The organism is Methanosarcina acetivorans C2A (assembly GCF_000007345.1).
In the GTDB taxonomy this organism is placed as follows: Archaea; Halobacteriota; Methanosarcinia; order Methanosarcinales; family Methanosarcinaceae; genus Methanosarcina; species Methanosarcina acetivorans.
In genome coordinates this window covers 5,132,759-5,189,545 of the sequence record NC_003552.1, presented here as the reverse complement: position 1 = coordinate 5,189,545, position 56,787 = coordinate 5,132,759, and the positions used below count along the sequence as shown (strand labels likewise).

General features: G+C 43.3%; 58 protein-coding genes and 4 pseudogenes. 34 read left to right on the top strand and 28 right to left on the bottom strand.

Annotated elements, in window-relative coordinates:
* Positions 1-53: 53 nt before the first annotated feature.
* Entirely contained in the window at positions 54-896 is an 843-nt protein-coding gene (locus tag MA_RS22275) for a TatD family hydrolase (RefSeq protein ID WP_011024147.1), read from the bottom strand.
* A gap of 353 nt (positions 897-1,249) precedes the next feature.
* Here MA_RS22275 and MA_RS22270 point away from each other — a divergent pair, with 353 nt between their 5' ends.
* A complete protein-coding gene (locus tag MA_RS22270; protein WP_011024146.1) occupies positions 1,250-2,278 on the top strand; it encodes an isocitrate/isopropylmalate dehydrogenase family protein in 1,029 nt (342 codons plus the stop codon).
* 90 nt (positions 2,279-2,368) lie between these two features.
* Here MA_RS22270 and MA_RS22265 read toward each other — a convergent pair whose 3' ends face one another.
* Positions 2,369-3,700, bottom strand: coding sequence for a homocitrate synthase/isopropylmalate synthase family protein (locus tag MA_RS22265; protein ID WP_011024145.1), 1,332 nt, complete (start codon positions 3,698-3,700; stop codon positions 2,369-2,371).
* Positions 3,701-4,485: 785 nt separating this feature from the next.
* On the opposite strand from MA_RS22265, the gene cbiT reads away from it, so the two are divergent.
* The 9 genes from cbiT to MA_RS22220 all read left to right on the top strand — a co-directional run bounded on the left by cbiT (position 4,486) and on the right by MA_RS22220 (position 10,204).
* Positions 4,486-5,040, top strand: coding sequence for a precorrin-6Y C5,15-methyltransferase (decarboxylating) subunit CbiT (cbiT, locus tag MA_RS22260; protein WP_011024144.1), 555 nt, complete (start codon positions 4,486-4,488; stop codon positions 5,038-5,040).
* 90 nt (positions 5,041-5,130) lie between these two features.
* A complete protein-coding gene (locus tag MA_RS22255; protein WP_011024143.1) occupies positions 5,131-5,739 on the top strand; it encodes a cobalt-factor II C(20)-methyltransferase in 609 nt (202 codons plus the stop codon).
* A gap of 17 nt (positions 5,740-5,756) precedes the next feature.
* Positions 5,757-6,485 carry a cobalt-precorrin-4/precorrin-4 C(11)-methyltransferase gene (locus MA_RS22250; protein ID WP_011024142.1) on the top strand — a complete coding sequence of 243 codons (729 nt, stop codon included), beginning with the start codon at positions 5,757-5,759 and terminating at the stop codon, positions 6,483-6,485.
* Between the two features lie 23 nt (positions 6,486-6,508).
* Positions 6,509-7,021, top strand: coding sequence for a cobalamin biosynthesis protein CbiG (locus tag MA_RS22245; protein ID WP_342636681.1), 513 nt, complete (start codon positions 6,509-6,511; stop codon positions 7,019-7,021).
* Positions 7,022-7,093: 72 nt separating this feature from the next.
* On the top strand, positions 7,094-7,450 hold the full coding sequence (locus MA_RS22240) for a cobalamin biosynthesis protein (RefSeq protein WP_226990686.1): 357 nt from the start codon (positions 7,094-7,096) through the stop codon (positions 7,448-7,450).
* Entirely contained in the window at positions 7,419-8,219 is an 801-nt protein-coding gene (cobJ, locus tag MA_RS22235; RefSeq protein WP_011024141.1) for a precorrin-3B C(17)-methyltransferase, read from the top strand. Before MA_RS22240 ends, cobJ begins: the two co-directional genes overlap by 32 nt.
* Positions 8,209-8,931 carry a precorrin-8X methylmutase gene (locus tag MA_RS22230; protein ID WP_011024140.1) on the top strand — a complete coding sequence of 241 codons (723 nt, stop codon included), beginning with the start codon at positions 8,209-8,211 and terminating at the stop codon, positions 8,929-8,931. The genes cobJ and MA_RS22230 overlap by 11 nt, the downstream gene beginning before the upstream one ends.
* Before the next feature lie 333 nt (positions 8,932-9,264).
* A complete protein-coding gene (locus MA_RS22225) occupies positions 9,265-9,711 on the top strand; it encodes a hypothetical protein (protein ID WP_157860385.1) in 447 nt (148 codons plus the stop codon).
* Positions 9,712-9,775: 64 nt separating this feature from the next.
* Positions 9,776-10,204 carry a hypothetical protein gene (locus MA_RS22220; protein WP_011024138.1) on the top strand — a complete coding sequence of 143 codons (429 nt, stop codon included), beginning with the start codon at positions 9,776-9,778 and terminating at the stop codon, positions 10,202-10,204.
* A gap of 103 nt (positions 10,205-10,307) precedes the next feature.
* On the opposite strand, the gene MA_RS22215 is transcribed toward MA_RS22220, so the two are convergent.
* The 6 genes from MA_RS22215 to nikB form a co-directional block, all read right to left on the bottom strand.
* Entirely contained in the window at positions 10,308-10,958 is a 651-nt protein-coding gene (locus MA_RS22215) for a cytochrome c biogenesis CcdA family protein (protein WP_011024137.1), read from the bottom strand.
* A gap of 147 nt (positions 10,959-11,105) precedes the next feature.
* Positions 11,106-11,591 (bottom strand): thioredoxin family protein, encoded by a 486-nt coding sequence (locus tag MA_RS22210; RefSeq protein ID WP_011024136.1) that lies wholly within the window; start codon positions 11,589-11,591, stop codon positions 11,106-11,108.
* Between the two features lie 255 nt (positions 11,592-11,846).
* Positions 11,847-12,788: an ABC transporter ATP-binding protein gene (locus MA_RS22205; protein WP_011024135.1), complete on the bottom strand. Its 942-nt coding sequence runs from the start codon at positions 12,786-12,788 to the stop codon at positions 11,847-11,849.
* Complete coding sequence (locus MA_RS22200; RefSeq protein ID WP_011024134.1) at positions 12,781-13,764, bottom strand: ABC transporter ATP-binding protein; 984 nt, start codon at positions 13,762-13,764, stop codon at positions 12,781-12,783. Before MA_RS22200 ends, MA_RS22205 begins: the two co-directional genes overlap by 8 nt.
* Positions 13,761-14,591, bottom strand: a complete 831-nt coding sequence (locus tag MA_RS22195; RefSeq protein ID WP_048065941.1) for an ABC transporter permease — start codon at positions 14,589-14,591, stop codon at positions 13,761-13,763. The genes MA_RS22200 and MA_RS22195 overlap by 4 nt, the downstream gene beginning before the upstream one ends.
* Positions 14,575-15,522 carry a nickel ABC transporter permease gene (gene nikB / locus MA_RS22190; RefSeq protein ID WP_011024132.1) on the bottom strand — a complete coding sequence of 316 codons (948 nt, stop codon included), beginning with the start codon at positions 15,520-15,522 and terminating at the stop codon, positions 14,575-14,577. The genes MA_RS22195 and nikB overlap by 17 nt, the downstream gene beginning before the upstream one ends.
* Before the next feature lie 319 nt (positions 15,523-15,841).
* On the opposite strand from nikB, the gene MA_RS22185 reads away from it, so the two are divergent.
* Positions 15,842-16,621: an epoxyqueuosine reductase gene (locus tag MA_RS22185; RefSeq protein WP_157860384.1), complete on the top strand. Its 780-nt coding sequence runs from the start codon at positions 15,842-15,844 to the stop codon at positions 16,619-16,621.
* Positions 16,622-16,753: 132 nt separating this feature from the next.
* Here the strand turns inward: MA_RS22185 and MA_RS22180 are convergent, their stop codons facing one another.
* The 4 genes from MA_RS22180 to MA_RS22165 all read right to left on the bottom strand — a co-directional run bounded on the left by MA_RS22180 (position 16,754) and on the right by MA_RS22165 (position 20,998).
* Positions 16,754-17,512 carry a methyltransferase domain-containing protein gene (locus MA_RS22180; RefSeq protein ID WP_011024130.1) on the bottom strand — a complete coding sequence of 253 codons (759 nt, stop codon included), beginning with the start codon at positions 17,510-17,512 and terminating at the stop codon, positions 16,754-16,756.
* Between the two features lie 143 nt (positions 17,513-17,655).
* Entirely contained in the window at positions 17,656-19,227 is a 1,572-nt protein-coding gene (locus tag MA_RS22175; protein WP_226990685.1) for an ABC transporter substrate-binding protein, read from the bottom strand.
* A 538-nt stretch (positions 19,228-19,765) separates the two neighbouring features.
* The gene (locus MA_RS22170) at positions 19,766-20,608 is read right to left on the bottom strand and encodes an Mrp/NBP35 family ATP-binding protein (RefSeq protein ID WP_011024128.1); all 843 of its coding nucleotides are present in this window, start codon (positions 20,606-20,608) and stop codon (positions 19,766-19,768) included.
* A gap of 51 nt (positions 20,609-20,659) precedes the next feature.
* Positions 20,660-20,998, bottom strand: coding sequence for a DUF134 domain-containing protein (locus MA_RS22165; protein ID WP_011024127.1), 339 nt, complete (start codon positions 20,996-20,998; stop codon positions 20,660-20,662).
* Positions 20,999-21,213: 215 nt separating this feature from the next.
* Here MA_RS22165 and MA_RS22160 point away from each other — a divergent pair, with 215 nt between their 5' ends.
* The 7 genes from MA_RS22160 (at position 21,214) to MA_RS22130 (ending at position 26,365) form a co-directional block, all read left to right on the top strand.
* A complete protein-coding gene (locus MA_RS22160) occupies positions 21,214-21,585 on the top strand; it encodes a NifB/NifX family molybdenum-iron cluster-binding protein (protein WP_011024126.1) in 372 nt (123 codons plus the stop codon).
* A gap of 95 nt (positions 21,586-21,680) precedes the next feature.
* A complete protein-coding gene (locus tag MA_RS22155) occupies positions 21,681-22,055 on the top strand; it encodes a NifB/NifX family molybdenum-iron cluster-binding protein (protein ID WP_048065940.1) in 375 nt (124 codons plus the stop codon).
* A 45-nt stretch (positions 22,056-22,100) separates the two neighbouring features.
* Positions 22,101-22,955 carry an ATP-binding protein gene (locus MA_RS22150; RefSeq protein WP_011024124.1) on the top strand — a complete coding sequence of 285 codons (855 nt, stop codon included), beginning with the start codon at positions 22,101-22,103 and terminating at the stop codon, positions 22,953-22,955.
* Complete coding sequence (locus MA_RS22145) at positions 22,952-23,884, top strand: 4Fe-4S binding protein (protein WP_011024123.1); 933 nt, start codon at positions 22,952-22,954, stop codon at positions 23,882-23,884. The genes MA_RS22150 and MA_RS22145 overlap by 4 nt, the downstream gene beginning before the upstream one ends.
* Before the next feature lie 157 nt (positions 23,885-24,041).
* Entirely contained in the window at positions 24,042-24,740 is a 699-nt protein-coding gene (locus MA_RS22140; protein ID WP_011024122.1) for a DUF169 domain-containing protein, read from the top strand.
* 565 nt (positions 24,741-25,305) lie between these two features.
* Positions 25,306-25,839, top strand: a complete 534-nt coding sequence (locus MA_RS22135; protein ID WP_011024121.1) for a DUF1847 domain-containing protein — start codon at positions 25,306-25,308, stop codon at positions 25,837-25,839.
* 64 nt (positions 25,840-25,903) lie between these two features.
* A complete protein-coding gene (locus tag MA_RS22130; protein WP_011024120.1) occupies positions 25,904-26,365 on the top strand; it encodes a DUF1284 domain-containing protein in 462 nt (153 codons plus the stop codon).
* A 150-nt stretch (positions 26,366-26,515) separates the two neighbouring features.
* On the opposite strand, the gene hdrB is transcribed toward MA_RS22130, so the two are convergent.
* The 3 genes from hdrB to npdG form a co-directional block, all read right to left on the bottom strand.
* Complete coding sequence (gene hdrB, locus MA_RS22125) at positions 26,516-27,418, bottom strand: CoB--CoM heterodisulfide reductase subunit B (RefSeq protein WP_011024119.1); 903 nt, start codon at positions 27,416-27,418, stop codon at positions 26,516-26,518.
* 15 nt (positions 27,419-27,433) lie between these two features.
* Positions 27,434-27,919, bottom strand: coding sequence for a CoB--CoM heterodisulfide reductase subunit C (hdrC, locus tag MA_RS22120; RefSeq protein WP_011024118.1), 486 nt, complete (start codon positions 27,917-27,919; stop codon positions 27,434-27,436).
* Positions 27,920-28,670: 751 nt separating this feature from the next.
* Entirely contained in the window at positions 28,671-29,378 is a 708-nt protein-coding gene (gene npdG, locus MA_RS22115) for an NADPH-dependent F420 reductase (RefSeq protein WP_052279215.1), read from the bottom strand.
* A gap of 553 nt (positions 29,379-29,931) precedes the next feature.
* Here npdG and MA_RS22110 point away from each other — a divergent pair.
* Positions 29,932-31,524: a S8 family peptidase gene (locus tag MA_RS22110; protein ID WP_226990908.1), complete on the top strand. Its 1,593-nt coding sequence runs from the start codon at positions 29,932-29,934 to the stop codon at positions 31,522-31,524.
* Between the two features lie 151 nt (positions 31,525-31,675).
* Here the strand turns inward: MA_RS22110 and MA_RS22105 are convergent, their stop codons facing one another.
* Positions 31,676-32,215 carry a DUF2284 domain-containing protein gene (locus tag MA_RS22105; protein ID WP_011024115.1) on the bottom strand — a complete coding sequence of 180 codons (540 nt, stop codon included), beginning with the start codon at positions 32,213-32,215 and terminating at the stop codon, positions 31,676-31,678.
* 511 nt (positions 32,216-32,726) lie between these two features.
* Between MA_RS22105 and MA_RS22100 the strand changes: the two genes are divergently transcribed.
* Positions 32,727-33,920, top strand: a complete 1,194-nt coding sequence (locus MA_RS22100) for a M24 family metallopeptidase (RefSeq protein ID WP_048065939.1) — start codon at positions 32,727-32,729, stop codon at positions 33,918-33,920.
* 76 nt (positions 33,921-33,996) lie between these two features.
* On the opposite strand, the gene MA_RS26095 is transcribed toward MA_RS22100, so the two are convergent.
* Complete coding sequence (locus MA_RS26095) at positions 33,997-34,155, bottom strand: winged helix-turn-helix transcriptional regulator (RefSeq protein ID WP_394295996.1); 159 nt, start codon at positions 34,153-34,155, stop codon at positions 33,997-33,999.
* Positions 34,156-34,721: 566 nt separating this feature from the next.
* Between MA_RS26095 and MA_RS22095 the strand changes: the two genes are divergently transcribed.
* From MA_RS22095 to MA_RS22075, 5 genes are all read left to right on the top strand, one after another.
* Positions 34,722-35,624 carry a hypothetical protein gene (locus tag MA_RS22095; RefSeq protein WP_048065938.1) on the top strand — a complete coding sequence of 301 codons (903 nt, stop codon included), beginning with the start codon at positions 34,722-34,724 and terminating at the stop codon, positions 35,622-35,624.
* A gap of 148 nt (positions 35,625-35,772) precedes the next feature.
* Positions 35,773-36,186 (top strand): hypothetical protein, encoded by a 414-nt coding sequence (locus tag MA_RS22090; RefSeq protein WP_048065937.1) that lies wholly within the window; start codon positions 35,773-35,775, stop codon positions 36,184-36,186.
* A gap of 32 nt (positions 36,187-36,218) precedes the next feature.
* A complete protein-coding gene (locus tag MA_RS27685) occupies positions 36,219-36,362 on the top strand; it encodes a hypothetical protein (RefSeq protein WP_156157498.1) in 144 nt (47 codons plus the stop codon).
* 677 nt (positions 36,363-37,039) lie between these two features.
* On the top strand, positions 37,040-37,981 hold the full coding sequence (locus MA_RS22080; protein ID WP_011024110.1) for a reverse transcriptase N-terminal domain-containing protein: 942 nt from the start codon (positions 37,040-37,042) through the stop codon (positions 37,979-37,981).
* Positions 37,914-39,398: an IS1182-like element ISMac1 family transposase gene (locus tag MA_RS22075; RefSeq protein ID WP_048065935.1), complete on the top strand. Its 1,485-nt coding sequence runs from the start codon at positions 37,914-37,916 to the stop codon at positions 39,396-39,398. Before MA_RS22080 ends, MA_RS22075 begins: the two co-directional genes overlap by 68 nt.
* A 183-nt stretch (positions 39,399-39,581) precedes the next feature.
* On the opposite strand, the gene MA_RS22070 is transcribed toward MA_RS22075, so the two are convergent.
* Positions 39,582-40,352: a hypothetical protein gene (locus MA_RS22070; RefSeq protein WP_226990684.1), complete on the bottom strand. Its 771-nt coding sequence runs from the start codon at positions 40,350-40,352 to the stop codon at positions 39,582-39,584.
* Positions 40,353-40,599: 247 nt separating this feature from the next.
* Here MA_RS22070 and MA_RS26090 point away from each other — a divergent pair.
* Positions 40,600-41,282, top strand: a protein-coding gene (locus tag MA_RS26090; RefSeq protein WP_085984861.1) for an IS1-like element ISMac16 family transposase whose coding sequence is annotated in 2 segments (ribosomal slippage) — positions 40,600-40,920 and positions 40,923-41,282 — 681 coding nt in all. Because the reading frame shifts where the segments join, the coding sequence is not laid out codon by codon here.
* 399 nt (positions 41,283-41,681) lie between these two features.
* On the opposite strand, the gene MA_RS22055 is transcribed toward MA_RS26090, so the two are convergent.
* Positions 41,682-42,218, bottom strand: a complete 537-nt coding sequence (locus MA_RS22055) for a UPF0228 family protein (protein WP_011024107.1) — start codon at positions 42,216-42,218, stop codon at positions 41,682-41,684.
* Between the two features lie 380 nt (positions 42,219-42,598).
* On the opposite strand from MA_RS22055, the gene MA_RS22050 reads away from it, so the two are divergent.
* Positions 42,599-43,717, top strand: coding sequence for a right-handed parallel beta-helix repeat-containing protein (locus tag MA_RS22050; protein WP_052279214.1), 1,119 nt, complete (start codon positions 42,599-42,601; stop codon positions 43,715-43,717).
* Positions 43,718-43,771: 54 nt separating this feature from the next.
* On the top strand, positions 43,772-44,257 hold the full coding sequence (locus MA_RS22045; protein WP_011024105.1) for a hypothetical protein: 486 nt from the start codon (positions 43,772-43,774) through the stop codon (positions 44,255-44,257).
* A 75-nt stretch (positions 44,258-44,332) separates the two neighbouring features.
* On the opposite strand, the gene MA_RS22040 is transcribed toward MA_RS22045, so the two are convergent.
* The 5 genes from MA_RS22040 to glnA all read right to left on the bottom strand — a co-directional run bounded on the left by MA_RS22040 (position 44,333) and on the right by glnA (position 50,838).
* Positions 44,333-45,370, bottom strand: a complete 1,038-nt coding sequence (locus MA_RS22040; RefSeq protein ID WP_011024104.1) for a Coenzyme F420 hydrogenase/dehydrogenase, beta subunit C-terminal domain — start codon at positions 45,368-45,370, stop codon at positions 44,333-44,335.
* A gap of 6 nt (positions 45,371-45,376) precedes the next feature.
* A complete protein-coding gene (locus MA_RS22035; RefSeq protein WP_011024103.1) occupies positions 45,377-46,120 on the bottom strand; it encodes a hypothetical protein in 744 nt (247 codons plus the stop codon).
* Between the two features lie 2 nt (positions 46,121-46,122).
* Positions 46,123-47,634 carry a glutamate synthase-related protein gene (locus tag MA_RS22030; RefSeq protein ID WP_011024102.1) on the bottom strand — a complete coding sequence of 504 codons (1,512 nt, stop codon included), beginning with the start codon at positions 47,632-47,634 and terminating at the stop codon, positions 46,123-46,125.
* A complete protein-coding gene (locus MA_RS22025; RefSeq protein WP_048065933.1) occupies positions 47,631-48,683 on the bottom strand; it encodes a class II glutamine amidotransferase in 1,053 nt (350 codons plus the stop codon). Before MA_RS22025 ends, MA_RS22030 begins: the two co-directional genes overlap by 4 nt.
* 811 nt (positions 48,684-49,494) lie before the next feature.
* Positions 49,495-50,838: a type I glutamate--ammonia ligase gene (gene glnA, locus MA_RS22015; RefSeq protein WP_011024100.1), complete on the bottom strand. Its 1,344-nt coding sequence runs from the start codon at positions 50,836-50,838 to the stop codon at positions 49,495-49,497.
* Between the two features lie 363 nt (positions 50,839-51,201).
* Between glnA and MA_RS22005 the strand changes: the two genes are divergently transcribed.
* Positions 51,202-51,684, top strand: coding sequence for a TspO/MBR family protein (locus MA_RS22005; protein WP_011024098.1), 483 nt, complete (start codon positions 51,202-51,204; stop codon positions 51,682-51,684).
* A gap of 258 nt (positions 51,685-51,942) precedes the next feature.
* Here MA_RS22005 and MA_RS22000 read toward each other — a convergent pair whose 3' ends face one another.
* The 3 genes from MA_RS22000 to MA_RS21990 form a co-directional block, all read right to left on the bottom strand.
* Complete coding sequence (locus MA_RS22000; protein ID WP_011024097.1) at positions 51,943-52,167, bottom strand: DUF1059 domain-containing protein; 225 nt, start codon at positions 52,165-52,167, stop codon at positions 51,943-51,945.
* Positions 52,168-52,304: 137 nt separating this feature from the next.
* A complete protein-coding gene (locus tag MA_RS21995; RefSeq protein ID WP_048065931.1) occupies positions 52,305-52,613 on the bottom strand; it encodes an Hsp20/alpha crystallin family protein in 309 nt (102 codons plus the stop codon).
* An 80-nt stretch (positions 52,614-52,693) separates the two neighbouring features.
* Positions 52,694-52,993: an Hsp20/alpha crystallin family protein gene (locus tag MA_RS21990; protein ID WP_048065930.1), complete on the bottom strand. Its 300-nt coding sequence runs from the start codon at positions 52,991-52,993 to the stop codon at positions 52,694-52,696.
* Positions 52,994-53,137: 144 nt separating this feature from the next.
* Between MA_RS21990 and MA_RS21985 the strand changes: the two are divergent.
* The 5 genes and pseudogenes from MA_RS21985 to MA_RS27675 all read left to right on the top strand — a co-directional run.
* Positions 53,138-53,632 (top strand): annotated as a pseudogene (locus MA_RS21985) (IS5 family transposase); the annotation flags it as partial.
* Between the two features lie 63 nt (positions 53,633-53,695).
* Positions 53,696-54,225 (top strand): annotated as a pseudogene (locus MA_RS27680) (IS1634 family transposase); the annotation flags it as partial.
* Between the two features lie 789 nt (positions 54,226-55,014).
* Positions 55,015-55,581, top strand: coding sequence for a hypothetical protein (locus tag MA_RS21975; RefSeq protein ID WP_011024095.1), 567 nt, complete (start codon positions 55,015-55,017; stop codon positions 55,579-55,581).
* A 292-nt stretch (positions 55,582-55,873) separates the two neighbouring features.
* A pseudogene (locus MA_RS29055) lies at positions 55,874-56,042 on the top strand (ISH3 family transposase); the annotation flags it as partial.
* Positions 56,042-56,230: pseudogene (locus MA_RS27675) on the top strand (IS1 family transposase); the annotation flags it as partial. The pseudogenes MA_RS29055 and MA_RS27675, both read left to right, overlap by 1 nt.
* 80 nt (positions 56,231-56,310) lie before the next feature.
* Here the strand turns inward: MA_RS27675 and MA_RS21970 are convergent.
* Positions 56,311-56,742: a hypothetical protein gene (locus MA_RS21970; protein WP_011024094.1), complete on the bottom strand. Its 432-nt coding sequence runs from the start codon at positions 56,740-56,742 to the stop codon at positions 56,311-56,313.
* Positions 56,743-56,787: the final 45 nt, after the last annotated feature.

The following is a 56,787-nucleotide window of genomic DNA, read 5'->3' as shown; positions in this document are numbered from 1 at the left end:
TCCAACTCCTATTTCTAACTCCTATTTTCAACTCCTATTCCTTCGGCGTTGTGTTATAGCTCGATCTCTATATCATAAACTTTTTCAGGGTTCTCCTTGTGAACAACCCAAAAAGGTTCTTCCCCATGCGTTTCAATGAGTTTCATGGTCCTTTTCGGGACGGTCTTCGGGCCAAGGACTGCGCCCGGTCTATCGGGGTCATCGATATAATCGGTCTCCATCATGAAGCGGGTTCCTTCTTCAAGCGCCTGCTCGATGGCTCCTTTGACCGATATTACGCCGGGAAAAATCCCGAGTTCCTCACAGGTTTTCACAAGAGGAGGCGAGTAATGCTTGACCACCCTGTACATTTTTATTCCTGTTTTTTTTGCCCTTTCTGCAATATCCTGCAGTTCGGGCTCCTCCACACTTTCGGTATGAAGCTGGACTGCACAGTCCTGTTCTTTCCCGAGAAAAAAGGCATGTTCCATTATCTCATTTGAGGCTGCCCATACCTCTGAGGATACGGGATAGTGCGGGCGTCCCGATTTTATTCCCACGGCAAGGCCTCTTTCAACGTATCCGGCAGCAAGCTCAAGGCCCTTTTTCATGGTTTCGGTCGCTTCCGGGAGTTCCATGTATTCCGTAAGCTTTGAAATCTCTGCCGGGTGAACTCCGAGAACCGGAAAAGCTCCTACTCCAATTTCGCGGATTTTTGACGCGATTTCCACGGTTTCGTCAAAGACCGCAAGATAATCCTCGGGTTTTTTGACCGCAATTCCAAGGGACCAGCTGGGTTTCGTAACCAGGATTATATGCGTCCCGCCTGATTTCTGAAAGTCTTTAACGGCTTCAAGCCCTCTGGCTCTCGGGTCTATATGCATGTGGTTGTCGGTAATCGGAATTTTTGCAGACATGTTTATCCCCGGAAATTTCCTGAAAGCATTTTACTATCTTTTACTTATATTCAAATACTTATATTCAAATTATAGGATTCCTTCACGAATTTCAAATGAAAATATTAACAGTTTAATTTGAAAACCGTACCTATCTTTGCGGGGCACGAGGACAGGATTATATTCTGTGAACCCGTACCTATTTTCTGGGTGTATTCTATAGTATAATTACCCAAAAGTTGAAATATGAGCCTTACATTGAGTACGCGGCAAGATTCAATTATACTTACCACGTTCTTAGAAAAGTTCCCCCTTTTTTAGCTTTTCAATCGCTACGGTTCTTTTAACACGAACCTTATAGATCTGGTGATAACATGACTAAAACCGCAGCAGTAATCAAAGGTGACGGGGTTGGCCCCGAACTTGTGGAAGCAATGCTTAAAGTTGCAAACGCCGCTGGCACTGATGTTGAATTCGTAATGTGTGAAGCAGGAGCCGGCTGGTGGGAAGAGCATGGCGGCAATTCCCTTGTCCCTGATGAGACCTGGCAGATCCTTGACAGCTCCGATGCCTGTTTCAAGGGGCCGACCACAACCCCCGGCGGGATAGGCTCCCCGAGAAGTGTGGCCGTATCCATCAGGAGAAAGTACGACCTCTATGCAAATGTCAGGCCGATAAAGACCTTCCCGAACTCAAATGCACCTCTCGGGGATGTCGAGATGGTCTGTGTGCGAGAGGGGACTGAAGGACTTTACATTGGTGAGGAAATCCAGCTCACAGACGATGTTTCCATTGCAATCCGAAAAATTACCCGTACTGCATCCGGTAAGATTGCCCGCTATGCCTTTGAGGAAGCCAAAAGGAGAGGTTACGACACGGTTGTGCCCATCCATAAAAGCAATATCCTGAAACTGACCTGCGGCTCTTTCTTAGAAGAAGTCGAAAAGGTTGCACAGGACTACCCTAACATTGAGGTCTGGCCCTATCACATTGATAACATCGCCCAGCAGCTTATCAAAAACCCTCAGATCTTCAATAAAAAGGTCCTCCTTTCCACCAACCTCTTCATGGATGTAATCAGTGAAGAGTGTTCAGCCCTTGTTGGCAGTATCGGGCTCATTTACTCTGCAAATCTCGGGGACAATTTTGCAATGTTCGAGCCGGCTCACGGCTCAGCCCCGAAGTATGCCGGGCTGGATAAAGTAAACCCTGTTGCAACCGTGCTTGCAGGAGCCTGGATGCTGGACTACCTGGGTGAGAAGGAAAAGTCCGAAGCTATCTTCAAAGCCACAGAGCGCGTAATCTCCGAAGGCAAGTATGTGACCTACGACGTTGGAGGCAACGCAAAACTCAGCCAGATGGCAGACGAGATCGCAAAATACACCGCCGAAATCCTGAAATAAAGATTTCGAGCATCTGAAATGTGGGAATCCGAAAGCAAGCGAGTTTTCGTTTGCTTTCTTTTTTGTTCTTTACGGTTTTTGCCCTTACTTTTAATCCGTCTCTTCTACCTCTTCTACCGGTTCCTGAATTTTTCCTTTGCCTTTAAATTTCCCTCTACCCGTATGTGCAGGGTCACAGATTGGTTGATAGAGGAAATATTTCTCAACGTAAGCAAGGAGCTCTTCATCCGAGATACAGGAGACCCTTTCTTCTTTATCATAGAGCTGCTGGATTTCTTTCTGGATCTTAAGCAGTCTCCTATCATCTTTTTCGATTATGGTTTCGACATCAAGGAGGTCATTTAAGGTTTCCTGAATCTTGTAACGTATCACTTCAAGACCCGAAGAATCGCCTATGAGGAGGAGCCTGGTACTTCCTACAAGTTCGGGAGGGTAAGGTTCATAGTTGAAGGGATTTTTCAGGACACCTGCGGCATGGATTCCTGATTCGTGGGCAAAGATGTTTTTCCCGACAACAGCTTTGTTTCTTGGGACCCTGAGCCCGAGTTCTTTTTCCATAAACTTTGCAAAACGAGTGACGGGTTCCAAATTATATTTATCAAAACCTTCAACCCTGTCCGCCAGGAAGAGCAGGATTTTTTCCATTTCGCTGTTGCCTGCACGTTCTCCTATGCCCAGGAAGGTTACACTTGTCCAGTTGGCTCCGTGCCAGAAACCCGCAATCGAACTTGCTGCCCCGAAACCGTAATCGTCATGGATGTGGGTTTCTATATTTTTGACCCCTATATCTTTTTTGAGGTACTGGACAATTTTAGGAATTCCGTACGGTTCGTCAATATTCATGAACGGCATCCCGTACCCGACGGTGTCGCAGACTCTTATAATGCAGTCAGGATCGATTTCCATAATCTTTTTTACGAGGGGGAAAACAAAGCCGTAGTTGTCAGCCCTCGTCATATCTTCCAGGTGGGCTCTTGTACGAAGCCCATGGTCCACCGCATATTGAAGGGCATCAAGATATTTCTCTTCAGCTTCCTCCCTTCCTGAAAGCCTCATCTTCGAATAAATGTGCGTATCCGAGACCGACATCAAAATCCCGGTCTCTTCAAGGCCGTCTACTTCCAGAATTTTGTCTATGTCAGCCCTTGAAGCCCTTGCCCAGCCAGTGATTTCAGGACACTCGTATCCCCGGTCGAACATAAGTTCAACGGCGTCCCTGTCTCTCTTATTGAATACAAAGGCTTCAAGTTTCTCAATTCCTATCTCGTGCAGGTATTCATAAATTTGAATTTTGTGTTCTCTGCTCAAGACTATTCCTGGCATCTGGGAGCCATCACGGATGGTGCTGTCACTTATGAATATCTCGTTTCCATAAGGCAGCTTTAGCTTGGGCAGGTCTTCGTATGATTCGTAAATTTTCATCTGGTATCCTCCTTTCATTTAGGTGGCAGAGCCCTGCGTCGAGAGGGCGGGCTTACACTGCTGGAGTAGTTTCCTGTCAAAAAGATGCTGTTAAGTATGCAGATTAAAAAAATCAGCCATTAAACCGGAGATGTTCCGTTTCCTGTTTAAAAAACATTTATTTGGGAATATCTCTCGTTTTTTTCTTAAAAGGCGTTTTAAATTTTTCTCAAAGAGGCACTGTATCGGGAGTGCCAAGAACTTAACTCCCATATGCTGTTATAGTTAAAATCTCTTTCTTTCAAGCTGCTATAAGTAATCTTAAATTCATGTCATAAAAATGTTTTTGATGTTTTCCCCTGAATTGCAGGAAATTTTTGGGCCTTCACTTTTTTAAAACCTTTGCCTGATATTCTTTGGAGAGTGTCAACTTAATACTAAAAAATATAAAATTTTTAATTAGTGTTTGCTTGCGTCTCAAAGGCTCGTATTTTTAGGCGCAACTCAAAACCAGTACAAACTTTTCGACCTGTTTTTTCCGATTTCCGGGGAGCTTCATTAAAGTTTACTTTCCTTTGTTGCCCTTCGTGTCGGTAATAAGGTATATCTACAGCAAGTTATATTTATAATCGGGTAAATCTGAAATATCTAATTTATTGATGTTTCTCTATATGCTTCTGCATATGGCTTGAACCTGAAAAATATCATATATTGCCAGCTCTAACTGTACATCCAGATTTAATATAATTTCCAACTTATATCGTCACATATTTAATAATGCATATTCACTTTTCCCGAGGTAGAACATGTCCGAAATAGTAAGTGTTAGCGGCGGTCCGACTAAACCGGAAATAATTGCAGTGTCCCTTTCCAAACTCGGCCTGCAGGATGGGGATCGGTTTGCAGATGTAGGCTGCGGTACGGGTTCGGTCTCGATTGAAGCAGCTCGGATTGCCCGTAACCTGACTATCTATGCAATAGATGCCCGTAAAGAGGCTCTCCTTGCTACGGAAGCGAACTTCAAGAGTTTCGGGATTGAAAATGCCAGGGTCCTGGCCGGCGAAGCCTCGGAACTTCTCGGCTCCGGAGGGTCTATTGATTCAATTGATTGCGCTTTTGTTGGCGGTACTAAGAACATTGACGCCATCCTTGAGAAACTCGTTGAAAAAAAAACCCGCAGTATTGTGGTAAACGCAGTCCGTATCGAGACGGTTGTCCGAACAATCGAGGCTATGAAGAAGCTGGGAATTTTTGACGAAGTAGTCCACATTTCAGTCTCGAGAAGTGCCCCGATTGCAGGAGAAACTATGTTCAAACCTGAAAATCCGGTGTACATAGTTGTCGGAAAAAAACAAGCCTGAATATTATCCTTTAATCGCTATCAGGTTAAATCACCATCAAATTAATCAAATCACGTTTAATATTTACCTGTAAATTTATGGAGCGATAATATGTTAATAGGAGTAGGACTTGGTCCAGGAGACCCTGAACTTCTGACCCTGAAAGCAGTGAATGTTTTGAAAAACAGTGATAAGGTATACGTCCCAGGACGCCTGGCAAAAGACCTTGTAGCCCCATATACGGACGCCGAAATCCTTGAGTTTCCCATGATAAGGGACATCGAAGTCCTGAACACCCTCTGGAAAGAAAATGCAGACCGTGTTGCAGATGAGGCCAGAAAAGGGACAGCGGCTTTCGGGCTTATAGGTGATCCCAACTTTTTCTCCACTTTCACTCACCTGAAAAAGGTTATGAACAGACACTACCCTGATGTTGAGACTTCAACAGTGCCGGGAATAAGTTCCATCACGTCTTTTGCTGCAAGGACTGATGTGGCGGTCGAGAGCTCCTTTGAGGTAAGCGACGGCTCCGAGATCGGGTATAAGATCCACCTTAAAGCCACACAACCGAGAAAGATTATCGAGAAGCTCGAAACTGAAGGGTATAGAGAGTTTATTTTCGCAGAGAGGCTTTTTTCGGACAATGAACTGATTATCAGTAAGAAAGAAGATATCCCGGAAAAAGGGAACTATTTCAGCATTATTTACGGTAAAAAATAAGCAAAGGGAATGGTCAAATGGAAAGAAAAGTATATTTTGTGGGGGCAGGTCCCGGAAACCCCAAACTGATTACTGTCCTCGGACGTGAGCTGCTTGAAAAAGCGGACCTTGTTATGTATGCGGGCTCCCTTGTAAACCCCGAAGTCCTTAATTACACGAAGGGAGAAACGGTCGACAGCTACGGGCTTACCCTTGACGAGACCACGAAAATAATTGCCGATGCCGTGGATGCAGGAAAGTTCGTGGTGCGCCTCCACAGCGGAGACCCTTCGCTTTACGGGTCTGTTATCGAGCAGATGGAAGAGTTGAAAAAATACGATATCGAAGTTGAAAGAGTTGCCGGCGTCTCCTCGGTTTTCGCAAGCGCAGCAGCTCTTGGCACCCAGCTTACTCTTAACGGGGTTTCAGATACCCTTATCATCACACGTCCTGCAGGAAAAACTCTGGAAAAAGACCTTATCTCCGAGCTTTCCGTTTACAATACCACCATGGCAATTTTCCTTGGGACCCAGAAGATCAGGGAAATCATGGAAAAAGTCCGCTGCCCGAAAGACACTCCTGTTGCAGTTGTCTTCCATGCATCCTGGGAAGATGAAGAAGTTATCACAGGGACTGTAGAAGATATCGCAGACAAGGTGAAAGATGCAGGGATCACGCGCTCGGCAATGATAATTATCGGTGGGGTTGTTGACCCTAAAAACTACAGGAGGTCCTACCTATACGGAGTGGCCCAGGAACCGCTGTAATTACCTTTGAAAGGAACAGGGAAATTGCATCAAAGATAGCAGAGCATCTTGAAGCTGACCTTCTGCTCTATGAAAAGGGTATCTTCAGGAAAGCCTTTGAAAACTACGGGGCAATCGTTGCAGTCTTTGCTACGGGTATTGTGGTAAGGGATATTGCTCCCCTTCTCAATAATAAATGGTCGGACCCGGCAGTGGTCGTAGTGGACTCTAACCTGAATTTCGCAATCCCTCTCCTTGGAGGGCATCACGGGGCAAATGAGATATCCCGAAAGCTTGCGGAATTGGGTGCAGTTCCCGTGCTTACCACAGCTACCGAGGTCCACGGCAAACCCTCGGTTGAAGGGATTGCTGACAGGTTTGGCTGCGAGGTCTTCAATAAAGAATCCACAATCGCTGTAAACTGTGCCCTCCTTGACCGGCAGGTAGAAGTCCTTGAGGTTAAGGGACCCAGGATTGTCATTGTGGACGAGGATGTTTCCGTGCTTGTGAGAAAAAAACAGGCTGAAGCAAAGGATGAAGGTACCGGAAACAGCTGATAATAAATACCAATTAGCAATTAATAAGCCGATTAATGACGAAACTGCATAATAAAGCAGTGGAAATGATTAATGATGATTCTCGGAATCGGAACCCGCAGGGGCATTACAAAAGAAGAAGTTCTTGACGCCGTAAAACAGGCGCTTGACGAATGCGGCCTGAGTCTCCAGGAGATTACGGCTTTTGCCTCTGCGAAACTCAAAGAAAATGAGCGAGGTCTGCTGGAAGCAGGTGAAATTCTCGACATTCCGGTGAACTTTTTGCCGGATGAGGTGCTGAACAGCTACAACCCTCCTTCATCCTCCCAGGCTTCGCGCTTCGGGTTAAAAGGGGTTGCAGAGCCTGCTGCACTGGCCCTCTCGGAAAAACACGAATTGATTTGCAGGAAGAAAGTCTATGGCAGAGTCACAATCGCAATCGCAAGATAAGGCATCCGGCGGAAAACTCTACGTTGTAGGGATAGGGCCGGGCTCCGTGGAACAGTTAACCCTCAAAGCCCGGGACGTAATCCTCAATGCCGATTATGTTCTCGGGAACAGTACTTACCTGGATCAGATGGAAAGTCTTCTCGGCACGCAGGAGGTAATCCGGAGTTTTATGGGAAAAGAGGTTGAAAGAGCCCGGAAAGCCGTGGAACTTGCAAAAAACGCAAACGTGGTCATGGTCAGCGGGGGCGACACCAACGTCTACGGCATGGCAGGAATCGTGCTGGAGGTTGCTGAGCACGAGAGCCTTGACGTGGACATAGAAATCCTTCCAGGGGTTACAGCAGTCCTTGCAGGGGCAAGTATTCTCGGTGCACCCGTGGTGACGGACTTTGCAGTGATCAGCTTAAGCGATCTCTTAACTCCCTGGGAGGTTATCGAAAAGCGGCTTAACATGGCTGCAGACGCGGATTTCGTGATAGGGCTTTACAACCCAAAGAGCCGCAAAAGAAAGTCCAACTTTGCAAGGGCAATCGAAATCATCCGCAAGTACAAGGCCGATTCCGTGCCTGTGGGGCTTGTCAAGAACGCCATGAGGGGCGAGGAAGAGGACCAGATCGTGACAACCCTCGGGGAGGTCATGGAGTATGAGGACTGGGTGGATATGAGCACCGCTATTCTCATAGGTAACGGGGAGTCCCGGATCTGGAAGTCTCCGAAAAAGGATATAATCATAACACCCAGGGGGTATCATAAGAAATATGACTACTGAAAAAAGTGCTAATGAAAGCGAAGAGAACCTCGAAGAATTTACCGAGCTTACGGTGGAAGTCGATCCCGAACTTGTAAAGATCTGTACCGACTCGGGGGCAAGGACTGAAGAGGCAAAAGCCATCTACATGAAAAGCCGGACAATGATCCGGGAAATTGTCGGGAATTCCACACCCGAAGACCGTTTCCGCCAGCGCTGCGTAATTGCTACAGGAGACCTCTCGGTTGCCGACATCATGCGTTTTACGCACGACCCCATACCTGCTGGGGTTGAAGCAATTAAAAAAGGCGCTCCTATCTTTGTTGATATCAATATGGTAAAAGCCGGGATCACAAAGGTCGGTCACTCCTCGGAAGTGATCTGCGTCCTCGACGAAGACCCGAACGCCGAAATCGCCAACAGATACGGAATTACCCGGACCTCCGCAGGATACCTTGCCGCAAAAGACAAACTGGACGGCAGCATCATCGCAATCGGAAATGCCCCTTCGGCCCTCATCATGGTCTGCAAGCTGATCGAAAAAGGTGTAAGGCCTGCTCTTATAATCGGGCTTCCCGTTGGCTTCGTAAACGCAGCCGAATCCAGGGAAATGGTCCGGAACCTGAAAATTCCCATCCCTTCAATCAGCTGTGTCGGGACAAGGGGGGGGACTCCGATGGCTGTTGCCTGTGTAAACGAGCTCGTAGCAATCGCAAGGGAAAGTGAAGAATAACAATTTCTGCTTTCTTTTTTGATTTTTTTTCTTTTATCTCGAGCTATTTTTTTTGTTTTCTAACCGGTTTTTTAGTTACGGCACCCAGACATTATTTTCTCCTTTACGATAAATTTATATTTGTAGTTCTCCATCTTGTAATCCGAGTCAAGAATATATCGTAAGAACAATATGTATATTCTTTTTACATTAGGACTTACGCAGTTGAGCTGAAAACCACGAGCGGAAAAGACTTAACTGTATTAACCAAAAAAATGTTGTCGGCTCTGCATGTGCTTGATTTTATATTTCAAGTGCGTAAGTCCTGTACATTATTCTCAGGGTTGGATCCAATTGGGCAGCAATGATGGAAAACTGGTTATTCTTTTTATGCTCCTGACAATCGCTTTGTTTTTCTATGTTTCTCTTCCTTTCATGTTTAGGGGACCTGCAGCACCTCTTTTTGTAATACACAACCATGACGTTAAAGGTCATGAAGTGGCAGTTGAAGTATTCGATCAGCAGAACAAATCAATAATAAATGAAACCTACATTCTGGAACCTAAAAGTGATATGTTACGATCTCGTCCTTTTAGTTTAAGGTTACACCGGGAAAAAAGAGAATACACATTTAAGGTAACTATGGATAAGCAGATTACAAGCACGGATAAACTGGAGTTTCCGAATAGTCATGCTTTTGCCGACGTACGTTTATACAGTAAGGACTATGGTGATACTTATTTGGACTACGAATCCCCCAAAACGATCCCTATCCTCATAGAATTTAACGAAATGATGTGAGAATATGCCGGTGAAACTTCCTGTATTTGTATTTTTCTTGAATTCTTCTCTGAGGTGGATCTGATTGGGTAATAATACCAAGAAACTGGTTATTTCAGGTATCACTATTCTGGTATTCATATTAGTTCTCTATCTCTTTCTTCCCTTCATTTTTATGGGATCTGCTGCCCCTTTTTTCGTGATACACAACCATGACGTTAAAGGTCATGAAGTGGCAGTTGAAGTATTCGATCAGCAGAACAAATCAATAATAAACGAAACCTACAGTCTTGAGTCTGAAGGCGATTTTTCACAGGCTCGTCCTTTAAGCCTTCGGTTCCACCGCGAGAAAAGAGAGTATATTTTTAAGGTAACCATGGATAAACAGATTACAAGCACGGTTAAGATAGAAATTCCCCATAGTCATACTTTAGTTGATATATGGTTGTACAGTAAGAACTATGAGTCAGGAGAAATTGTCCCTATTTCCATGGAAACCGAATCAATCGTATGAGAAGAAACAGGTTTAATATTGTTTTAACCTGCTGTTTCCTTCCCTAAATTTTTGTTTCAAACTGTGTCAAATGTATATTGTTTGGTACGCTAAGTAAAAAAAATCAGATGAGCCAGCTGAGGTGGTTCTGATAGGCCATCCAGAGCCCTACAAGGAGAAGCACTATCCCGGCTCCCTTTTTGAAGGCCGCATCGTATTTTGATATGAGTTTTATTTTTGAAGTGGAGAGGTGAGCCGAGTATGCAAGCAGGAGCATGGGTACCGCAAACCCTGCAGAATAGATGAAAAGGGTCAGTGCACCGCTAGCAGCACTTCCTTCCAGGGCTACCATTGTCAGGATTGAGGCGAGGATAGGTCCCACGCAGGGAATCCAGAGCACTCCGAGGGAAAGTCCCAACAGAAGACCTGAGATCGGTCCTTTCTCGTTCATTCCTGCAAGCAGGGGAAATCTTGCAAAGGCGTTAAACAGGCTTATCTCAAAGAGCATTGCAAGCCCCATCGTAATGATCAGAAGTTCTGCCAGGATTTTCAGCTGTCCCAGGTATGCCTGGAAAGCTGCTCCGAAGGCGGAGGTCACGACTCCCATGAGGGTGAAAGAAATAGATACTCCAAGCACTATAGCAAGGGGCCTTAACTTTCCTTTTCCTGTTGAACTTGCAAGAACTGCAGGAAGAAGGGGGAGGATGCATGGGGACAGGACGCTGAGAACTCCTGCACCAAATGCAACCACGGGTGAAATAGCTTCATAAGACATGGTCTGGTTCGGTGTTTTTCAGTTTGTTTTTGCTACGGTACGTTTTTTAAACGGAAAACTGTTTTCAGTCTAAACTCGGCCGGAAACCCTGAGTTTTCCAACTGACGCAGGATTTGAAGTTCAGTTCTACGGGAAAGCCGCTTTTTATTATTTGTTCTCATAGTAAAGAACGGCTCTTTCCAGAAGCTCTTCATACACCTGTTTATCCCTGACTCCCAGAACTCTTGCCTGGAATCTGTCCGTAGTGACGTTTCCGTCTTCCTGCATGTAAACATATTCTCCGTTTTCAAAGCCCACGACTACAAAGGAATCAGGGATATAGGCTATTCCGAAGTACGCTGCAATTTCAGGACTCTGATCTATATCTGCAGACATGACCGTGACTTTTCCAGTGTACTCTGCTGCCAGGTCGCTCAGGATGGGTTTCATCTGCTGGCATGGTCCGCACCACTCAGCTCCTACTTTTATAAGAACCGGACCTTCCTGGACGGACGTGTTTATCTGTTCCAGAGAGGTCATATTTTCAACAACACTTATTTCCTGGGCACTTGTGGCGCTTTCCGGGCTTTCAGTACAGCCTGCCGTAAAGATTACAGATGCGAGCAGGATTAGTGGTATAATTAGTTTATTCATGTTCTCAACATTAGTTGTTTATCTTGTAGTTCTTTAAGCTTTCCGTATTAGTAATTCTTTCTTATTTCAAATAATTTTGTTTTTCTTGAGCCTGAAGGTAGGAATTTTGCAGTTTAGCGGAGAGTTAATTCGGGAATTTCATCCGGGCCTCAGAAATCCTCTCTGGATAATGTTGCGGTGGCTGATGAATTCCATGAAGTCAGGCAAAAAATATGAAATAATAGAGTGTGAAAAAATAGAGTGTGAAAACAGGATTCATTTTGTTAACTTCTTACACAAAATGTAGTGGTCTTGCCCTGTTTGTAGCATCTCCGGTTTTTCAGCTCTGCATTCAGGGTCCGCATAAGGACATTCTCCGTAAAATACACAGCCTTCAAAACCAGAGGTAATGTCGGTTTTGGCTTCAAAATCAGGCTTCCAGATCTCTTTTGCCTTCATATCCCTAATCGGCTCGGATAAGAGCTGCCGGCTATAAGGGTGTTGCGGTCGAGAAAATACTTCCTCTACGGCTCCGATCTCCAGGATCTTTCCGGCATACATTACAGCTGCCCGATCGCACATATGCCTTACAACTTCGAGGTCGTGAGAAATAAAAAGCATACTCAGGGAAAGTTCCTTTTTGAGGTTCTTTATTAGATGCAGGATCTGTGCCTGTACTGACACGTCCAGGGAAGCTGTAATCTCATCCGCAATCAGGACATTCGGTTTCAGTGACAGAGCCCTTGCTATGGAAACTCTCTGGTTTTGCCCCCCGCTCAACTGGTGAGGATATCGGTTTGCATGTTCCGGGGAAAGCCCTACCGATTTCAGAAGGAGGGGAACTTCGGCATAAGTTGCTTTTTTTTTAACTCCCTGAAGCCTGAGGGGCTCGGAAATGCTTGATTTTATCATCATTTTTGGGTCAAGGGATGAATAGGGGTCCTGGAAGATCATCTGCATCCTGGGCTGCACTTTCAAAAACTCTTTTCTGGGGAGTCCTGTCAGCTCCTTCCCTTCAAAAAATATGGTCCCGGAGTCCGGCTGCTCAAAACGAAGGATGCACTTTCCAACAGTGCTTTTTCCGCACCCGCTTTCTCCCACAAGCCCGAGGGTTTCCCCTTTCCGGACTTCAAATGAAACGTCATCTACTGCCTTTATAACCTCTTTTTTGAAAATCCCTGAAGAAAAATATTTTTTCAGCCCCCGGACTTCAAGCATACTTAAAACACCTCACCTGACGTTCTCCCGTTAAGGAAAATAGTTCCGGGTGCTTGTTTTTGCAAATCTCCATTGCATACCTGCACCGGGGGAAAAACCTGCACCCCTCCGGGAGGGCAGTCAAGGAAGGGCTTGACCCCGGGATCGGCTGCATCCCCCTGGAAGGAAGCGAATTCAGAAGCCCTTCCGAAAAAGGGTGCATCGGAGCCTTGAAAAATTCTTTGCAGCCTGAAATTTCTACAATTTCTCCTGCATACATCACAGCAAGGGTCTCAAAGAGCTTTTCTGCAAGCTCCAGATCATGTGTGACGATAAACATTGTCGCATTCTGACTTATATCCTGCAGGAGAGATATGATTCTTCGCTTTATCCTGAGATCCAGCCCGCTACTGGGTTCGTCCGCAATGATAAGTGAGGGTTCGGCAGCAATTCCCATGGCAATCATCACCCTTTGCCTCAGGCCCCCGCTCAGTTCGTGGGGGTACTGCCTGATCCGAAGGGCAGGGTCTTGGATGCTGACTCTATTCAGGAGATGAATTAAATTTGTGTTTACCTCAGCTTTCGAAAAGCCTTCGCCTCTGCTCAGGGCTTCCGAAAGCTGATCTCCTATTGTAAATACAGGGTCAAGGGAAGTTGCCGGGTTTTGAAATATTGCTCCGATTTCCTTTCCGCGTATTTTCCTGATCTCCCGGGAAGGCATCGAAAAAAGGTTTTCTCCTTTAAATGTGATCTCTCCTGAAAATGACGCATCTCCGGGCAGAAGACCCAGAATCGCCAGGCAAAGCACCGTTTTTCCCGAGCCGGACTCTCCTATTATTCCAAAGCATTCCTTCTCCCTGACTGTAAGGTCAATACTGTCAACGGCTCTTACAGGGCCGGCATCGTCAGGGAAATGAACTTTCAAATTCCAGATCTCAAGCAGGGGTGGAGAACCATTCCCGGACCCGGGATCAGGGGTGATAAGATTTCGCGTCATAATGAGTCCTGCTTCTGCTTTGATTTCGGATCAAGCAAGTCCCTGAGCCCGTCTCCCAGGAAATTAAACCCGAGGACGGTAAGCATTATCGAAATTCCCGGAAAGATCATAAGGTATGGGGCGGTGCGGAGAAAATACCTGCCTTCATTAAGCATGGCTCCCCATTCCGGAAGGGTTTGCACTCCAAACCCGAGAAAACTTAGGCCTGCAGATGCGAGGATCACATATCCCATCCCAAGGGTTCCCATAACAAGGAGAGGGGATGAGGCATGAGGAAGAACATGACGAACGATCACGTACAGATTGTTTCCCCCAAACCCTTTGGCTGCCGTGACGAATTCCCGGCTTTTAACCGTAAGTACCGACGCTCTGACCACTCTTGCATAGCCTGTCCACTCTATCAGGACAAGGGCCAGTACCATGTTGGCAAGTCCTCCCCCGAAAAGTCCCACGATCGCCAGGGCTAGAAACATGCTCGGAAAAGCCAGAACTCCGTCTACAAATCGCATAAGGACTTCATCTGCGAGCCCGCCTATGTAACCAGCAGTGGTGCCGACGACTATCCCTGTAAAAAGGGACAGCGTCACGACTGAAATCCCTATCATAAGAGATATGCGGCTCGCAAACAGTACTCTGCTCAGCACGCACCTCCCCAGATGATCGGTGCCGAAGGGATACTCGGAGTTTGGCGGAGTCAGCCTCAGGTCCAGGTCTATTGCTTCCGGGTCATGAGGGGCAAGCCAGGCTGCAAAAAGGGCTATAAAGGTGAGGAAACTGAGGATTATGATCCCGGCAAGCAAGCTCCTGTTTTTAATCCTGTATTTCATCTCGAATCCTCGGGTCAAGATAACTGTAAGAAAGGTCAACAAGCAGGTTTATTGTTACAAAGAGAACAGCTACAAAGAGAAGGGTTCCCTGGATCATGGGATAGTCCCTGTTGTAGATCGAATTGACAATAAGATTTCCGAGCCCTGGCCAGGCAAATACGGTTTCGACCACTGCAGAACCGTTTAGTAGGTATCCGAAATTCAGACCCGCCATGGTTATTACGGGGATCATGGCGTTTTTAAGGGCATGCTTTCCAATCACAACCTTTTCCGAAAGCCCTTTTGCTCTGGCTGCATAGATGTAGTCTTCCTGGAGTACCTCAAGGAAGCTGGATCTCGTCAGGCGCATTGTAATAGCTGCGGAACTTGTCCCGAGAGTCAGCATGGGCAGGATAAGATGTAAAAAGTCTCCGTTTTCTCCGAACCCTCCCGCAGGAAGAATGCGTAGGAATACGGCAAAAACCAGTATCATAAGATAACCCTGCCAGAAATTTGGCATAGAAACCCCAAGGAGGGCAAAAAGCCTGCTCAGGTCATCAATCCAGGTATCCCGCTTCAAAGCTGCAAGGATGCCTGCTGGAATCGAGATCACAAGCGAGACCAGGAAACTTGCAATGGCAAGCTTGAGAGTTGCGGAAAAGGCCTGCAGGATTGCCTCTGAGACCGGGCGTTCGCTCATATATGAATAACCAAGTTCACCATGCAACACATCTCCAAGCCAGTTGAGATACTGCACGTACAGGGGCTTATCAAAACCTTCTTTGATCCTGAATTCTTCCACCGCGGCAGGGTCAGCCCCTCCAGAGGAGCTTGTCAGGATGATTTCTGCAGGGTCTCCGGGGGTTACATATATTAAAGAAAAACTGACAATAGAAATGAAAAGAAATACAGGTGCCATAAACACTATCTTTCTTAATATGTGTGTTAGTATTTTTACACACACCATTTTTAGCACTAGCCTATGTTTTTTTAAAACTTATTGTTATTCATTTGTTTAATTTGTCTCTCTATTCTTCATATATAGTATTTTCTATTTGTTTCAGCAGGTCCGGATTCATGATATTTCTAAAAAGTGTATATTGTCCCTAAAAATGGTTATACAATCCGGAAATCTCTTTTCAGGGCATATTTTTATATGAAATTTTTTTCATACTGATGAAATACTCAATAGGCCGAATATTGTTTTACTGTAGTATGATACCTGTTGCCCGAATTCAGTGAATAGTTTACAAAAAGGAGGAGAGGATAAATTGACAAATGATGTTGAATTGACGGATGATAATGAATTGACGAATGATAATGAATTGACGAATGATGATATTACCTCCGAAGTCATACATTATCTTGATGAAAACGGGGTTTCCGTAGCAGGGGTTGCAGGTTTTTGTTCTCTGGATTCGAATCCTTATCCGGACCTGCAGAAGGCGGTAGTTTACGGGGTTGCACTGGACCCCGATTTTCTCAGGGAACTCATCAATGGGCCTGATTCTGGTTATTCTGCCGAATGCACACGAGCCAACGGGAAACTGAGGGAATTGGGCACAAAGCTTGTAAGCTATCTGGAAGAGAAGGGATTTGAGGCAGTTTCCCTTGGTCCTACCACGGAAAATTTTGATAGGGAAAAATTAGCCGTGGATTTTCCCCACAAAACTGCGGCCACAAGGGCGGGCCTGGGCTGGGTAGGCAAATGTGACCTCCTTGTTACAGAGAAGTTTGGTTCGGCTCTTCGCTTAAACACGGTCTTTACCAATGCTCCTCTCAGACCCGGTACACCTGTAAAACGCTCTTTTTGTGGGGAATGTACTCGCTGTGCGGAAGCATGCCCGGCAGGTGCCATCTCGGGAAAAGAATGGTATCCGGGGCGTTACAGGGACGAGTTTCTGGACATAAGAGCATGCTATGAGGAATGTACGAAAAATTTCAAAAAAAGTGGCGTGAAAAACTCTATATGTGGGATCTGTATTGCTGCCTGTCCCTGGACTCTGAAATACCTGAAAAAGATGTCTTCCGTGCAGGGAGCTATTGATTGATAGATTGTTTCTTGTATAACGCCTGAATTATAAGCCTGCATTGAAGTTTTCGTCAGATCCGGGAGAAGCCCGACTATCTACAAAAAAACAATGGTTAAGCTCAAACTCAAAAAATGGAGAAAAACTGGAGGTTTATTCAGTTGCCTTTTGTCCCGTAATCAGGAAGATGGGGGTATCCCTGAGAAATCTTTGGATGAATGGAAGCTTGCTTTTCTTAAATTTCTGCGCTTCCTGAAGGGGATTTACTGCAGTGTTTTCAAAACCCATTTTGGAAAAGACAACTGAGACATTTTCCGGGCTTATGTCCTCGTAAAGAGGGAGAGCTTTTCGGATCGGCCCGTAAAATTCATTGAAAAATGATCTGGAGGGATTTTTGTTCATGTCGGGGTTCACCACGCCGGTAATCCAGCGCTTGACCTTCTTGTCCGGGCGGGGGTTAAACCAGTTGCCGTCGATAGCAAAGACCCTGCCTCCCGGTTTGAGGACACGCATCCACTCCTGGACTGCTATTTCCGGTTGAGGGAGGGTCCAGAGCAGATATTTGTTTACGACCAGGTCAAAATAGCAGTCTTCAAATGGCAATTTTTCCGCATCTCCATGAAATAAGTCAACCTTGACACCCAGGGTCTTTGCGTTATTCCGTGCTTTTTCAAGCATGCCCATGGAGATATCTACGGCTGTCACTTCATGTCCCATTTCAGCAAAGAGAAGCGCAAGAAAACCAGGCCCGGTCCCTACATCCAGTACCTTTAACCTTTGTCCGGGAGGCAAGAAATTTTCAAGCATTCGCCTCCAGATAATCCTCTCTTCTGCATCAAAGCCGTTCTCTCCGTTTGTATATGTGGAAGACCTGAGGTTCCAGTAATCAGCGATAACTTTCTTGCAGTCCATGACATCAATCCATAATAAATTCTTAAGAGATAAGCGGTTTCTGCTTTTAAATTTTCATAAATTTGCTTTTTTCCAGGTAAGCTATTGGCCTGAAAAGCAGGGAGATCCCTTCTAGCAGAAGTTCTCCCTGCAAAGTTTTCTAATCATTCTTCAATGTAGATGTCCTTTGTAATGAAGGAAATCTCATTCGGGTAAATCTCATATCCTTTTACCCGTTTGTTTATTCCGTCAAGTTCCGTATAATAGAATACGAATATTTCCGGAGAGTCTGCAAGCACCCGGGCCTGGATCAGGTCGTAGTATTCCTGTCTCTCCTCAGGGCTTGTGCTTTCCCTGGCTTCTTTGATCCATTCGTCAACCTCGCTGTTAGAGTACCCTGTCCATCCTGCCTGTTCTCCGGAAGACTCGAAATGGTAGGAGAGGAAATAGTCAGGGTCTCCGGCAGGGGCAACACCCCAGGCATAAAGGGAAAGGTCATAGTTCCCATCGCTTGTATCCGCACTCAAAGCTCCTGTTTCAAGGACAATTACCTCGGTTTTGATCCCTATTTTCCCAAAATGGGAAGCTATAACTTCAGCTGTGGGTTTGAGTTCGGCTCTTTTTTCATAGGTGCGAATGGTAAGTTCGAAAGGCTTCCCTTCGTATTCAAGCCAGCCGTCTCCGTCAGTATCGGTAATTCCTGCCTCTGAAAGCATTTCTTTTGCTTTTTCGGGGGAATAATCGTAGCCTTCGAGTTTTTCATTGGCTGACCAGGGCAGAGTTGACGGGAACACTCCTTTTGCAGTTACTCCTTCCCCTTCGAGAGCAGCGCTTACGACCTGGTCACGGTTGATCGCATAATTCAGAGCCTGTCTGACCCTCAGGTCGTCAAGGGGCTCTTTGTTTGTGTTTACATACATAAAGCAGAGCCTCAGGGTTTCCTTACTGAGGACTTCAAGGTCGGGGTTTTCGTTGATAATGCCCGATTCTGTGGCCGGGATGCCCCGGACGAGGTCACAGTCATCTGCCTGTAGTTTTAATGACCTTGTAAGAGGATCGGAAACGTAGTCGATCGTCGCACTTTCAAGCTTAACATCTCCTCCCCAGTAGTCCTCGTTTCGCAAAACAGATAGTCTGAGGCCTTCTTCGTAATTTTCGAACTTAAAAGGTCCAGTCCCTACGGGTTTATGGGTAAGATCTTCTGCTTCCGGGCTTACTATTGAAATCAGGGGGTCGGAAAGGCTTGCAATGGTCGGTGCATATGGTTCTTTTGTCCTGATGATAACCGTCATATCGTCTTTAGCTGATACTGATTCGATAAAATCGTACTCTGTATGCCTGGTGTTATCAGGGTCAAGGACCCGGTTTATCGAAAATACCACTGCTTCGGCATTGAAAGGCGTCCCGTCATGGAACTTTACATCTGACCTCAGGTTAATTTGCCAGGCGGTATCATTGAGACTTTCATAACTTTCCGCAAGTTCAGGCACGAGGTTCATATCGGCATCATAGGCAAAAAGAGTCTCATATATTCCGGCTTCCCGGACATACCAGCCTACCCATTTGTAACCGGGGTCAAGGGATTCATCCGGTCCGAATATCATAACGGCTCGAAGGTTTCCATCCTTTGCGGAGGACATGTTTCCTCCAGCCTCTTCAGAATCATTGAGCAAAGACGCTTCACCAGTGTTGGAATCGGAATCTGCACATCCGGAAAAGAATACCGATGCTATCACAATGAAAATCAATATAATGAAAATGTGACTATTTTTATTTTTGTTCTTACTTGTCACTTTAACCACTGAAAATATGTATTCGGGTGGTGTATATTAACATTCTTATTTGTGTCACTAAATATTATTATGTTTTTTTAATTTATTACCAGATCTGCATAAATAATCACATTATCACTGTCTTACTGGTGTGTGAGTCTTATAATTTCTAAACTGAATGTTGCCAGGGGTCCCCGAGAATCTTTCTTGAACCGGGGAGGAGAAACGGTTATAGGTCAATGTGTTGAAGGTAAAAAGGTGAGTAAGGAAGACTTTAGTATATTCTGATATAACATCAACTTATAGTTATGTAACTTATTATAATAAAAGGAAAATTTAAGAAAAATATGAGTCGCTGTAAATGGAAAAAGAGAAGAAAAATATAAGTCGCTGTAAAAGGAAAAATAGAAAAAAATATGAGTTACTTTAAAGGGAAAAATAGAAGAAGGAATGTAAAAAAGTAAATATGAATTTCTTTTTAAATAATCGGCTTTAAATTGTTTTATTCTTCCTTCAAAGTCTCCTGAACCGCATCCACAACTTTTTCGAAGCTCTTCTGCCACTCTGTGCCGTGTTTGAGTTGGTCCTGAATGATCGTCCCCTTGTCTTCCATTTCTGCGACTTTGGGCTCTATGGGCAGTCTGGCAAGAATGGGGATATTGAAGTCTTCTGAAGCTTTTTCAACGCCTCCGCTTCCGAATACGTCTATAGGCTTATCGCAGTGAGGGCAGATAAGCCCGTGCATATTGTCCACAAGTCCTATTACAGGTACGTTCAGTTTTTCCGAGAATGTGATTGATTTCCGGACACTGATGAGGGCTACGTCCTGAGGGGTTGTAACCAGTACGGAACCGTCACAGTTGGGGATAAGCTGGGCAACACTCAGGGGTTCGTCTCCAGTTCCGGGGGGGAGGTCAATAATCAGAAAGTCAAGTGCTCCCCAGTAAACTTCTTCCAGAAACTGCTTGATTGCTCCCATTTTGGCAGGTCCCCTCCAGATTATAGGTGAGTCTTTGTTTTCAAGCAAAAAACCAATCGACATTATTGAGAGATTGGGAAGCACCTGAATCGGGAGAATTCCTTCTTCGCTTACTTCAGGTCTTGCAGACTCCAGCCCGAAGATGGTAGGAATAGTCGGGCCGTGGATGTCACAGTCCAGAAGACCTACTCTGTACCCGCGGAGGGCAAGCCCGACAGCGAGATTTGCGGCAATTGTACTTTTCCCTACTCCGCCTTTCCCGCTCATTACCATAATCTTACGTTTGATGCGCCGGAGGTTGACTACGATTTTTGGTTCCTCGGGCTTTTTCGATAAGCTTTCTAGTGGTTGAACCTTATCTGTCATTTTTATCGCCTATGTAAAATTTCAATTTTTTCCCCTTTTAGTATGCCTCTGTTACGTATCAGCATCTTCATTAATGTCAGAGCTCTCAGCTCTGATATAGTTACCGCCTTTTATTTCTATGGCTTTTCCTTTGCTCAGGGCAATGGCTACTTTCATTCTGGCGGATTTTAGATCCTCCCAGAAAGCTCTCCTTGATATTCCTACCCTGCTAGCTGCGTCTTCCTGCCTCAGCCCCTCAATGTCTACAAGTCTGAGGGCTTCAAGCTCTTCTACTGTGAGGGACACCACCTCAAGGTCTGATAGCGGGACCCCTCGGGGCTTGAAATATGTGATATCAGGGGTTTGCTCAACGCGCCTCGGACATTTTGGCCTTCCTCTGCATTTTTTCATAGCTTACTTATGCACATTGCAGAATAAATATATAACAATTTCTCTTTTCGAATAGAAAACTATAAATATTTATGTACAAATGAGTGAAATTGTACTTTCTATATCTCTGACTTCTCTGCGTTTGTGAAGGACTGATGTGCTTCTACTTTATTTGAAACATTTACAGAGAAATGTATTGTTTGAGAGTCAGCGGATTTTATATTGGAGCATAAAATATGAAAATCTGCATAAGTGCCTGTGGAAAGGATCTTGATTCTGAAGTGGACCCTCAATTCGGAAGATGCAATTATTTTGTGATTATTGAGCCGAAGGTCGGGTCAGTGACATCGATCAAAAATCCCGGTTCAGAAGCCCCGAGCGGTGCAGGTATCCGGGCAGCAGAGGCAGTTGTGGGAGCAGGGATAGATATTCTCTTAACGGGTAGTGTGGGACCGAATTCTTTCTCCATACTCTCCGAAGCAGGTGTTGAAACTCACTATGGGGTCAGAGGCAAGGTAGCCTTTGCTTTGCATGAGTATCAATCCGGAAAGCTTGCCGTCCTTGAGCGCCCGAATGCTTCTACTCATAGCGGTATGAAAAATAATTGAGTTAATTGTCCATATTGGAAACAAAATCTCAAATAATCCGAAAAATGTTGTACAATATTTTTATGGAATATATGAAAATTTAAAAGGTGATCTGTATGAAAGTATGTATACCCACAAGAGACAACAACGGCATGGAAGGGGCTGTAGAGCAGCATTTTGGAAAGGCTCTCACTTATACAATCCTGGATACCAACAGTGGAGAAATTTTCGTGGTCCCCAATACCAGCGAACACATGGGAGGGGTGGAACTGCCTCCTGAGTTACTCCGTAAATATGGGGTGGAGATCATGCTCTGTGCGGGGCTCGGGTACAGAGCTGTCAAGATGTTTGAGTCTTATGGAATCGATGTCTTCGTAGGGGCCGGAGGAACCGTTCAGGATGCGGTAGAAGCCTGGAAAGCAAATCAACTCCATAGTGCCAGTGCTGAAAACACCTGTGCAGAACATGACCACCACAACCACCATCACTGAGGAATTAACTCCTATTTTTATGTGCGGGATTAGAAGGCTCAGCTCATGAAAGTTGCAATTGCAAGCGGCAAAGGGGGTACCGGGAAAACTACAGTTGCAGTTAACCTTGCCCTTGCTCTTGAAGAGGTACAGCTTTTTGACTGTGATGTGGAAGAGCCTAATTGCAACCTGTTTCTGGGTTTCGAACTGGAGCCACTGGAAGCAGTAACCTGCTTGGTTCCGGAGATCGACCCTGAGAGGTGTGCTCTTTGCGGAAACTGTGCCAGCTTCTGTAAATTCAATGCCCTGGCTGCCCTTCCCAATAAGATCCTGTCATTTCCATCTCTCTGCCATGGCTGTGGAGGCTGCAGCTTTGTCTGCCCCGCAGGGGCCATAGACGAAAAACCCCGGTCTATCGGACTTATCGAGAAAAATTCCTCTGACTCATCTCTCACATTTTTCCGTGGCGTCCTGAACGTGGGGGAAGCTATGGCGACTCCTGTCATCAGGGCGCTCCAGCGGCATATCGATGAAAGTAGACATGCAATCATTGATTCCCCTCCAGGAACGGCATGTCCTGTTCTTGCAGTTCTGGGGTGTGCTGACTACTGCGTACTTGTGACCGAGTCCACTCCTTTCGGTTTCCATGATTTCCTTCTCGCCCTTGAAGCTGCAAGGATATTTCAGGTTCCTGTAGGAGTTGTTCTCAACCGGGATGGGCTTGGGGACTCAAGGGTGGAAGAGTTTTGCAGGGCTGAAGGAATTCCAATCCTGCTCCGCATTCCCAATGATAGAATGATTGCCAGGTTCTATTCAGAGGGCGTCCCTTTTGTTAAGGAAATGTCCGGATGGAAGGAAAAATTCAAGGTCATGTTCGAAATGATAAGAGCCCAGGCTTGCAAAAATATGGGGGTATCATGAGGCAACTGGCTATAATTAGCGGAAAAGGCGGATGTGGAAAGACCACTCTTACGGCTGCCTTTTCTTCTCTTTCGGGAAATGCCGTACTTGCCGACTGTGATGTCGACGCACCCGATCTGCCTCTGATCCTTAAGCCCCGGGTACTTGATACCGAGGATTGTCTGGGACTGGAACTTGCTTCCGTTGACTCGGAACTCTGTACAGGTTGCGGCATCTGCCGGGAAGTTTGCAGGTTCGGAGCAGTCCTTGAAAACTTCACGATAAATCCGTATAGCTGCGAAGGATGTGCAGTTTGTACTGTCGCCTGCCCTGAAAAAGCGGTGTGCCTTACGCCGAGAGTTTCAGGACAGGCAGTTTCCTCCATAACCCGTTTCGGGCCTATGGCTCATGCAAATCTGGGCACTGGAGAGGAAGCAAGTGGAAAACTTGTGACCCTGGTCCGAAAAAAGGCCTCAGAACTTGCAGATCAATATTCCTGCAAACTCGTTCTTATTGATGGCCCTCCAGGTACCGGCTGTCCGGTTATGGCAGCAATTACCGGGACTGACCTTGTCCTTGTGCTTAGCGAGCCCACTGTTTCCGGGCTTCACGACCTGAAACGGGCGATCAAACTGACCGCACATTTCAGAATTCCGGCTGTTGCCTGCATTAACAGGTATGATATCAACGAAAAAAAGAGTCTCGAAATTGAGGCTTTTTGCAGGGAAGCCGGAATTCCCCTTCTTGCTCGTTTACCTTATACGGATATAACCACAGAGGCAATGATGAATGAAGAAACAGTGATCGAATATGCCGCTCATTCCCGGAAGGCTGAAGCTGTAGAGTTTGTAAATATTATTCGAAAGCTCTGGGCAGATATCAAAATGAGGCTTTCAGGGCCCTGTGATGAAGAAATGTGCTCAAAAACCCTTCCTATAAGGGAATCTTAATTTAAATAAATAGTCTCAACTGAAATGTTAAGAAGTTAAATAATATAGCAGCTGTTAATTAATATAGCAGTCTGTTCTTTTAATTTTATTCATAAATAGTTGATGAATTCTTTAGTAATCGTTAGTAAGTTCAATAAATTGTTGGTGAGGGAATTCAATGGATTATACTCAGCTTGCAGAGAAACTGGTCAAGTTCCTTGACCTTAAGTACGAACCGGTGGCAGTGAAAGTTATCAAAAAGGGAGAACCCATTCCCGAAGGGTATCATGAGCCTGAGAAAAATATCAGGCACTGCCAATCCATCATGAAAGCCAGGAAAGGGGAGTCCTTCGTAATTCCTGCAGGCAAGCATGCCTGCGTGGTAGGCGCTTCAAGCCTCGGGCTTATTCCTACGCCTGAAAAGGTGGTTTCAGGGGAATTCCACCATAACCTGGGAATGTTTGACAGTGTGGAGGCAGCAGCCGGCATGATTTCCAAGCGCCCGGCTTTTGAGTCCGAAAGCGGAACTGCAACCGTTGTGGGCCCTCTGAAGGACGCAAAGGTTGAACCTGATGTGGTTATTCTCGTGGACAGGCCGGAAACTATTTACTGGATTATCCCTGCAGCCACTTACTATAAAGGCGGAAGGGTTAATTTCAGCAGTGCAGCTTCCCAGGCAACCTGCGCCGACACAACCATCCTGCCGAGCCTGACAGGAGAAATAAACGTTTCTTTAGGCTGTTTCGGGTGTAGAAAAGCCACTGATATCGAAAATGATGAAATGCTCATAGGGATTCCTTTCAGCAAGCTTGAAGAAATTGTCAATGCCCTTGAAAAACTCTATGAAGGCCCTATGCCTAAAGCTAGGCAGAAATAACCCTTCTGGGGTTTTTATTTCTTCTCATTCTTAAGTGAGATTTCTTTCTTTTCTCATTTGTTTTTTTCATTCATTTCCTTTATCATGAATCCTACCAGTACATTTATTTCTTCCATGTCAATATTTATACCTGTAAAGTTTATATGAAGAAGCGTAGAACAGCGTAAAACCCCTGAGTCTTTAAGCTCAGGGGATATAAGCGTCAACTTCTAAACATTCTCTTGATATTGATTCTGCAAATAAGTTTGTATTATTAACTATATTATAATATTTGATACTGTCGCCACAACCAAAATGCGAAAACCAAGCTGAGGAGTTGGATAACAGGGTATCCTCATACCTGAAGGGATCGGGAACGTCAAGCCGGAGAAAACCGGAAGCTGGAAAGCATCTCAAGTATAATCTCACGTTCATATTCTGTTTCACCTTTGGAACGAGGGGTAGAGCCTGTGCGACTCGCTAACATTGGTTGGGAGGATGACTCAGGAAGCCGCTAAATCTTTAGTTTAGCGGTAGTTCACGCTCATAATACCTATTCGTTTTAAAAACCCCCGGGAGAAAAAGTGTGCAGTGTGCGTTGTGCAGGAATAAGGAATGCCTTGTAGGCAAAAACTGCTCTGTTCTCAAATCAGGACTTGAGTATAACGGCGAGAATCTCAAATCGATTCAGATTTCCGCCTGGCTTGAATCGGACTCTGCAAAAAGGACAAAGCTGGAGGAAATTGCAATTTACTCAAAGCGGCTCGGGTACCGGAAGATAGGAATTGCTTTCTGTATTGAGCATGAGAGAGAAGCAAGGCTGGTCTATGATATTCTTTCAAGATATTTTGAGGTGTTTTCAGTTTGCTGTAAGGTTTGCAGCCTTGAAAAAGAAAGTCTTGGGATCAAAAAAACCGAGAGTCAGGGGTTTGAAGCTGCCTGCAACCCTATAGGACAGGCTCTCCTTCTGAACAATGACGGCACCGACCTGAATATCATGCTCGGGCTTAAAACGGGCTATGATATTCTTTTTGCAAAATGCTCTGAAGCTCCTGCGATAACACTTCCTCTGCTGGAATTGCCCTATCTCGGAGATTCGGAAATCGATTTTATAGAGTGAATTATAGAGTGAATTTTTAGAAAATATTTTTTAATCTTTGTGATTTTAAGCTCCGGAGAAATGCATGTTCGAGAAATCCATATGCAAATCTGAAACCGATTCAAAATCCGATCCAGAACTCTTGAATATAAGAGCGCATCACCTCTGCTGTATCCAGGGATTCCAGGGGTATGGGTACAGTCCGGCTTTTGTTGCCAATATGCGGGCTGTGATCTCGGATCTTGAGGCTTTTCCTTCCAGACCTCTCAAGCTTGTTACGGTATGTGATGCAATCTGCGTCTCCTGCCCCAGCAAAAGAGAATGCACCGTTCAGGAATCGGTCCTTTCTCAGAAGATCCGGAAGATGGACCTCATCGTCCTGGATATATTGAAGTTGGATGCCGGGACTGTTCTGAATGCGGATGAAGCCTTCAAGCTCATAAATTCAAAACTTAACAAAGCTTCGGATGTCGAAGAGGTATGCGGGACCTGCAAATGGAGGCAAAAATGCCTCTGGTATGTGCAGGCAGGAAAACAGGAAGGCTAAGTGTAAGGCTTTGAGGAAATGTCTCCTTGGGGAAAATTCCGGGGTCAAAAAACTTTCTCAGTCTTTCTACCTTAAACCTCTTTTTCAGGCATTCTGCTTTATTTTTATCTTTTTTTGTTTTTGATTTCTTTCTGCCTTATTTCTGGTTATTTACCTTAAACCTGCGCTGATTTCGTAGATTTTTGCAAGAAATTCGATGTTCTGGATTGCATTCTGTTCTATCCCCAGCTCGTCCGGAGAAAAGCCGAGAGCAAGGCCAAGGAGCTGGGAGTAATGGAGAACCGGGATTGAGTAGTCGGTTCCGAACTTCTCATTGACTGCAAGCTGTCCCCTGTCAAATTGAAGGTGACAGAAGGGGCATGCATTGACAATGCAGTCCACTCCTGCATTTCGGATGCAGGCAAGCTTATGTTCAAGCATCTCCAGGGACTCGGCAGCGTGCCCTGAACGGACTCCTCCGCCTGCCCCACAGCACATCATTTTGTCGGTATAGTCCACACTTTTCGCACCTGTGGCTTCAACCAGCTCATCAAAGAAGACCGGGGCTTCCGTTTCTCCAAGGTTTCTCTCCTTTGAGGGCTTGATCAGGTGACATCCGTAGTGAAGGGCGACTTTCAGGTCAAGGGGGGTTGTGATGAAGCTTTTGAGTTTTTCAGGTCCCAGTTCCTTGTACAGAAACTCGATTATGTGCCTGACCTCAGCTGTTCCCTTATACTCCATACCTATCTCTTTTAAGCAGCTGTTTGTACAGGCCTTCATCTCAGGGTCGTTTTTCAGTTCTATGTTCGCGTCTGCCAGGGACCCGTAGCAACCGTTGCAAACGGTCAGGATGTCTCTTCCCATCCTTTCCGAGAGGACGATGTTCCGGCTTGCAAGGGCTAGCCAGGTTGCTTTGTCAAAGGACTTGAACACCCCGGGAGCAGGGCAGCAGGAGGCTCCCGGCAGGTCAACTGCATCAACTTCAAGTTTCTGCAGGCAGAGTTTGGTTGCTTTTTCAATCCCTGGGTAGCGGTTGGGTACGATACAGCCACGAAACAGCGATAGTTTTGCCATTATTTTCCTGCCTCCTTATTTTTTAGCCACCAGCTCGTCGAACTTGCAGGTTTTGAGCAGGGTTTTCAGTCCTTCAAGGGCTTCCGGATCTTTCTGAACGGTTTCGGGTATCGGGTCTAGCCCCAGTTCTTCCCTCTTTTTCTTTGTTTCTTCGTCAAGGGGAACCGCATGCCCGCATTCCAGTACCATTTCCGAGACAAAGCGGTGTTCGGGAAGCATCAAGCCTTCTCTTACTGCAAGCCTCCTTAACTCAAGAATAGCATCCGTAATTGGGATTCCGCGCGGGCAGCGCTCCTGGCATGTGTAGCAGGTCGTACAGAGCCACAGGTCATAATCTGAAAGAACGGCAGCTCTGTTCTTGCGTGCATCTCGAATTATTCTTCGGGTATTGAGTCCGGTGTGCCGTCCCGAAGGGCAGCTTCCCGTGCATATGCCGCAGTGCATGCAGGAAAGCAGGTCAAGCCCTTCAGCCTTTAGCAGTTTTAGCAGTTCTTCACTCATACAGGTTCACTGTCTGGTTTTGAGTTTGATTTTGGGTCTGGTTTTATACTGTTTCTTCCGTTTTAGAAAAACAAATATAACCGAAAGAAAAAGGTCTGAGTAAAACCCTGTATCCAGGGCAGAATTTCTGATTTTCAGGATGAATGAACCTCTCCACCGGCTGATTCCCGGGGATTTCCAGTAAATTAGTTCTTTTCAGGTTCCTTTAAGGAAGAGAATTTCAGCAGTTTTATTTTTAGCAGGCATTGCCAGCAGATTTTTCCGGCAGGCTTCTCTTTCGCTGCTTCTCTTCCGGTAAATTCTCTACTATATTTCGTATTACTCTCATGTTATTTAACATAAACTAAATCTATTCAGGGTTGAAGTCCAAGATCAAGAGACGAACCTTAGATTCTGAACGGTTTTGAATAGGTTCTGAGTCCCTCCCGGAGTCTTTGTTAAAAACAGAAATAACACATCTCTTTCCAGGAGTAGCTGTAACCTTATTTTTTAAATCTCACTTCTCAAGAGTTTTCAACCTTATTTTTAATCTCAGTTCTCAAGAGTTGTTGTAGCCTTATTTTTATCTCGCTTCTAATGTCTGGCTTCATATCCATAGGCAAAGGTGCAAAACCCTTGATATCTTTTAATATGTCTGTTATTATATAAAAAGTAAGTTATTTGCGCAGGGTTCCACGTCCCCAAACAGGTTTCTATTACTTTTGTACAGCTTCCGCTCTTATGTTCTTCAGGCTTTTTCCGGTTTTATTTCTCAGGAGAAATTTATTCCCAGGTCTTTAAGCCCGTTCAGTTTTGCGAGATTGATTAGTAAAGGTGTCAGAGATTCCATGGTGCTTGCCTGCTTAAGAGGGCCTCCGTCCAGGGGTTTGAGGCATCCCATGTGCCTTGTTAGCTCCATTACAAGTTTCTTTGCTTCGGCATCGTCACTGCATACAAGCGCATCGTGTACTGCTTTGCATTTGACGACATCCTTGAGTTTTCCCGCAGGGATGTTGTGGAAAGCTGCAACAACTCTGGTGGACTCAGGGACATTTTTCTGGATTGCAAGGGCTGCTGAACCTTCTTCCGGTGGTTTGTATACCATAAGGCCTTCTTCTTTTACCATCGGGACCACAGGGGTAACAAGGATCTTATTTTCAATTGCCTCTCGAATCTCTTCAAGCAAAGGCAAAACGTAGTCAAAGCGGATTGTAAGTATTATTACTTCGGCTGCCTGTGCTGCAGCAAGGTTGTCCATGCCGGTAATTGTCATCTTTGATGTGTCAAATCCACAGTTTTCAAGCTCTAATAAATCTTTTTTTGCAGCTTCATCTGCAGTTTCCAGAGATCTGGACCCGATAATTACCTCGTTCTTCACACCATCAGGCATAAGATTTTGGAGGGCAAGCCTCAGGACCATTCCTTCTCCTATGTTGCCGGTTCCTCCAAGAACAGCTATTTTGAGCTTTTCAGAATTCAATTTGAACAAGACCTCCAGTTTGCTATGACTTCCCATAACATATGCCCAGAAGTTAATATATCTTCTGTCTTTGATCACTCAATTATAATTCTTAATGTTATTGATAAATTAATTTATACTGTAATACTGGGTTTTAACTGCATTTTAACTGCATTTTTTCCCTAAAGTCACTTTATTGATTATGTTTATCTTTTATTTTGTTTTCGATTTTCTTGTAAAAATTAATAGAAATATTTATAATGTATCTTGGTATATGTTAAAATAAATTAATTCTGTTGAGGGCTCGCTGCAAGAATTACTTTGAATATACCTGTATTCTGTTTACATCCCTGACTTACTATACAAGCAATATCGGGAGATATTGTACCCTGGGAGTTACATCATGAAAGTATTAAACCTGTTAATGTTAATATTAGTGTTTACAGGCATATTTTCTCATTTCAGTTTTCTAGTATGTGGGGGGACTGGAACTTTCAAATCTGAAAAGGTAACTTCCGGGCTAACATCTCCCTTTTTATTCTCTTCTGAACCGATTTCCTCAGATCCAAGATTGGTGTGCTCCTCTTCAACACTTTCGAAACCGCTGAAAGGGGGTTCGTCAGAGATCTACAGAGAAGAGGCAAAAGATAATCTGACCGCATATGTCCGGCTTTCCCCGGACACGGATTCAGGAGTGCTGAATTCCTGTAGCAGGGTTGAAGAATGGGATGAAGACTCCGGCATTGCTGTAGTCTGCGTTAATCCGGAATCGTTTGAAGAACTCTCCACCCTTAATGGAGTATCTTCAGTCCAGCCAGTCATTTCTCCTGTTATAAGAAAGGTGGACCTGGAAGAAAAAACAACTTTTTCTTTTTCCTCAGAAGAATTCTGGAGGCCGGAAGGTGTGACAGGAGCCGGAATTAAAATAGGGATAATTTCCGATGGAGTAGAAGACATATCTGAAGCGATTAATTCGGGAATTCTCCCTGAGGATATACATATCCTTTCTCCAGGAAAAGGAAACGAAGGGACTGTTATGCTCGAAATAGTCCATGAAACCTCTCCCGGTGCGGAACTGTATTTCCACGGTGCAGGCAGTAACAAGCTTGAGTTTAACAAAGCTGTTGATGCCCTCGTTGCCGAAGGCTGCCAGATTCTCTGCGATGATGTGGGCTGGCCTGATGAACCCTTCTTTGAGGACGGGGTTGTGGCTGCCCATGTTAAAGAGGTAATCGAAAGTCAGGGGATTCTTTATGTTAGCGCAGCAGGGAATGACGCAGGCCGCCACTATCAGGGCATGTTTTTTGACAATGGGTCAGGCTGGCATGACTTCAGTTCCGGGGTCAGCGGTTTCAGAAATATTTACATGGATGTTCCGGCAGGCGAGAAGGTGACTGTGGTGCTTCAGTGGAATGACCCCTGGAACGGTTCCGAAAACGATTACGATCTCTACCTCTACGATTGCTGCAGCGGAAACGAAATTGCCGTAAGTGAAACAACCCAGAGTGGCATGGACACCCCCCTTGAATTTATCAAATACGTCAACAAAGAAGAAGACAAAAAAACACTGAGTATAGCTGTCAAGAAATATTGCGGAGAAGATAGGATACTGGAGGTTTATATTTACCCTAACTCCTCTGTAAAGGTCCATCCTGACAACCTTGTTGCAGAGGATTCGGTCTTCGGGCATCCCGCTGTTTCGGGCGTTATCTGTGTTGGAGCGGTTGACACCGGAAATCAGGAAAGTGGCAGTATAGCTCCCTACTCTTCTCGCGGGCCTGTGAGCATCTATTATCCGGAACCCGAACTCAGGAACAAGACTGACCTCAGCGGGCCTGGCAGAGTGAAAGTTTCCGGTTCAACAGGAACTGGCAGTTTCTTTACGGGCACAAGCGCTTCTGCCCCTTCCGTAGCGGGGATCGGAGCTCTTATCTGGAGCATGTACCCCGAAAAAACCGGCAATGAAATCCGTGGGATACTGTGTTCCTCAGCCGAGGATCTTGGCGAGCCTGGTTACGATACTACCTTCGGGTACGGTTCGGTTAACGAAAGCATAGTCTTTTTTCTTGAAAGCTTCTCCCCCGGTGGGGGTCTATCCTCGGAAAAAGACTGTCCTTGGAAAAATTCGGAGCTTCGGCTGCGGAATCAAATGAGATCTTTATGCTGAAACTTTCCATGCCGTTTGAAAAGCTCTACTCTCTATCTAATTACCTCCTTAAGCAGCACTAAGAGCTTTGGCACTAAGAGCTTTTCATTGATGGGATGCGGCAGGAAATGGCTTTATGAATTATTTGAACCTACTCGGACTCACTATATTTTCACTCAATAAGTAAAATCCCTACACATGCCGTTTTTTCCGGCTTGCAGAACTCAAGAACAAGCCCAACTTCTGCCATTGCCTTTCGGACATTTATTCCTACGGCTTCGGGGGCAAAGCGCCTCACTTCCGGCTTTACGCATTTTTCAAGGTTGCAGACCTCACATTCGTTGCAGGAGCCGGGCCTCAGGAGGTGAGCAAAGATAAAGCCTTCCCTGAAAGCTTCCTGTTCGAGCTCGAACATCTTATGAAATGAACTCTTCCGAAGCTTTCGCCAGGCTTCAAGGACATCCTTGCATCCTGACGTATCGTATTCTTCTACGAGAAGAAGTGCACTGCTGTACTCTCTTATGACCTTCCTGAACTCCCCAATTGATATTACATGAGGCGGGCAGCTCAACCTTTTTCCATAGCTTCTGCACCCATAAGCGCATTTAAGGGCAATCCTGTCTTCAACCGGAATGTCTTCTGCCTTCAGAAAATAAGCTTTGAGACCCATCTCCGATGCCTTTTCAACAAGATCTTTGTATTTCCTGGGCATGCTAATGCCTCTTCAAAAACCTTATTTTTTATTTTATTCCCGTTTGTTTCACTTTTTCTTTCCTTTTAATTTGTTTTTTTGCTAATTATTTTTTCCATTTTAAAAAAATAGCTAATGGGTGGGAGTTGTTGAAAACCATATAGATAGGAGTATCTAAGGATAGGAGTATCTAAGGATAGGAGTATCTAAGGATAAGAGTATCTAAGGATAGGAGTATCTAAGGATAAGAGTATCTAGAGATAGGAATATCTAAGTATGAGGGTATCTCTATACTTTCTCCTATATGGGGGAAATTCATCTGCTTTTTCGGAATTAGTCAATAGCTCACGGATACGACCACAAAATAGGATATGCGTTATACGGATATTTTTTATCTTCTAGTATTATTTCTATGAATAAATAGCAACAACTTTGTACATCTTTGTACTTTTGTTCCTTAGTTTTTATTTGATTCTTCTGACGGGTTACACTTCTATAATTGTGAGTAGATAAAGCTAGTACAGGGATTCCCATGATTAAAAAAGTGCCTTTGACCGAATTGAAAAACCGTATGAACTGCTTTAGAAAACAGATGGATGTCTCAAACCCCCAGTGGGAGACTGCCGTAATCTTCAGCAAAATAAACATCTATTACTTTACCGGTACGATGCAGGACGGAATGTTGATTATTCCGAAAAACGGAGAAGCAACACTCTGGGTCCGCCGCAGTTATGAAAGGGCTCTGGACGAATCATTATTCCCGAATATCGAACCCATGAAAAGCTTCCGTGATGCTGCAGGGGATGCAAGCAAGCTGCCTGACGCGGTGTATCTGGAAACCGAAGTAGTCCCTCTGGCTTTATACCAGAGATTTCAAAAGTATTTCCCCTTTAAGAACGTTAAATCCGTCGATGCCCAGGTCTGTGCCATTAGGGCAGTAAAAAGTGAATATGAACTATCCCTGTTGCGAGAAGCAGGCCAGATCCATCGGCATGTGCTTGAAGACCTCGTGCCCGGCATGCTGCGCGAAGGGATGAGCGAGGCTGACCTGTCAACCGAACTGTTTTCTGTTCTGGTAGAAGAAGGGCACCACGGAGCATGCCGTTTTGGCATGTTCGATACGGAGATGATTCTGGGAAATGTCTGTTTTGGGGAAAGCTCTATCTATCCGTGTTATTTTAACGGGCCTGGCGGAAAGCTAGGATTGAGCCCTGCAGCACCCGTGCTCGGGAGCCGGGATCGTAAATTAAGGAAAGGTGACCTTGTCTTTGTTGATGTCGGCTGCGGGGTTGACGGCTACCATACGGATAAAACAACGACATACATGTTTGGCTCTCCTCTCCCTCAGTATGCTATGGATCTCCACAATAAATGTGTGGATATACAGAACGAAGCTGCAGCGATGTTAAAACCCGGAATTGCTCCCTCTGAAATCTATACTACAATAATGAATGGGCTCGATAAGGAATTCCTGCAAAACTTCATGGGTTTTGGCAACCGTAAAGTGAAATTTCTCGGGCACGCCGTCGGCCTGTTGATCGATGAAACTCCCGTAATTGCCGCCGGGTTTGACGAGCCTCTGAAGGAAGGAATGGTATTTGCCCTCGAACCCAAAAGGGGGATTGAAAATATCGGAATGGTAGGCATTGAGAATACCTTCATAGTAACTGCAAAAGGCGGAGAGTGTATTACAGGGGACAATCCGGGATTGATTCCTGTATATTAATTGCTTTGATAGTTGCTGTATCACGTTGCAGCTATCTTATTTTCGTTTTAAATTAGGAGAAAAACTGTCTCATGCCTTATGTTTTAAGCCATTTTAGCATATCTGGTTCCACAGCAGGGTTTATAAAATATTTTGAAAACTTCCCATCTGCTTTGGAAAATACAATATTGTCTTCCCTCAACTTTTTAATATGCCAGTGGATAGTGCTTTTGTTCAAACTCAATTTTTCTGAGATCTCCTGATTTGTAATCTCAGGATTTTGAAAGTGAAGGAGAGCCTGTTCCGGTCAATGACAAGTCCGGTACTATTTCTTCGGTATTTGGAGGAAATATGAAAGCTCTGACCTGGCAAGATGGGGAATTCGAAATTACTATTATTTCTTCTTTTGATAAGGGGGAGCTGCTTAATATTGCAGAATCCTTCTCCTGATATCCGGGAAGTTTTCAGAACGAATAAAATAAAAGGTGAAGTTACAGACTTCACATTCTTTTTTTGTAAAATAAGTACTGGCAACATTTGGGAGTTACAATCATTCTGTCAAAATCATCATGTAATTTCTCACATAAAGTGTTACAACTGATGAAAGTAATCGTAAATTCAGCGTTTATTGTTAGATGATATGGTGAAAAACTTTATACTTTATGTAATATGTCTAAGAAAATAGTTTGTGGAGTTCAAACGCACCTTCCAGAGTAGATTTGAACTCCATTGTGCCCGGAGGCATGAGTTAGTGTTAGCCTTGCAATTATTTAAGGCTTGCTTGATTCGGCCTCTGGAGTAAAGAACAGAAGTGATCATATAATGAAGGAAAAGCTTAAGATAAGCGCAATATTTGCAGCAATACTTCTTGTGGGTATTGCTTTTGTTCCAGCTGTGAGTGCACAGGCTGAATCGGTTTCTTCATCTTCTGCTGATAAAGAAAAAATAGAGGTCACAAAGTTACCTGAAATGGAATTGAAGATTATTAACATCAATGATACTTCCAATATAGTACAGGTTGGAGACACGCTAATAACCTTCGAGTCTAATCCGGAACACACTGAAGCAGAAATGCAAATTGAAAATCTGACAACTAATGAAGTGACGAATATTATCTATAAAGTTTCAGAAATTGATGGAAAATTCAAGACTGATGTGTATCAAGAAGGAGAATTAGTTAATACAGTAACTTCAGTATACAATCCTATTGTACCAGGTTCGATGAAAGAAATACTTGGTGGCTCTTCTGCTAAGCAAGGCACTGAAACTGTTAATGCTATCACTTCCACAAAATATACGTGGGATGGTGTACATTTTGTTAAGGGGTCTGGCATAAAGTATCCTCATCCGGATTATGATTCATATACCGGTGAAATTTTTGATACTTGGTATATATCTGGCACTAAACTTAAACATTATCATATTGAAGACTCATATTCTGACGCGATAGCTGATTGCGCTCCAGCAGTAGCTGGAGCGACAATTGGTTTAATAGTTGGTGGAGGAATTGGTGCTATTGTTGGAGCAGGACTGGGAGCTTTATTGGGTGGGCCAACAAGTTCAATCCTTCTCGATGAAGAGGGATGCATTTGGGGCTGGTGTGCTCATAACTGGGGATGGCGTCTAGGACTTCCGCCCAATCCTTTGACATCCAAATATGTTCCTGATTACTACAGAGTTGCCTCCTATACTTTATGGAACTTTATCGGTCTGTCGAACCCATAATGCATCATTAATTTTATGAAGTTCAAGGACAATGTTGCCTAAATATCGTCCTTCTATATTTTAAGAATTGTTGTTTTATCACTCTTCAAAATTAGTTTACATTTGAATAATAATCGCTTCAAAAAATTAAATTTAGAGAGTGCACCACATGAAAATATTTAAAGCAGAACTTGAAGAGATTATAGGACTCCTGATTGGGTTAATATTTTGGTATTTATGGCTGTTTGTAACCATTACAATGAGCTTTGAAATTAACTTTTTTGCCCAGACCCAGATAAATATTTGGGTTTCGATGGGTCTTCTTATTCTTTTCATGTTTACAGGGCATTATATAGTCTCAAGTGGTGCAATTGACGAAAAAAAGAGGATTGAAGACATAGTAATCATAAAAAGTAATCTAATAGGTTATTTCCTGTGGCTTATTCTAATGATATTTGCGTACTTATTGAATATTGAAGTTAGTTCAAAAGCAAGTCTGGTAGGAGGTTATATTACAATATTCTTAATTTGTCTATACATGAAAAAGAGAGTAGTTAAAGCGGAAAGACAGTCCTCTTGTTAAGATGCTATTGAAGTATTCGTGCTCCGAGCAAAATGACTGAAGCAGAAATGGAAAAATATGGGATAGAAGTAATTCCTTTAAATGAGCTAGAAGCACGTTCCAGTGAGCTTAATCTTGCCCCTGAAATAGTCGAAGAGCTGATTATGTCAAGGCCAGTGAATAATTCCTCATTTTAGCCGGATTAAAATTCCCCAATTTCCAATCCTTGAGAAAAGCTCGAGGATCCTAAATAATGTTGAAAATGGAGGAATGGCTATTGATACGAGATTTGTATTCACAAGGCTTTAGCATCAGCGAAATCGTGCGACAAGAAGCTGTATCAGAGATTGCGGGTTAATCCGTCCCCTATCCGTTTAGGGTGTCCCTACTGTAGCATGCATTCCTGGTTAACGGGAAGGTGTGAAGCCTACAGGACAATGTGGAGAAGAATAGAACCCTGATCTATACAATCTGCTAGGGAAAAAGCCGCCATGGAGAAGCAAACGCTGAATCATCGAAAGGATCGTCATGATGAACAAGTGAAAACAGGGTGATACACTTGAGCCAAAATGGCATGGAACCTGGTCATCTTGGTGATTTCACAGGATGTCAAACGGACGGAATGGTTCCCGGTCTAAAGATGGCTCCTAAAGCGCCGAAAAAAAAATTATCTCCGATACTGAACTTGGTAACCCGTATACATCCCTCCAAAAAGAGGTATGGAGGTCGCGAGACCCACAAATAATGTAGACGGGAGAGGATGTTTCAAAAAGCGAACGCCTGCCTGCAATTGACAGGATAAAGGTTTATGCCTTAGCCTGAAAGGGCGCTGACTTGAAACAGGTGTTTCACGGCAAAGAAGGGAGGTATACCAGTGAAAGTGCAGCATTCAAAGACGCTTCATAGCGAGAAGCGCACTGACCGGAACCTTGCCAATCAATGGAATTCTATTGACTGGAAAGTAATAAAATACCGAGTTAACCGGCTACAGACCCGGATTGCAAAGGCAACACACAATAAAAACTGGAATCTGGTTAAAAGACTCACATACTTGTTAACTCATTCCTACTCAGCTAAACTGCTCGCAGTAAGAATCGTTACACAGAACCATGGCAAACGAACTGCTGGTGTTGACGGTCAACTTTGGACTACTGCATCTGACAAGATGCAGGCAGCACTTAGTCTTTCAGACCGACACTATCGAGCACATCCACTACGCCGTATCTATATCCCCAAACCAGGAAAATCCACTAAACGTCATCTATCCATCCCTACCATGAGTGATCGAGCTATGCAAGCACTGTACTCTCTAGCTCTTCAGCCCGTAGCAGAAACTACTGCTGACACTCGATCCTTCGGTTTTCGTCTTTTCAAATGTGCACAGGATGCATCATCATATGCATTCCGATGCCTTTGGCGAGATACATCAAACCCCTGGATCCTGGAAGGAGACATCAAAGGATGTTTCGATAACATTTCCCATTCCTGGCTCAAGAACAATATCCCAACTGATAGTTCAATCCTGTCCCAATTCCTTAAGTCCGGTTTCATTTTTGATGATACTTTCCACCATACTGATAAAGGTGCTCCACAAGGATCTATAATCTCTCCCCTCCTTGCGAATATGACATTAGATGGGATAGAAAAACTCCTTAATGCAGGTTGTCTCAAAACTATACTCTATCATACATTTGGGTCAGAAACCCGTAATCTTTATCTTTTTTACAAAACAAATTCCAGTGTTTCCCATGTTTCGAAAGTACGATCAAAAGCAGCAGTTTTTACTTCCGTTAGACCTGGAAGATTTTGTTCCTGAAAACCATATCGCCAGAGTACTAAACGACATCGTAGATGTCGTTGATATCACTGCTATTGAATCCACTTACTCTAAGGAAGGCTGCCCAGCCTATCATCCAAGACCTCTTTTAAAAATATTACTTTATGGTTACCTTATAGGCATTAGAAGTTCACGTAAACTGCAACAAATGACTCAAACTGATACTGCATTTATGTATCTGGCAGCCATGCAAAAACCTGATTTTCATACGATTTGTCGATTCCGTTCAACTCATCTTGGCCCTATAAAAGAAATCTTTTCCCAGGTTGTCACATTTTGTAAAGAAATGGATATGATTGGTTCCAGTATCTCAATTGACGGAACAAAGGTTAAGGCAAATGCTTCATCAAGACAGAGCAAGAGTTCGGATGCTCTCGAAAAAGAAATAGATAAGATACTTAAAGAGAGTATTGAGACAGATAAACATGAAGATGAAATTTATGGTGATTCAACACCATATCAGATTCCAGAAGAGCTTGTTGACAAGAAGAAAAGACTGGAAAAAATAAAAGCTGCTAAGAAGAAGCTTGATGAAGAAAAGCTGAAAAAAATAAACATCACAGATAACGATGCTCGAATTATGAAGCATAAAGATGGAAGCAAGAAACCTTCCTACAATTGTCAGGTTGCTGTTGATGAAAAAGAGCAAATAATCGTTGCAGCAGACGTTGTCAACGAAGAAAACGACCTTCATCAAATAGAACCAATGATACAGAATGTAAAAAACACACTGGGATATAAACCAACAATAGTACTTGCAGATGCAGGTTATTTCTCATATGAGAATCTGGAATTTTTACAGGAAGAAGGCATTGATGCTTATATTCCTGACAATTTCTATAAAGCTGAAAAAGAAGGAAAAACCAGGAAGTTCAGGAAGTCTCTTTTTACATACGATGAAGAAAAAGACTGCTATTATTGTCCGGCTGCATTTGAAATTCCCTTTACAAGAATTCAAAAGAGGAAAGGTGAACCTGATTTAAGGTGTTATGTATGTAGCTATTGTTCTCAGTGTGTGCTGAAAAATGCATGTACTAAGAGTGGAAAAAGGACAATAACAAGAGATCCTAGGGAACATTTGATGGATGATATGAGGGATAAACTGAACACAGAGAAGGGGACAGAAAAGTATCAGAAAAGAATGTCTACCGTAGAACCTGTGTTTGGTCAGATGAAACAGGATAGAGGGTTCAGAGAATTCTTATTGAGAGGAAAAAGGAAGACAGGAATTGAATTTGTTATGATGTGTACTGTACATAATATAAAGAAAATAGCAGACTTTATAAAAAGAGAAGGGAAAAACCTGAAAAGTATGCTGAAAATGATAGTTGGAGGAGGAAGTAAAGGATGGAATAAAGGGGGAATTCGAGCGAGAATAACAAATACTCTATGTTGACCCATGAAAATTATCTCTCATTGTTGAAATGAAATAAAAATTGAAATGGGTATTACCCAATTGTACAATTTAAAATGGTTATGAGACAGCCTGTCCTGGTGTTTTTTAAGCACCTAAAATTTAGTTGAGACTCGAAAGGCAACAGGTTACCAATCTCCAGTGTCCTGGAGTTTTCAAACTGCATTATCTTTTCTTGAGCCTCCATCCACCACACAGGCAGGCCAGACTCCCCAATAATCCGAAGCCTGGAATAGAGTTATTTTTGCTCGATTCATTTCTACCTGAGCTACTACCGATGCCAGATTCGGAATTATTATTTTTTGAATTATCAGATCCTTTTATATCTTCTTCAGGTATCGACATAAAAATAACTGGAACATTTGTCACATTTTGTTTTCTTGCCGCCTGATCAATGATCTGGTAGATTTCTTCAGCAAGAAAAGTTTTTTCTTCAGGAGACAAAGTTTCGTTAATCTCTACTTCCAATCTAATTCCTGCTGCGTATCTAATTACCTGACCTTGTTCCATATATGGAGTGATTTTTTCCTCGGTAGCATTAGCAATCTCAGACAGCTCATTCACCCACGTAATTGTCTCATTCTTATCTTTTAACAGAGGAATATTCCCATAAGCTGCAATGGTTTTATGCACTAGCATGACCGTTTTTTGCTTCATAACTTCTTCAAGTGTATATATCTCAGATTCAGAAAGATTCTCTGTACTTTCCCCAAACCAGTACCAGCGATTAATGCCTTCCAGGTAAATTACTTCCCTATAAGTTCCGTATCCGAATTCTACTGGAATATCCTGCATACCCATTTCTTCTGCAGAATTATCTATTAGAGAGTAGATCTCATCCATTAACTGCTCGTCAACATTGCCATACTTAAACAAAATTACAAAGCATCCCTTAGCATTAGCCCCACATGTCATTACCTCTCCATGAGGATACATGTATTTGGAGACAACAGTGTCTTTTATCTCATTACTAATTTCTTCAAGAGTAGAGTTCCAGTTTTCTTTTTGATCCTCAGTTTCCAGTACAGGAAGTTTTCCGTATCTTGTAATTACATTATTTCCTTGTGAGTACAGACCAAAAAAGTAAGTATAATAGTCAAAATCTACATTACTTATTTCTGAATTTTCAGGATGGCATTGGTAGTTAATTATAGTTATATATTATGAAAATCTATATTTCTGCATGAACTGCCCAAGATGCAAAAGTTCCAATCACACAAAAAACGGTATAGTTTGTGGACGTCAACGCTACAAATGCCACGATTGTGGATATAACTATTCAGTCGAGCTAAAATCAACTGCTAGTTCTCCTTTAGTTAAGAGACAGGCTTTGCAACTTTATCTTGAGGGATTAGGATTTCGTTCAATAGGACGATTTTTAGGGGTAAGTCATGTTTCTGTCCAAAAATGGATAAAGAAATTTGGTCAGGAGATAGAGGAGCTAAAAAGCGAAAATGAGATATCTATTGTTGAACTGGATGAGATGCACACTTACATCGGTAACAAAAAAAATATTGCTGGATCTGGATTGCTGTTGATAGAGTTGGGAAAAAATTCATCAACTGCTCTTTTGGTAGCAGAGGAACGAAAACTGGACAACTACTCTGGGAAAAATTAAAGAAGAAAGAGATTGGAGAAGTGATGACTGATCACTGGAGGGCATATGCAGAGTTTATTCCTGAAACCATTCATACTCAATCCAAAGCAGAAACGTATACAGTTGAAGGATATAACGGCATACTAAGGCACTTTCTGGCAAGGTTGAGACGAAAGACAAAGTGTTATACGAAGAGTCTTGAAATGCTAAAGTACTCTGTTCTTCTATTGATGAAACACAGAAATAAAGAGTTATCTATATTTAATTAACAATCCCTTCAGGATTATTACTTTCCGGCGAAAGTTGCACTGAATCATCAGCAGATGCAGGAAATATTAAGATCCAAAAAAATAGCAGTAACGTTATCAATAAAGTTTCAGATTTTTTCATCATACAACTGCTCCATGTTTAATTAACTAAAGAAAGACAAACTAATCCCAACATTTTATAATGTATAATTCCTACTTCGATGCACGAAAACTTAAGCATTTGTGGCACTAGAAATTAATCATGAAAAACATCAACCGTGTAATGGTGGATTACATATGTACCTTCAAAAATGAAAACTCCACTTTGAATAGCAAAGAAAAAGGGGATTAAACCGGCACTTATAGAACTATCGTTGCACTGTCTCATTATTTCTATAGTTCTAATTCAGTACAGGGTTTTTACCCTACAATATCATCCAGACCTACAATCAAAACTTTCTCATTTGTTTCGAGTTCGTTTTTTATCCTGATTGCATCCCTCTCCAGAATACAATTCTCTCCAACAACCCAGGGCGCTGATCCATCTCCAAACTGGATATAACACACAACAGCCTTTTTCAACTGAAGGTTATTTTTTTCCAGCATTGCGAGAACATTTTCATCTGGAACAAATTCTTCAGATAACATAATTATGTTATAATTTCCTTTTTTGATTTCAACTACAGAAGTCCAGTTTTCATCTTTCCTTAATTCATATATTTTATCTTCATCAACTTCTATGTAGTACATTCCTCGCCCAATATTAGAATTATAGTCTATGGTATAATTCACGGGTATGTCGTAATTTTCAAGAATGGCTTTAACTTCCGCCTCACTAGTTTCATTTTCAAATTGAATAAGTAAACCAGGTGTTTTAACTTCTTGAGATTGCATCATCAGTGCTAAGAAGGTTAGAAGAGCAATAAAAACAACTACTACTTTGCTAATTTTATTCACATCAATCACCGAAAAAAATGAGGAGTTTTAACTCCTCACATATATACGTTTAATTTCAGAACCTAATGCTTACCAATAAGGTATACGGAAATACTTCCAAACTCCATAAACTCATTTTTACTAGTTCTTTTAATGTTTTATGGCCAAATCATCTAACTATCAATCTAATTCCTCTATAAATCTCAAAAAAACTCGGATTTTAATTTATATATCCTGTCAGTTGGATGACTTGGCCACAAATTAATTATAAAAGTAAGTTCATGGAAAAATGAACATTTAAAAAGATATTTGGTAGAGTTCAAACGAACTTTCTAGAGTAGATTTGAACTCCACATGTCAAAGGTAAGAAAGTCCCGGTTTTTAATTTCAAGAGGTTGTATATGAAAATAAAATTCTGTTATCTGATAACCTTCATCTTTTTGTTAATCTTTGCCGGTACAGGGGCTGCAGACACAATTTCGGTAGATGACAGCGAAGGAGCAGATTATACCTCTATACAGGAAGCTATCGATAACGCGACTTCAGGAGATACGATTCTCGTCTATCCCGGCACGTATGAGGAAAACGTGAATGTGAATAAAGAACTGGCAATCAAGTCTTATTCCGGAAATTCCGATGAAACGATTATCCGGGCTGCCAGCTCGAAAGGCGACGTTTTCCATGTGACTGCAAACAGTGTAACCATCAATGGACTCCAGATAACAGGTGCCAAAACAGACGAATACGGGGAAGATAAAACCGGGATCTATTTAGAAAATGTCAGTAAGGCTCTTATAAGCGGCAATAATATTTCATCAAACAGTTTTGGTGTTTATCTTCTTGATTCTTCTAATAATACTCTTGCCAATAATAGTGTGTCCATGAGCCGGATAGGAGTTTTGCTATGGAACTCCAGCAACAACAGGTTGAATAATAATATTTTAAACCTGAATAATCATTATGGCATACTTCTTTATGAATTCAGCAGTAACAATGAACTGAGTAATAATACTGCAAATTGGACTTATGCAGGATTTGGAATTGAGCTGTTTTTTTCTTACAATAACACGCTTGTTAATAATACCGCGTCAAATAACCGTATTGGTATTTCTTTGATAGAAACCGGTTATGACTATCTTATAAATAACTCCGCCAGCTCAAACGATTGGAGCGGTATAAATCTCCAAAGCAGTAACAATAACAGTCTGTTAAACAATGTCGCAAATTCCAATAATATCAGTGGGATATTTTTGATAGATTCTTCTGGCAATATACTGGACAGCAATTATGCTTCGAATAACACGGGGTATGGGATAAACATCAATAATTCCAGCAGGAACAACATTCTAAAGAATAACATTGCAAATTTAAACGGCAAAGAAGATCTTATTTTTAATGATTCTGAAAACAACACAATAACCGGGCCGAGAGAGGAAGTTCCTTTTCCGGGTTCTGAGCTGGCAGGTGTTTCAGTCCTGCTCACATATCTGATTTTTGGCAGAAAAGTGCGTGGGAAATAAAAGTTATAGAGGTATATTTGTTATAAGAATAAACTAACTTCCAGGGGTTTTGTATTGAAAGTCAAATTAAAAATTATTTCGTTGATCTGTTTTTTGATTATTGGCAGTTGCGTTGGATGTATTGGTCAAGAATCAACCGGAAATTCTTCAAAAACATCAAATGACAGCACAGATGCATCTGTAAGTGAAGATGTAGGTAATTTGAGTATTAATTTCTCTGCCATACCCGTTCTTCCCCCGTACAATGAATCTGAATCGGAATGGCTCAAAACAAATGCATCTCATGTGGCTCAAATTGCACTTAATGACAGCCGTGCTAAACAAATGACCCGGGAAGGAGCAACGATTGTAGGCGTGGTTTATTCCTGTCATCCAACTCCTGAAGGTTACGCCGGATCCGGGTGTGCTCCGGCTTTGAGGATACGGTCAGAAAACAGGATAGTAGATTTCCTTGTTGACGAAGAAGAAGGGATAGTAGTTGAAACGGTTACGGAAATTACCTCAAATAGTAAATTCCCAGGGGAATGGTTTCAAATATAATCCAGGTTTGCAAAAAAAGAACGTAAAAAAGATGGAGTTTGTTGGCTCCATCTAAATTCGATTTTGAGGTAATTTTTATTCTTGTTTTCTTGCCAGCTTCTTTGTGGCGAGTTTCTCGATGATTCCCAGGTTAAGCTCGCCGCCTCCTATGCTCAGCTTTCCGTTGGCAACTGCGTTTTCCAGGAGGTGCTGTCCTACCAGGGTACGGACCACAAGGGTGGTGTATCCATTAGGACTCCCCACTGCGCCGGCGGAGATGTCGGCTGTGAGGGCGGTAAAGTCCGTGCAGACTGCACAGCCGGGGCGGACGGTGTCTTCGAGTTCGGCAAGAGGGATCACGTATTGGGTCCCGTCGTTAAGGGTGATTTCGAGCTTGCCTTTGACGTCAATGCGGCAGACTTTCATGGGCTCGAGGGCGTACTCGCTTTTCAGCTTGCCGGCAATGAGTTTTTCGTAGTCGAAGCTTTCGGTACAGAAAAGCCCTATTACGAAGCGGATGGATTTCTTGTAGGGGCTAATCAGCTGGTGGTCGGATTCAAGCATCTTGCGGACTGCCTGGACCACACAGGGGACTCCTACCACTGCTACGTTCCTGTACTTTCGCTTTACGACGGCTTCTTTGAGGGAAGAGACAAGGGGGACCCACCAGTTGTAGCGGCTTCCGGCCTGTCCTACGAGGACTTCACTTGAGGTGATTACCATGGAGCGCGGCTTGAGGGTCCAGGGGTCTTCGGTGACGGTGACCACGGCATCCACAAGGCCGGTGTCGAGGGCGTTTGCAAGGATTGCAGTTACTGCTCCTCCACTCTGCTTTCTAGGGACGTCGAATTCTGCTTTTCCGGTAGTGATTTCCAGGTAGTCTCCCAGCAGGCTTGAAGACTGTTCGTCCAGTCTCGGGCAGACCTCGTAGCATGCTCCGCAGGGCACGTCGTCAACAGCTGCTTTGCAGTAGTTATTGCTCTTAGGATGTGTGGAATCGCCGCCTGTTTCGAAATACAGGGCGTCAGCAGGGCAGACTGCAACGCAGGCCCCGCAGCCTGAGCAGAGGCCGGTGTCCCAGACTTTTGATTTCAGGTCAAGGTAACTCTTACTGATTGGTTTCTTTTCTGCCATTTCTGATCACTCCCAGACGTATTTGCTTGCAAAAGGCCGGCTGCTTGCAGGTCCGATCTTTGTGTAATTTGTGTCCAGGAACTCTGTGGAGTCATACCCGAACTGCTCGCAGAAGCTCTTTATAATCGGGGCTATGCGTTCCAGGTCAGCTTCCGTAAACTCGAATTTCTTGGCTCCGACCCCGAGCAGATAGTCATCCACTTCCCCGCGGATAATAATCTCTCCACCGTGGATCCCGCTTCCGATACCCCGGTCAGTCATGGCTTTTTCCTTGCCTATCCCAAGCACCAGCACAAGGCCTCCGGCCATGTATTCCCCAAGGAAGGAGTGGGCTGTGCCCCCTACGACAAGTATGGGTCTGGCTTCCACTTCATACTGTTTCATGTGGATGCCGCCGCGGTATCCGATGTTGTTCCTTATAAAGACCTTGCCTCCCCTCATACTGTGGGCGACCGCATCTCCTGCACTTCCGTGGATCACAAGCATGCCGCTGTTCATTGTGTTTCCTGGAGCATGTTCGGCATTCCCGTTGACTATGCAGGTAGGTCCGCTCATGAACATTCCCAGGTCTCCTCCGGGAACCCCGTTGATTATGATGCGGACATCGCCTCTAACTCCGTCTCCGATAAAGCGCTGTCCGAGCACGTTGTCGATTATAATCTCTTCCGTCCCATCCGCAACTGCGGCCCTGATTTTCTGGTTTAGGGGGGTGTAGTGCATGCCTTTAGCATCAATTCTTACAGTCTTCATATTCAGGCCCCCGCTGGCAGTACGTCCAGGATTTTAAGCATTCCTTCATCTAGCATGTATCCGCGCAGGCGGTCCCTGTTTCCGCGCAGGCTTTCTATACTGTTGATGCCTGCTGCGCCCATAAGTTCGCTGAGTTCCAGGGTCCAGCCGTGTATCAGGTTTGAAACCTGTGCTGCTCCGGCTTCGGGGTCAAGCCTGCTCACAAGATCCGGGCGCTGGGTAGCAATGCCCCAGGGGCAGAGGTTTCTGTAACAGTTTCCACAGACTCTGCATCCCAGAGCGACAAGGGCAGCAGTTCCAATGTAGACTGCATCTGCTCCGAGTGCAATGGACTTGGCAAGGTCGGCACTATTCCTTATCCCTCCGCTTGCGATGATGGAAATCTCATTTCTGACACCCTGGTCCCTGAGTTTCTGGTCGACGCTGGCAATTGCAGCTTCGATAGGAATTCCCACATGGTCTCTGAAGACCTTCGGGGCTGCCCCGGTCCCTCCGCGGAACCCGTCAATGACCACTGCGTCTGCAGAGGAACGGGCAATGCCTGCGGCGATGGGTGCCACATTGTGCACGGCTGCAATCTTCACAAAGACCGGTTTCTTCCATTCGGTTGCCTCTTTCAGGCTTCTGACAAGCTGGACAAGGTCTTCGATGCTGTAAATGTCATGGTGAGGAGCAGGACTGATGGCGTCACTGCCCAGAGGGATCATACGGGTTCTGGAGACCTCTTCGTTTACCTTTTCTCCGGGGAGGTGTCCTCCTATGCCCGGCTTTGCTCCCTGTCCGATCTTGATCTCAATGGCAGCACCTCTTTCCAGGTAGTCAATGTTAACCCCGAAACGGCCTGAAGCGACCTGTACGATCATGTGGTCCTGGTAGGGATAGAGCTCTTTATGCAGCCCTCCTTCTCCGGTCCCCATGTACGTCCCTGTTTCGGCTACGGCTTTTGCCATGCTGAGCTGGGAGTTAAGGCTGATGGCTCCGAAACTCATGTGCCCGATCATGATAGGGGTGTCAAGTTTCAGGTTGGGGGCCAGCTTTGTTTCAAGCTCGACGTCTCCACTTTCGGTTCTTCTGAATTTGAGTTTGGCCGGCTTCTTCCCGATATAAGTCCTGAGTTCCATGGGTTCTCTCAGGGGGTCGATGCTCGGGTTTGTGACCTGGCAGGCATCAAGGAGAAGACGGTCATAAATAATTGGAAGGTCCCTGACATTTCCCATCCCTGAAAGGATGATCTTTCCGCTGCGGGCCTGGTTAATGATATCTTCCCTGGCTTCCCGGGTCCAGATGGGGTGGGAACGGTAGTCTACGGGTTTTTCCGTAAGGGTGATTGCGTCCCTCGGGCACATTGCAACACAGCGAAGGCAGGCTGTACATTTCCTGGACTCGATCAGGATCCTGTCGCCTTCTCTTCTGTATACTCCGTAGGAACAATTTTCAATGCAGCGTCCGCAGTCCATGCACTGGTCGCGGTCAATGCTGACTTTATACTTTGGGGGTACACTTCCGAGCGTCATTCTATAAACCTCCCGATGATTGGTTCTCCTGCTCTGGGAGTGTAGACGTTCTTTACTTCGGGGTCAATGACCCTTATTGCTGCTTCTTCACTGGAAATATAAAGCTTGTTTTCATTTTCCCCAACTACAAGGGGGCGCAGTTTAATTCTGTCAGTAAAGCCTACAATCCCGTTATCTGTCCCTACTACAATAGCAAAAGGCCCGTTCATAAGGGCGGACCCGTAGGTCAGACGGATTGCCTTGTTTAATTCGGCTTCTTTTGCCGGCATGCGGTCGATATCGTCCCAGAACGGCGGGGCAAGAGCCCGGACAACCATCTTATGAGAAAGCTCGTGCTGCCTCCCGAGCAGGTCGAAGAGATAGGCTACAACCTCAGTGTCGGTAAAGAGGGTGCATTTGTACCCATATCCTTCCACATAGCGCTGGTTTGTACCGTATGAGGTAATTTCGCCGTTGTGTACCACTGACCAGCTAAGCAGGTTGAAAGGATGAGCTCCTCCCCACCAGCCCGGAGAGTTTGTTGGGTAACGGTTATGGGCAAGCCAGATGTACCCTTTGTAGTCTTCGATTCTGTAAAAGTTTCCTACATCTTCCGGCCAGCCGGAAGCCTTGAAAACTCCCATATTTTTCCCCGAGGAGAAAATTGTGGCACCTTTTACATTGGCGTTTACTTCCATGACGATGTACGTGACAACGTCTTTTTCGGAATCCATTCTTCCTTCCATCAGGTCTTTTGAGGGCTTGAAGAAGTATCTCCAGGGTATATGGACCTTTTTCAAACCTGGCTGGGGGGTTGTAGGGATCTCTTCCTGGTGAACGATTTCTCCCCAGAGATCGAGGATCTCGTCAACCTTCGTTTTTGGTTCTCCCAGGTTGTCAAAGAAAACATGAAGAGCATAATAATCTGCATATTCAGGATAAATTCCGTATGCAGCATAGCCTGCCCCGTCTCCACTGCCTCTTTCATTCATGAGACTTAGGGCGGCTTTTATGCTCGACCCGTCCATTCTGGACTTTGTTCGATCTATAAAGCCTATTATTCCACACATTTTGATCACTCTAGAAATGAATAGAAATGAACGCGATGTAGTACTTTTGCCAGTAATGTTTACTAATTTCTGCGGCTCATTTTTGAGAAATAGTCAAAAAATTTGCCAGCTGGATAAACTGGATTTCAGGGGATAATTCTATAAGTTCTCGTAAGTGAGGGGGATCTCTTTACTTAAATTAATTTAATTTTTATTATATATGTGATATGAATTCGTGATAGCTTTCCTGCCTTTGCTTTTAGTTATTTCAAAGAAACTGAGAGGGTCGCCACTAAGGGAAGTAAGTAATTTAGTACCTATTTGACAATATATATATGTTTCTTTTTTCAGAAGCAGAATTGCTTACAGTAATACTGCAAAGCATGACGTTTTAACCGCTTAATTTTTTCTTTTTTTCCTTGTAATATTGCCCGTATTTCCGGACAGATAGACAGTTATGACGTTGTCCTGCTCAGAGTTGCCAGCCTCTTTTACATTAGATTAATTTTTGATACTGCAGTCTGCCAAAAAAATAATGAGACAAACTTGAAAAGCGTGAACTGATATTGCAGGCTTTTCTGAGGAAAGCATTTTTATACCGAAATCCGTTTTCGGTCCAGTTTTTCAGAAAAAAATAGAAAACGCTTTATCCCAATAAAAGAAACCTCCCCTTTTCTGAAAAGAGCCATTCCGTTTTTTAAACAGAAGATGGTTTTTGGAGAGGTGGGACACACCTGCCGGATAAGGTGTGCAATCCGATTCTTATTAAACTCTTTTTTAGTTTTCATTACGGAATTTTATCCGGCTAACCCTAAATCAAAGGCGATTATCCTTACAGCATAGGGAGGTATTTTTCAAGTTCCCAGGGATGAACGATTGCCTTATATTCGTCCCATTCCATTTCTTTTGCACAGAGGTAATGGCTAAAGACGTGTTCTCCGAGTACTTCCTTTACGAACTGGCTGCCTTTCATCTCATCGATTGCTTCTTTGAGGTCTCCTGGGAGGGAGTGAATGCTTCTTTCTGCACGTTCTTTTTCCGTTAGGTGGAAAATGTTAACGTTTGTCGCCTCTCCTGGGTCGATCTTGCTCTTAATTCCGTCAAGCCCGGCTCTCAGCATAAGAGCAAAAGCCAGATAGGGGTTACATGAGGGGTCCGGACATCTGAGTTCCACTCTGGTTCCTTCTCCGCGGGTTGCAGGGATACGGATAAGGGAACTTCTGTTCTTTGAGGACCAGGTAATGTAGATAGGAGCTTCATATCCTGGGACAAGCCTCTTGTAGGAGTTTATCACCGGGTTTGTAATAGCTGTAAACTCTTTGATGTGGGACATCAGCCCTCCGATGTAATACATTGCATCCTGGGAAAGCTGCATAGGAGTGTCCGGGTCGTAGAAGGCATTTTTCCCATTTTTGAAGAGGGACTGGTTGCTGTGCATACCTGAACCATTTTCTCCGAAGAGGGGCTTTGGCATAAAGGTTGCATAGTATCCCTTGTGGTAGGCGATTGACTTTACCACGTATTTGAAGGTCACGACGTTATCGGCCGTGTTAAGTACATCGCTGAATCTGAAGTCGATTTCATGCTGCGAAGGTGCGACTTCATGATGAGAAGCTTCGATCTGGAATCCCATATGCTCCAGGGCATAGTCAATGTCTCTGCGTACATCCTGTGCACGGTCAAGGGGAGCGAAGTCGAAGTATCCGCCCTGGTCGGTAAGTTCCGTTGTCGGGTTTCCATTTGCATCAAGTTTGAAAAGGAAAAATTCAAGTTCTGGTCCTACGTTCATTGAGAAACCCATCTTCTCAGCTTCGCTGATTGCGGTCTTCAGGACATACCTTGGGTCTCCCTGGAAGGGTTTCCCATCGGGAAGGTATACGTCTCCGAGAATTCTGGCGACTGCGCCTGTTGCAGGTCTCCAGGGTAGGATCCTGAACGTTGAAGGGTCAAGCACGAGTTTCATATCGGACTCTTCGATCCTTGTAAAACCCTGAATCGAAGAACCATCAAACATTACACCGTTTTCAAAAGCTTCTTCCAGTTGTTCTGCAGGAATTGCCCAGCTTTTGATGATGCCGAGTGTATCCGTGAACTGAGTCCGGATAAACTTTACGTCTCGTTCTTTTACAGCCTCTAATACATCTTCTTTAGTTGTACACTTTTTCATCTGCACCATTTGATTTCATCCTCACTAGGCATTAGGTAACCATTTACCTATTTGTTCTTATATATATCTTTCTGTATTTTCCTATGAAATAGGGTACACTCAAAGCTCTAGACAGGACTAAACAAGCTCTAAAAATATTTATGTGGTTCATCCCCGACTTCGCTATGTATATTTCTATTATCCTGTATATAAATCTCATTCCAGGAGAAGTGAATTTCCAAGTAGGGTTTTATTTTGTCTCCTCTTTCTGGGAAATTTTTTCAAAAAACTCTAGTAAACAGGAAAAGAAAATTGAAGCTTTTTCTGACCTCAATATTAATTTTTCTAACCTTAATATTAATTAGCGTTGAAGTATAATGTTCCTGGGGGTATATGTCTCAGAAAGAAAATGTCTTCAGGTTTCTAGCCTCTATTATAATCTGTCTGTTAGCGGGGGTTGTCGGCTCTATATTCACATCTTCTTCTCTGGAAAGCTGGTACCCTTTGCTTGAAAAACCGGCGTTAAATCCTCCTTCCCGGGTCTTTTTCCCTGTCTGGACAGCGCTTTATATTCTTATGGGAATTTCCCTTTTCCTTATGTGGAAAAAGGGGTTGCAGGAAAAAGAAGTCAGGGTGGGGTTTTTTCTTTTCGGGTTACAGCTGGGCCTCAATATATTCTGGTCTTTCCTTTTCTTCGGACTGCAGTCTCCTTATCTCGCCTTTCTTGAAATTCTCCTGCTCTGGCTTGCAATCCTGCTGACGGTTATACAATTCTGGAAGGTTTCAAAGACAGCTTCCTATCTCCTTATTCCCTATCTTCTCTGGGTCAGTTTTGCGGTGCTGCTTAATTACCAGATCTGGGTTCTTAATACATGAGTATATGTTCTCATGAGTAATATTTCGGATAAGGATCGAACTTCTTAGTATTGAATAAGGGCTTTCGGCCTGAGCTCTATTCTTTGCTGAACCTTATTCACAAAAAATCGTATTCACAAAAAAAATCGTATTCACAAAAAAAATCGTGTTCACAAAAAAAATCGTGTTCACAAAAAAAATCGTGTTCACAAAAAAAATCGTGTTCACAAAAAAATTCTGAAAAAAGTCTGTACCGGGAAAACCCGGGTAAATATTGATTTAAAGGTCATCAGTATGGAGGGCACCGCAACCGCAGCTCCTTCCCAGAAGGGTTGATACGCGATGCTTCAGATGGTCGATATCGTCTTCGGACATCTTGTCAAGTTCTTCTTTATGTTCTTTTTCTATATGATCAAATATATCTTTTTCGACTTCTTCAAGCTCATTACCAGCAGCCATGAAGTTACATTTGAACCCCAGATCGCTGCACTTAACAATTTTCATAGTATCTCCTCTTGCAATAGAAATTGATCAAAATAGCTTATTCTATTCAAGTTAATTATAATAAAAATTGATTAGATATAAAATTAAGTCTTTTCAGGATTTTTTTCTCTTTCAGTGCTTTTTTTATCTTCAAGCTTTCAGTCTATAGGAATGTATCTGGCGCAAGCAAATCCTTCTTTATATGGAACTTTAATAGTGAGCATCCCATTACTGTTTACTGCAACGGCTTTTTCCGGGTCTACGGGCCCGTCCAGAAAAAAAGATCCCAGGTATTCAACAGTTTCGCTGTAGGCTTTAATGTAAAAACTGTTTTCATGCACCGCAAGAGTTATATGTTCGTTCATGACGTCTGGAAGTTCGATTTCTATAGTGAGGTTTTCATGTTTATCATCATGATACATGGCAACAATTGGAGTTTTTATTATCCTGGGAACTGGATTCTCCATTAAATGCTCCTCCTATAAGAAAAGTTACGCAAGTTAAAGTTGCTCAAGGGTTATGCAAGTTAAATCTCTTAAACATCCGTTTACTCAATTTTTACGTCCATTGCTTTTTCGAAAGGCTGTTGATAAGGTACGGTAACTTTCAGGACTCCGTTGGAATAGGTTGCAGTAGCTTTTTCAGGGCTTATAGGGCAGCATACTGCATAGCTGTCCACATACTCAACCCCTTCTTTGGTGGCTCTTATATAAAAACCGTCTTCCACAACCTTGAAAGAAATATTCTCTTTTTCTACTCCTGGAAGAACCACTTCTATCTTCAGATTTTCGTATGTGTCGTCTGGATATGCACAAATAGCTGGTGATAATCTCAAAGTCTCCGCCATAATATTCACCCCAAATAGAATCGCCAATTAAGTTATTTATATGTATCTATTTATTTATTTTTCACCATATTTTTATCTCTTTCTCTGATCCATAAACAAGATCTTTATGGAGGTTGGTGGTGTTTTTGTTCCTTATCCCGGATTCGAGGCAAAAAACGTGTTCATCTCTATCGAAAAATATTGAATGGCATATTCTATTTGCTACGTTCCGGTTGTGCCTGGTGAATGTTACCACACAAATTTCCCTCATGGCAAACTGTCTACCACTATTTCCGTCTTTGGCGTCTTTACGGAATTTGGGAGCGCATAAATGCTGCGCTAAGAACTGAACTGAAAATTGCAAATGGCAGAGAACCAGAATCGAGTGCAGCGATTTTGGATAGTCAATCGGTCAAAACCACAGAAACACCTGGAGTACGCGGCTATGATGCTGGCAAGAAAGTCAAAGGACGAAAGCGCCACATTCTGGTGGATACAACAGGGCTACTATTAATGGTTGTAATGGTTGTAGTTCATGCAGCGAATATTCAGGATCGAGATGGAGCTAAACTTGTTCTGGAACAAATTAAAGGAAAATTCTCTCGATTGCAGCTTATTTGGGCTGATGCTGCTTATGCTGGTCAACTGGTTAATTGGCTCTATCTGCTAGCTCTATCTTCTGAATTGTTTAGCATTGTTGATAATAATTTCCTGTTGAATCTCTACGAAATAGAATTTACAACCGTAGTAACCTACAAAGAAGGACTTACAAACTTCAAAAAAGCACTTATGAAACAAACAAATCAAAAATAATCAATCAATTGGAGAATTTGCAGGGAAGATTAGAAAGAAGTAAATGAAAAGAGAGAAACAGAAGCAGCGTAGAAAATTAGATTGCAGAAATCATTCTGAATAAAATTCAGGAACGTCACAAAATATGAAATAGTTGAAGCTATGGAAGGTGAGAAAAACCTCAGTTGAGGTTTTGGACTGATGAAAATAATAAAAAAAGTGTGAAAAAATGTTTGGAAAGAACATTTTGTTTACGGATAAGCAGAAGTGGCACACTAAAAAGATAGTGAAAACATATAACAATAAAAGTTTTGTTGAAGATTATTTTAAGTTGTTGAATGACCGTTTGTTTGTCCTTATAAGGATCAGTATATCATCATAAAGATGAGAATAATAAGGCTTTATGTGTTTTTGGCTATAATTGGCTTCTGCTTTTCTACAGATATTTGGCGTGGAAGACCTAAATCTATGTTTTTTCTATAAAACAGCTTGTTAAATATGGTGTTATTTTTTTAAAAATGGGTAATATTATGTAGTAACGTTGTTTAATTTATGACTCTGTTTCTTAAATATGTTGGCAAATAATGCTATAATGACACATTGTAATAATGTGGGTTATGTTCAAACTGACTTTATAGAGTCTGCTTGAATCTCGGAACATCCTGAGGCAAGGTTATGGTTGGCTTTGGCGATGTTAAGGTTTGCGTAATCCTGCCTTAAAATAAGAAGTGAAATAAAATGAAGGAACACAGAACCAACGTTTTTTGATATTGATCACAATGTTGATCATGAGTTCGATTAGCGTGGCCTCAGCCGATGTCTACGTCTCAGGCTGTAGTGCTGTCGATGATGGAGAAATCCGCTACGGAGGAAGTACACAATACACTACTGCTCAAGAGTACTCATTCGACTTATGGAATGATCTCTGTGAAGTCGATATTTTACCAGATACCATTTGGACATATGAAGATCTCCAATATGGTGACTATTACGACGAAGATGATACAACTGTTGGATGCTACCAACCTTTAGCAACATTCACAGATTTAATCAGATTCAATGTAATACTATTTCGACAGCTACACATCTAGTTACAAATGGCTGCTTCACACTAATTAGGACTATTAGAACATGCACTGGGACTTAACCACAGTAATCCAAACAATAAATGTGTGACTATCCAACAAGTAGAACCACACTCGGAGTAGACTATATAGTCTCTTATAATTATCTATATTAATTCTACAGGAATGAAAATAATGGAAAATAAATTTAATAAGCTATTCGCAGTCTTCATACTTGCAGCCATCCTAAGCACCATTGTTTATATCGCTCAACCAAATGAAACAGGTGATGATATACAAATCTCCTATGGTACTGCTCTCTATGCATACAATGTTTCTGATGACCGAGAACTAATTGGTGCTGCAACTGATGTATTCATTGGTAAAGTCATTGAGCAAGTTGGTAACTCCGCCGAGCCGTATGTCCGTACACATTTCAGCGTTGAGGTCTTAGAAACAATAAAAGGTGATGTTTCAGGAAAAGTTATCGTAAATCAAAGAGGTGGCTTCCAAACCATCAACCATGAAACATTTCTGCTTCTTACAGAGGGAGATGAACTCCTACAGCCAGGGGAAACCTATTTCTTTTGCACTAAAGGAAACGATGAAAGGGGATATACCTTCATTCCTGTATATGGAAACATTTTGATTAAAACTGAAGAAGATTACCAGAATACGATGAAGAGGTTCCAAAAAGCACTTGCTGAAGAGATTCCTGAAAAACTGCCTGATAAAAGAGAACAACAAGAGTAATTTTTTAGTAATTAAACCCAAATTTGACAGAAGCACACATTTTATAATGTTGAAATGGGCTTAATGCTTCTGTTTTCTTAATACAATTCAAAGTTTTGTCTTGCATCTTATGATTTTTGAACATTTTTTAATTTATTAAACTGTAGTGTGTCAATGCAACGTGTTTTGTGTAAGAAAATACTGTATTAATTAGCAGAATCTGTCAAATTAGGGATTAAATCACTTACGAATCAAAGTTTAATTAAAAAGCTATGGATCATGGAGTCGTTCACTGAACCAAAAAAACGACTCCGTGTTTGGTGCAGACACAGCCAGTAAAACTGGCTGTGTCTTAAGAACTTCTTAGTATTGCTAATATAATTTTACCTGCTGAAGCAAATTATAGCTATCAAGAGTTTCTTAATGTTTTACTTCATGTTGCAACATCTTCTACTAATTCTCTTGAGTCTGCAAGTAATAATGGTTGGAACATCAAATGAAGCTCTATTGCATTCATTTTTTCTTCTCTAGAGAGCATTGAGTAACGTACAAAGATGAAAGAGGAATTTAATGTAAAAATACACCTGCGAGAGAAGCAGGGATTACCGAGTCAAAGTGGACTTTAAAGGAACTGCTGACATTTAAGGGTTTCAAAACATCAATCGGATAAAGATTGACCATCAAAGAGATTAAAAAGAAAAAATATTGAGAGGCTCCTTAATAAGGAGCTTCTTTATAAAGGAGAATTTTTTAGAGTTTCAGGATTCCCAGATCAAGGCAGAGAGACAGGCAAACTGCTATTACTGAGAATAGCGAGATCACAAGGTAATTTGAACGCTCTTTTGATACGGAAAGGCTCCAGAGCAGATATTCCATTCCTTCAAGGTCTTTTTCTGAAAGTTTCTGTCTGGTTCTCACCTTTTCAAGCAGATCCAGGTCTTTTACTACACCGAACCTTCGCTTTGCAATGTGGTATCTGTGTGTGAAGAACCAGAGGTAACCTGTGACTCCAAGATACCATATAGCCTTTCCCCAGAACACACTGTAGTGATCTGCTATAATTATGCCCCTAAGCAGGATTGCAGAAACCAGCCCTACCCAGAAGTACAGGTTGATTACGGGCATTCCGTACCCGCGAGGGATCTCAAAGGTTGGAGTTTCCGATTTTGTTTTGGTCATCATGGTATCTTGCCTTATTCCTTGAATTTTTTCGTATTTGTTAATTAA

Excerpts from the sequence above, each read along its gene's own strand:
- MA_RS22275 (WP_011024147.1), bottom strand. The coding sequence starts at position 896 with ATGTCTGCAAAAATTCCGATTACCGACAACCACATGCATATAGACCCG.
- MA_RS22270 (WP_011024146.1), top strand. The coding sequence starts at position 1,250 with ATGACTAAAACCGCAGCAGTAATCAAAGGTGACGGGGTTGGCCCCGAA.
- MA_RS22265 (WP_011024145.1), bottom strand. The coding sequence starts at position 3,700 with ATGAAAATTTACGAATCATACGAAGACCTGCCCAAGCTAAAGCTGCCT.
- cbiT (WP_011024144.1), top strand. The coding sequence starts at position 4,486 with ATGTCCGAAATAGTAAGTGTTAGCGGCGGTCCGACTAAACCGGAAATA.
- MA_RS22255 (WP_011024143.1), top strand. The coding sequence starts at position 5,131 with ATGTTAATAGGAGTAGGACTTGGTCCAGGAGACCCTGAACTTCTGACC.
- MA_RS22250 (WP_011024142.1), top strand. The coding sequence starts at position 5,757 with ATGGAAAGAAAAGTATATTTTGTGGGGGCAGGTCCCGGAAACCCCAAA.
- MA_RS22240 (WP_226990686.1), top strand. The coding sequence starts at position 7,094 with ATGATGATTCTCGGAATCGGAACCCGCAGGGGCATTACAAAAGAAGAA.
- cobJ (WP_011024141.1), top strand. The coding sequence starts at position 7,419 with ATGGCAGAGTCACAATCGCAATCGCAAGATAAGGCATCCGGCGGAAAA.
- MA_RS22230 (WP_011024140.1), top strand. The coding sequence starts at position 8,209 with ATGACTACTGAAAAAAGTGCTAATGAAAGCGAAGAGAACCTCGAAGAA.
- MA_RS22215 (WP_011024137.1), bottom strand. The coding sequence starts at position 10,958 with ATGTCTTATGAAGCTATTTCACCCGTGGTTGCATTTGGTGCAGGAGTT.
- MA_RS22210 (WP_011024136.1), bottom strand. The coding sequence starts at position 11,591 with ATGAATAAACTAATTATACCACTAATCCTGCTCGCATCTGTAATCTTT.
- MA_RS22205 (WP_011024135.1), bottom strand. The coding sequence starts at position 12,788 with ATGCTTGAAGTCCGGGGGCTGAAAAAATATTTTTCTTCAGGGATTTTC.
- MA_RS22200 (WP_011024134.1), bottom strand. The coding sequence starts at position 13,764 with ATGACGCGAAATCTTATCACCCCTGATCCCGGGTCCGGGAATGGTTCT.
- MA_RS22195 (WP_048065941.1), bottom strand. The coding sequence starts at position 14,591 with ATGAAATACAGGATTAAAAACAGGAGCTTGCTTGCCGGGATCATAATC.
- MA_RS22180 (WP_011024130.1), bottom strand. The coding sequence starts at position 17,512 with ATGGACTGCAAGAAAGTTATCGCTGATTACTGGAACCTCAGGTCTTCC.
- MA_RS22170 (WP_011024128.1), bottom strand. The coding sequence starts at position 20,608 with ATGACAGATAAGGTTCAACCACTAGAAAGCTTATCGAAAAAGCCCGAG.
- MA_RS22165 (WP_011024127.1), bottom strand. The coding sequence starts at position 20,998 with ATGAAAAAATGCAGAGGAAGGCCAAAATGTCCGAGGCGCGTTGAGCAA.
- MA_RS22160 (WP_011024126.1), top strand. The coding sequence starts at position 21,214 with ATGAAAATCTGCATAAGTGCCTGTGGAAAGGATCTTGATTCTGAAGTG.
- MA_RS22155 (WP_048065940.1), top strand. The coding sequence starts at position 21,681 with ATGAAAGTATGTATACCCACAAGAGACAACAACGGCATGGAAGGGGCT.
- MA_RS22150 (WP_011024124.1), top strand. The coding sequence starts at position 22,101 with ATGAAAGTTGCAATTGCAAGCGGCAAAGGGGGTACCGGGAAAACTACA.
- MA_RS22145 (WP_011024123.1), top strand. The coding sequence starts at position 22,952 with ATGAGGCAACTGGCTATAATTAGCGGAAAAGGCGGATGTGGAAAGACC.
- MA_RS22140 (WP_011024122.1), top strand. The coding sequence starts at position 24,042 with ATGGATTATACTCAGCTTGCAGAGAAACTGGTCAAGTTCCTTGACCTT.
- MA_RS22130 (WP_011024120.1), top strand. The coding sequence starts at position 25,904 with ATGTTCGAGAAATCCATATGCAAATCTGAAACCGATTCAAAATCCGAT.
- hdrB (WP_011024119.1), bottom strand. The coding sequence starts at position 27,418 with ATGGCAAAACTATCGCTGTTTCGTGGCTGTATCGTACCCAACCGCTAC.
- hdrC (WP_011024118.1), bottom strand. The coding sequence starts at position 27,919 with ATGAGTGAAGAACTGCTAAAACTGCTAAAGGCTGAAGGGCTTGACCTG.
- MA_RS22105 (WP_011024115.1), bottom strand. The coding sequence starts at position 32,215 with ATGCCCAGGAAATACAAAGATCTTGTTGAAAAGGCATCGGAGATGGGT.
- MA_RS22100 (WP_048065939.1), top strand. The coding sequence starts at position 32,727 with ATGATTAAAAAAGTGCCTTTGACCGAATTGAAAAACCGTATGAACTGC.
- MA_RS22095 (WP_048065938.1), top strand. The coding sequence starts at position 34,722 with ATGAAGGAAAAGCTTAAGATAAGCGCAATATTTGCAGCAATACTTCTT.
- MA_RS22090 (WP_048065937.1), top strand. The coding sequence starts at position 35,773 with ATGAAAATATTTAAAGCAGAACTTGAAGAGATTATAGGACTCCTGATT.
- MA_RS27685 (WP_156157498.1), top strand. The coding sequence starts at position 36,219 with ATGACTGAAGCAGAAATGGAAAAATATGGGATAGAAGTAATTCCTTTA.
- MA_RS22075 (WP_048065935.1), top strand. The coding sequence starts at position 37,914 with ATGTTTCGAAAGTACGATCAAAAGCAGCAGTTTTTACTTCCGTTAGAC.
- MA_RS22070 (WP_226990684.1), bottom strand. The coding sequence starts at position 40,352 with ATGTATCCTCATGGAGAGGTAATGACATGTGGGGCTAATGCTAAGGGA.
- MA_RS22050 (WP_052279214.1), top strand. The coding sequence starts at position 42,599 with ATGAAAATAAAATTCTGTTATCTGATAACCTTCATCTTTTTGTTAATC.
- MA_RS22040 (WP_011024104.1), bottom strand. The coding sequence starts at position 45,370 with ATGGCAGAAAAGAAACCAATCAGTAAGAGTTACCTTGACCTGAAATCA.
- MA_RS22035 (WP_011024103.1), bottom strand. The coding sequence starts at position 46,120 with ATGAAGACTGTAAGAATTGATGCTAAAGGCATGCACTACACCCCCCTA.
- MA_RS22030 (WP_011024102.1), bottom strand. The coding sequence starts at position 47,634 with ATGACGCTCGGAAGTGTACCCCCAAAGTATAAAGTCAGCATTGACCGC.
- MA_RS22025 (WP_048065933.1), bottom strand. The coding sequence starts at position 48,683 with ATGTGTGGAATAATAGGCTTTATAGATCGAACAAAGTCCAGAATGGAC.
- glnA (WP_011024100.1), bottom strand. The coding sequence starts at position 50,838 with ATGGTGCAGATGAAAAAGTGTACAACTAAAGAAGATGTATTAGAGGCT.
- MA_RS22005 (WP_011024098.1), top strand. The coding sequence starts at position 51,202 with ATGTCTCAGAAAGAAAATGTCTTCAGGTTTCTAGCCTCTATTATAATC.
- MA_RS22000 (WP_011024097.1), bottom strand. The coding sequence starts at position 52,167 with ATGAAAATTGTTAAGTGCAGCGATCTGGGGTTCAAATGTAACTTCATG.
- MA_RS21995 (WP_048065931.1), bottom strand. The coding sequence starts at position 52,613 with ATGGAGAATCCAGTTCCCAGGATAATAAAAACTCCAATTGTTGCCATG.
- MA_RS21990 (WP_048065930.1), bottom strand. The coding sequence starts at position 52,993 with ATGGCGGAGACTTTGAGATTATCACCAGCTATTTGTGCATATCCAGAC.
- MA_RS21975 (WP_011024095.1), top strand. The coding sequence starts at position 55,015 with ATGAAAATAATGGAAAATAAATTTAATAAGCTATTCGCAGTCTTCATA.
- MA_RS21970 (WP_011024094.1), bottom strand. The coding sequence starts at position 56,742 with ATGATGACCAAAACAAAATCGGAAACTCCAACCTTTGAGATCCCTCGC.